Annotated in this window: 46 protein-coding genes and 2 tRNA genes; 13 read left to right on the top strand and 35 right to left on the bottom strand. The window is 48.5% G+C overall.

The window, feature by feature from the left end:
- The 6 genes from DPQ25_RS13240 to DPQ25_RS13215 form a co-directional block, all read right to left on the bottom strand.
- Positions 1-613, bottom strand: a 613-nt coding sequence (locus DPQ25_RS13240) for an ABC transporter transmembrane domain-containing protein (protein ID WP_242978370.1), incomplete at its 3' end; no start/stop codon positions are given.
- Between the two features lie 477 nt (positions 614-1090).
- Positions 1091-1720, bottom strand: a complete 630-nt coding sequence (locus DPQ25_RS13235; protein ID WP_112333651.1) for an ABC-2 transporter permease — start codon at positions 1718-1720, stop codon at positions 1091-1093.
- Positions 1717-2574 carry an ABC transporter ATP-binding protein gene (locus DPQ25_RS13230; RefSeq protein WP_112333650.1) on the bottom strand — a complete coding sequence of 286 codons (858 nt, stop codon included), beginning with the start codon at positions 2572-2574 and terminating at the stop codon, positions 1717-1719. The genes DPQ25_RS13235 and DPQ25_RS13230 overlap by 4 nt, the downstream gene beginning before the upstream one ends.
- A gap of 2 nt (positions 2575-2576) precedes the next feature.
- Positions 2577-2951, bottom strand: coding sequence for a GntR family transcriptional regulator (locus DPQ25_RS13225; RefSeq protein ID WP_112333652.1), 375 nt, complete (start codon positions 2949-2951; stop codon positions 2577-2579).
- Between the two features lie 225 nt (positions 2952-3176).
- On the bottom strand, positions 3177-4226 hold the full coding sequence (locus DPQ25_RS13220; protein WP_112333649.1) for a glycoside hydrolase family protein: 1050 nt from the start codon (positions 4224-4226) through the stop codon (positions 3177-3179).
- Positions 4227-4267: 41 nt separating this feature from the next.
- Positions 4268-6409: an alpha-L-rhamnosidase C-terminal domain-containing protein gene (locus tag DPQ25_RS13215; RefSeq protein WP_177577105.1), complete on the bottom strand. Its 2142-nt coding sequence runs from the start codon at positions 6407-6409 to the stop codon at positions 4268-4270.
- Positions 6410-6936: 527 nt separating this feature from the next.
- On the opposite strand from DPQ25_RS13215, the gene DPQ25_RS13210 reads away from it, so the two are divergent.
- A complete protein-coding gene (locus tag DPQ25_RS13210; RefSeq protein WP_112333647.1) occupies positions 6937-7827 on the top strand; it encodes an AraC family transcriptional regulator in 891 nt (296 codons plus the stop codon).
- A gap of 74 nt (positions 7828-7901) precedes the next feature.
- On the opposite strand, the gene DPQ25_RS13205 is transcribed toward DPQ25_RS13210, so the two are convergent.
- From DPQ25_RS13205 to DPQ25_RS13165, 8 genes are all read right to left on the bottom strand, one after another.
- Positions 7902-8687, bottom strand: coding sequence for a TatD family hydrolase (locus DPQ25_RS13205; protein ID WP_112333646.1), 786 nt, complete (start codon positions 8685-8687; stop codon positions 7902-7904).
- Between the two features lie 228 nt (positions 8688-8915).
- Positions 8916-9869: a DMT family transporter gene (locus DPQ25_RS13200; RefSeq protein WP_112333645.1), complete on the bottom strand. Its 954-nt coding sequence runs from the start codon at positions 9867-9869 to the stop codon at positions 8916-8918.
- A gap of 18 nt (positions 9870-9887) precedes the next feature.
- Positions 9888-10790 (bottom strand): choline/ethanolamine kinase family protein, encoded by a 903-nt coding sequence (locus DPQ25_RS13195; RefSeq protein ID WP_177577103.1) that lies wholly within the window; start codon positions 10788-10790, stop codon positions 9888-9890.
- Positions 10790-11665, bottom strand: coding sequence for an NTP transferase domain-containing protein (locus tag DPQ25_RS13190; protein ID WP_112333643.1), 876 nt, complete (start codon positions 11663-11665; stop codon positions 10790-10792). Before DPQ25_RS13190 ends, DPQ25_RS13195 begins: the two co-directional genes overlap by 1 nt.
- A 12-nt stretch (positions 11666-11677) precedes the next feature.
- Complete coding sequence (locus DPQ25_RS13185; protein WP_112333642.1) at positions 11678-14452, bottom strand: YidC/Oxa1 family membrane protein insertase; 2775 nt, start codon at positions 14450-14452, stop codon at positions 11678-11680.
- Between the two features lies 1 nt (position 14453).
- The gene (locus tag DPQ25_RS13180; protein WP_112333641.1) at positions 14454-15692 is read right to left on the bottom strand and encodes a CDP-glycerol glycerophosphotransferase family protein; all 1239 of its coding nucleotides are present in this window, start codon (positions 15690-15692) and stop codon (positions 14454-14456) included.
- A 545-nt stretch (positions 15693-16237) separates the two neighbouring features.
- On the bottom strand, positions 16238-17956 hold the full coding sequence (locus tag DPQ25_RS13170) for a glycoside hydrolase family 71/99 protein (RefSeq protein ID WP_112333639.1): 1719 nt from the start codon (positions 17954-17956) through the stop codon (positions 16238-16240).
- Positions 17957-18171: 215 nt separating this feature from the next.
- Entirely contained in the window at positions 18172-18888 is a 717-nt protein-coding gene (locus DPQ25_RS13165) for a hypothetical protein (RefSeq protein ID WP_112333638.1), read from the bottom strand.
- 156 nt (positions 18889-19044) lie between these two features.
- Between DPQ25_RS13165 and DPQ25_RS13160 the strand changes: the two genes are divergently transcribed.
- The 4 genes from DPQ25_RS13160 to DPQ25_RS13155 all read left to right on the top strand — a co-directional run bounded on the left by DPQ25_RS13160 (position 19045) and on the right by DPQ25_RS13155 (position 19965).
- Positions 19045-19203, top strand: coding sequence for a toxin-antitoxin system HicB family antitoxin (locus DPQ25_RS13160; protein ID WP_112333637.1), 159 nt, complete (start codon positions 19045-19047; stop codon positions 19201-19203).
- Positions 19204-19308: 105 nt separating this feature from the next.
- A complete protein-coding gene (locus DPQ25_RS14770) occupies positions 19309-19473 on the top strand; it encodes a hypothetical protein (RefSeq protein WP_177577101.1) in 165 nt (54 codons plus the stop codon).
- Between the two features lie 29 nt (positions 19474-19502).
- A complete protein-coding gene (locus DPQ25_RS14765; RefSeq protein WP_177577099.1) occupies positions 19503-19664 on the top strand; it encodes a hypothetical protein in 162 nt (53 codons plus the stop codon).
- Between the two features lie 58 nt (positions 19665-19722).
- Positions 19723-19965 carry a helix-turn-helix domain-containing protein gene (locus tag DPQ25_RS13155; protein WP_112333636.1) on the top strand — a complete coding sequence of 81 codons (243 nt, stop codon included), beginning with the start codon at positions 19723-19725 and terminating at the stop codon, positions 19963-19965.
- 166 nt (positions 19966-20131) lie between these two features.
- Here DPQ25_RS13155 and DPQ25_RS13150 read toward each other — a convergent pair whose 3' ends face one another.
- Complete coding sequence (locus DPQ25_RS13150) at positions 20132-21097, bottom strand: aldo/keto reductase (RefSeq protein WP_112333635.1); 966 nt, start codon at positions 21095-21097, stop codon at positions 20132-20134.
- Positions 21098-21192: 95 nt separating this feature from the next.
- Here DPQ25_RS13150 and DPQ25_RS13145 point away from each other — a divergent pair, with 95 nt between their 5' ends.
- From DPQ25_RS13145 to DPQ25_RS13135, 3 genes are read left to right on the top strand one after another with little or no spacing between them, the layout of a single operon-like run.
- Positions 21193-21552, top strand: a complete 360-nt coding sequence (locus DPQ25_RS13145) for an arsenate reductase family protein (RefSeq protein WP_242978366.1) — start codon at positions 21193-21195, stop codon at positions 21550-21552.
- 46 nt (positions 21553-21598) lie between these two features.
- A complete protein-coding gene (locus DPQ25_RS13140) occupies positions 21599-22444 on the top strand; it encodes an SDR family oxidoreductase (protein WP_112333633.1) in 846 nt (281 codons plus the stop codon).
- Positions 22445-22482: 38 nt separating this feature from the next.
- Positions 22483-23481, top strand: coding sequence for an aldose 1-epimerase family protein (locus DPQ25_RS13135; protein ID WP_242978364.1), 999 nt, complete (start codon positions 22483-22485; stop codon positions 23479-23481).
- Positions 23482-23662: 181 nt separating this feature from the next.
- On the opposite strand, the gene DPQ25_RS13130 is transcribed toward DPQ25_RS13135, so the two are convergent.
- Genes DPQ25_RS13130 through DPQ25_RS13115 form a run of 4 tightly spaced genes read right to left on the bottom strand, consistent with a single transcriptional unit; the run spans position 23663 to position 26694 of the window.
- On the bottom strand, positions 23663-23884 hold the full coding sequence (locus DPQ25_RS13130) for a single stranded DNA-binding domain-containing protein (RefSeq protein WP_112333631.1): 222 nt from the start codon (positions 23882-23884) through the stop codon (positions 23663-23665).
- On the bottom strand, positions 23856-24629 hold the full coding sequence (locus DPQ25_RS13125; RefSeq protein ID WP_112333630.1) for an MBL fold metallo-hydrolase: 774 nt from the start codon (positions 24627-24629) through the stop codon (positions 23856-23858). Before DPQ25_RS13125 ends, DPQ25_RS13130 begins: the two co-directional genes overlap by 29 nt.
- Before the next feature lie 15 nt (positions 24630-24644).
- On the bottom strand, positions 24645-25616 hold the full coding sequence (locus DPQ25_RS13120) for a TIGR03943 family putative permease subunit (protein WP_242978362.1): 972 nt from the start codon (positions 25614-25616) through the stop codon (positions 24645-24647).
- A gap of 13 nt (positions 25617-25629) precedes the next feature.
- Positions 25630-26694, bottom strand: coding sequence for a CobW family GTP-binding protein (locus DPQ25_RS13115; RefSeq protein ID WP_112333628.1), 1065 nt, complete (start codon positions 26692-26694; stop codon positions 25630-25632).
- Between the two features lie 316 nt (positions 26695-27010).
- Here DPQ25_RS13115 and DPQ25_RS13105 point away from each other — a divergent pair, with 316 nt between their 5' ends.
- A complete protein-coding gene (locus tag DPQ25_RS13105; RefSeq protein WP_112333626.1) occupies positions 27011-27769 on the top strand; it encodes a TVP38/TMEM64 family protein in 759 nt (252 codons plus the stop codon).
- Positions 27770-27933: 164 nt separating this feature from the next.
- Positions 27934-28992, top strand: a complete 1059-nt coding sequence (locus DPQ25_RS13100) for a LacI family DNA-binding transcriptional regulator (protein WP_112333625.1) — start codon at positions 27934-27936, stop codon at positions 28990-28992.
- A gap of 56 nt (positions 28993-29048) precedes the next feature.
- On the opposite strand, the gene DPQ25_RS13095 is transcribed toward DPQ25_RS13100, so the two are convergent.
- The gene (locus tag DPQ25_RS13095; RefSeq protein ID WP_112333624.1) at positions 29049-29510 is read right to left on the bottom strand and encodes a GNAT family N-acetyltransferase; all 462 of its coding nucleotides are present in this window, start codon (positions 29508-29510) and stop codon (positions 29049-29051) included.
- A 359-nt stretch (positions 29511-29869) separates the two neighbouring features.
- Positions 29870-30430 (bottom strand): SGNH/GDSL hydrolase family protein, encoded by a 561-nt coding sequence (locus DPQ25_RS13090; protein ID WP_112333623.1) that lies wholly within the window; start codon positions 30428-30430, stop codon positions 29870-29872.
- 321 nt (positions 30431-30751) lie between these two features.
- On the opposite strand from DPQ25_RS13090, the gene DPQ25_RS13085 reads away from it, so the two are divergent.
- Positions 30752-31105, top strand: a complete 354-nt coding sequence (locus DPQ25_RS13085; RefSeq protein ID WP_146740569.1) for an LURP-one-related/scramblase family protein — start codon at positions 30752-30754, stop codon at positions 31103-31105.
- Between the two features lie 56 nt (positions 31106-31161).
- On the opposite strand, the gene DPQ25_RS13080 is transcribed toward DPQ25_RS13085, so the two are convergent.
- Positions 31162-33186, bottom strand: coding sequence for an alpha-L-rhamnosidase-related protein (locus DPQ25_RS13080; protein WP_112333621.1), 2025 nt, complete (start codon positions 33184-33186; stop codon positions 31162-31164).
- A gap of 765 nt (positions 33187-33951) precedes the next feature.
- Here DPQ25_RS13080 and DPQ25_RS13070 point away from each other — a divergent pair.
- Positions 33952-34269 carry a helix-turn-helix domain-containing protein gene (locus DPQ25_RS13070; protein ID WP_112333619.1) on the top strand — a complete coding sequence of 106 codons (318 nt, stop codon included), beginning with the start codon at positions 33952-33954 and terminating at the stop codon, positions 34267-34269.
- 483 nt (positions 34270-34752) lie between these two features.
- Here DPQ25_RS13070 and DPQ25_RS13065 read toward each other — a convergent pair.
- Positions 34753-34839 (bottom strand) — tRNA-Leu (locus DPQ25_RS13065).
- Between the two features lie 164 nt (positions 34840-35003).
- Here DPQ25_RS13065 and DPQ25_RS13060 point away from each other — a divergent pair.
- Positions 35004-35088 (top strand) — tRNA-Leu (locus tag DPQ25_RS13060).
- 777 nt (positions 35089-35865) lie between these two features.
- Here the strand turns inward: DPQ25_RS13060 and DPQ25_RS15245 are convergent.
- From DPQ25_RS15245 to DPQ25_RS13000, 12 genes are all read right to left on the bottom strand, one after another.
- The gene (locus DPQ25_RS15245; RefSeq protein WP_256556988.1) at positions 35866-35994 is read right to left on the bottom strand and encodes a hypothetical protein; all 129 of its coding nucleotides are present in this window, start codon (positions 35992-35994) and stop codon (positions 35866-35868) included.
- A gap of 158 nt (positions 35995-36152) precedes the next feature.
- Positions 36153-36278, bottom strand: a complete 126-nt coding sequence (locus tag DPQ25_RS13050) for a cysteine-rich KTR domain-containing protein (protein WP_330409887.1) — start codon at positions 36276-36278, stop codon at positions 36153-36155.
- Between the two features lie 47 nt (positions 36279-36325).
- Complete coding sequence (locus tag DPQ25_RS13045) at positions 36326-36502, bottom strand: hypothetical protein (RefSeq protein WP_242978360.1); 177 nt, start codon at positions 36500-36502, stop codon at positions 36326-36328.
- Positions 36499-38379, bottom strand: a complete 1881-nt coding sequence (locus DPQ25_RS13040; protein ID WP_112333617.1) for a heavy metal translocating P-type ATPase — start codon at positions 38377-38379, stop codon at positions 36499-36501. The genes DPQ25_RS13045 and DPQ25_RS13040 overlap by 4 nt, the downstream gene beginning before the upstream one ends.
- A 119-nt stretch (positions 38380-38498) precedes the next feature.
- Positions 38499-38774 (bottom strand): metal-sensing transcriptional repressor, encoded by a 276-nt coding sequence (locus DPQ25_RS13035; RefSeq protein WP_112333616.1) that lies wholly within the window; start codon positions 38772-38774, stop codon positions 38499-38501.
- Between the two features lie 569 nt (positions 38775-39343).
- Positions 39344-40234 (bottom strand): hypothetical protein, encoded by an 891-nt coding sequence (locus DPQ25_RS13030; protein WP_112333615.1) that lies wholly within the window; start codon positions 40232-40234, stop codon positions 39344-39346.
- A 19-nt stretch (positions 40235-40253) separates the two neighbouring features.
- Positions 40254-40907: a potassium-transporting ATPase subunit KdpC gene (gene kdpC, locus DPQ25_RS13025; RefSeq protein ID WP_112333614.1), complete on the bottom strand. Its 654-nt coding sequence runs from the start codon at positions 40905-40907 to the stop codon at positions 40254-40256.
- 17 nt (positions 40908-40924) lie between these two features.
- A complete protein-coding gene (gene kdpB, locus DPQ25_RS13020; protein WP_112333613.1) occupies positions 40925-42985 on the bottom strand; it encodes a potassium-transporting ATPase subunit KdpB in 2061 nt (686 codons plus the stop codon).
- A 12-nt stretch (positions 42986-42997) separates the two neighbouring features.
- The gene (locus DPQ25_RS13015; protein WP_112333612.1) at positions 42998-44776 is read right to left on the bottom strand and encodes a potassium-transporting ATPase subunit KdpA; all 1779 of its coding nucleotides are present in this window, start codon (positions 44774-44776) and stop codon (positions 42998-43000) included.
- A gap of 21 nt (positions 44777-44797) precedes the next feature.
- A complete protein-coding gene (gene kdpF, locus DPQ25_RS15365; RefSeq protein WP_081893036.1) occupies positions 44798-44875 on the bottom strand; it encodes a K(+)-transporting ATPase subunit F in 78 nt (25 codons plus the stop codon).
- 247 nt (positions 44876-45122) lie between these two features.
- Positions 45123-45626, bottom strand: coding sequence for a macro domain-containing protein (locus tag DPQ25_RS13005; protein WP_112333611.1), 504 nt, complete (start codon positions 45624-45626; stop codon positions 45123-45125).
- Positions 45627-45645: 19 nt separating this feature from the next.
- Positions 45646-47013 carry a Na+/H+ antiporter NhaC family protein gene (locus DPQ25_RS13000; protein WP_112333610.1) on the bottom strand — a complete coding sequence of 456 codons (1368 nt, stop codon included), beginning with the start codon at positions 47011-47013 and terminating at the stop codon, positions 45646-45648.
- Between the last annotated feature and the right edge of the window lie 353 nt (positions 47014-47366).

The following is a 47366-nucleotide window of genomic DNA, read 5'->3' as shown; positions in this document are numbered from 1 at the left end:
CCTGCAAATTCTCTAAAAAGGTATCGCCCAGCGCCGTGTACTGCCCCCAGTATTTGGAGAGCAGCTTTTTCGCCCAGGTCTGCACCGCCGCAATCGCTACGGGGATCAGCGGCACACAGACCAGCAGTACAATGGCCGAGGGGATATTGATGAAACATAACACAATAAACAGTGTCAGGGGAGCCAACATCGAATAAAAAAACTGGGGCAGGTAGGCGCCGAAATAGGTTTCCAGCTGATCGACGCCCTCGACAGCCACTTGAACAACCTCCGAGGTCTTGACCTGTTCCTTGTAGGAAGCGCCAAGCCGCAAAAGCTTTTTATAAATTTGTTCCCGCAGGGTTTTCTTTACTGCTTTGGAAGACAAGTAGCTCATCCGGCTGGCTCCTATGGCACAGAGGAACCGGATCGCCAACGCTATAAGCGTTGCTGCCGCCGTTATCCATAAAGAGCCTGCATTGGCGCTTCCGTAGAACAAACTTGCAAGCAAACCCGTAATACTGAACATCATGGCGATGTTCGCCGCCAGGGAGCACCATTGCAATATGACATTCCCGGCGATGTACTTTTTACTCTCGCTGACCGTCCCGATCAGCCGCTTGTTTATCATCATTTCTGTTTTCCGCCTTTGCTTATACACTGCGAAGGACAAAGTAATCCGTTGCAGGTATCGAGTTAGTTAGAGCTAATTTCTAGTATAATACCATATCGTGACGAGACTGTCAAATAATATTCAAGACTGTCAGCATAATAAAAGTAGCACACCCTCTCCTTTCTAAAAAACAATAAAAAATAAGCAGTCTTCACTTAGATGAAACTAATCTTCTCTTTCCCCTGTAAATACTCGCATAGCAGAGACGGCATCAAGGCAATTCAGCCTAAAACGCAAAAGGATTTCTTTTGACAGAAAAACTCGCCGGAGGGCAGGCCGCGAAAGAAAGCCCGGCCCCTATGATAAATAATTGCAGCTTACAAGACCGCCTCCCGGCAGACGGTAAACTATGTCCTGAGCACAACATATCCGGCAGTAAAGAAGAAAAAGGGTCCCCGCGGAGCTGCGGCTCCGCGGGGACTCAGGGGGTTCTATACATCAAAACTCTCGCCTTTTATAAAAATGAACCGATAAAAATGCCGAAGCGATAAAAAGAATGACGGCAAGCACCAAAAACCATACCGGTGAAAAATCCAGCTGCAATCCCCATTTTCGAGAGAAAGAATATAAAAAGCCCGCACCGGCTGAAACTAAAATTGTTGTGGCAAAAAACCAAATTCGTCCTTTTTCTACACCAAATTTAAAAATTAAAGGATATGTAAGCCCGGAATAAAATAGTATGCCGAAAACCAGTATTCCCAGCAGGAAAATGGTCTGTTCCCAAGAAAAAACATGCCCCCAGCCCATGAACCCCACCACTAAGCTGATGATGAAATACAGGGCGCAACCGACAGCCATTCCAAACAGGGTCAAGCAATACTTGCTCAAAACCAGCTGCGTGCGTGAGTACGGCATAGTCATGGCATAGTTATCCCACTTACTGCGTTCATCAAACCCCATAATTGTAAGCGGAAACATGGCTAGAATCACACCGCTCATCAAAAAGAATATCAACCCCTCATTGCCGGGGTTCAAGACTGACACGGTAATAAAGACAACCGGAATAAACAGCATATACTTACACTGGTTCCAGAGAATAAACCAATCCTTCAATAAAAGCCCCTTCATTTTTCGGACCCTCCTTTCGCCAGCAGTACAATTATATTTTCCATTGTTACCGGTTCCAGGGAAAAGCTTCGGGGTACGGCATTGCGCTGGACAAGCACCTCCATGCCATACATTGAGGTGCGGTAGCCCTTAACCGCTTTGGGGTTGAGGGCCTCGAAGGCGCCTCTGGAACAATGCAGCAATCCATATTTCTCCAGAAGACGGTCTTTTTCCTCAAAAAAGAGCAGTTTTCCTTGGTGCATAAACGAAATATAGTCACACATTTTTTCTAAGTCGCTAATAATATGAGATGAAATCAAAATCGAATTTCCTGGCTCCCGCGTATACTCTAAAAACAGGTCGATAATCTCATCGCGGACAATGGGGTCCAGCCCGCTTGTTGCTTCGTCCAAAATCAAAAGCTTGGCGTGGTGCGAGAGTGCGACAGCAATGGCCAGCTTCATTTTCATTCCGCGTGAAAATCCCTTGAAGGCCTTTTTTTCAGGCAGGGAGAAGCGTTCCAGCAAACTTTTGAAGCGGGCCTCATTCCATTTCTTGTAGGTATTCCGCATAACCGCGTTTACCTGTTTAGCCGTGATGCTCTCAGGAAAATACGCTTCGTCAAGAACCACGCCGATGTCTTCCTTGGTAATTTGAAAGCGATTGCGGTTATCTTTGCCCAAAACATAAATTTCACCGCTGTCCCGCTGGATGCTATCTAAAATCAACTTGATGGTCGTGCTCTTTCCGGCCCCATTCTCACCGACCAAGCCAAGAATATACCCCTCCGGCAGCGTAAAGCTGATATGCTCCAAGGCAAAGCCCGGATATTTTTTGCTAACATCCTTTAATTCCAATGCATTTGCGGTCTTCATCATCATTCCTCCCGGTATAGGAGTTGGAACATTTGGATAAGCTCCTTCTCCGTCAAATTGCAGCTGGCGGCCAGCACCGCAATTTGCTGCATTAGGCCCTCAATTTTCTTCAGGTTTTCTTCGCGCAGCATCTCAACATTCTTTTGCGCGACAAAACACCCCTTGCCTGCCACAGTGTAGATAAAGCCCTCGCGCTCCAGCTCATCATAAGCGCGCTTTGTCGTGATGACGCTGATGCGCAGCTCCTTTGCAAGGCCGCGGATGGAAGGCAGCGCCTCTCCTTCACCTAATTGCCCGGAAATAATCAGTCCCTTGATTTGTGAATAAATCTGGTCATAAATCGGCTGGCCACTGGTATTACTGATGAAAATATCAATCACAACCACCTCCTACATCTGTTAATATACAGTATATACAGTAATCACAGAATTGTCAAGTCCACTAATAAATAAAAATCGGCCCGCCGAGGGCTTCCTTCACAGAAGCCTTCAGCGGGCCTGCATGAGCCTAAGCTGACTTTTTAGGTAAGCGGCTTTTCCGTATTATTATAAAATTAACTCCTTCCCTTCTCCAGCACCCACAGCGCCAGCTTTAAAATACTGTCAAAAGCTTAATGGCAACGAGATTTCCGCCAGCCCTATATGGCGGTCTAAATGGCCGGTTCCCGTTCCGTTCACTCCATCATAGAGCAGTGCAAGTGTTCCATGATCCGTTGGACAAACAGCCGGCATCCCAATTGCACCTTTTGCCCATGTGCTTACGTTGCGGTCAATAACAATCGCCTTATCCTCCTGGCTCCAGCGGTCTATATCGGTCGTCCAATAGGCCCATACTGCGTCTGTATACGAATTTTGATAAATATGGTTTGTAAACAGCCAATAACGCCCTGTACGCTCTTCATAATAGAGGGATGAGTTTTCTATATCCTCGGCCGGCGGCAGAATCGGCTCAGGATCCTTAACCCAAAAATTCCCCTTATCCTTATCATAATCATCGCATATAGATAAATCATCCGTCCGTGCTATTCCCAAGGACCGGCGCGTGACCCCGGAGCAGGATCCGCTATAAAACATCATATATTTTTTACTTCCTGGAACAAGGCCATATTTAGGATTCAGCAATACCTCTCCCGGAGAAGCCGTCTCATCATCCCAGGCGCCTGGCTTTCCAACCCGGAAGCAAACGTGCTTCTCAGCGTGCAACCGGTCACACTCTTTTATCCACGGGCCTTCTATGGAGTCTGACGTCGCAAGCATGGTTGAATATGCAAACGCAGGAACTCCCTCCTCAGAGCAGTGATCCGCGCCCAGATAGAACCTATACCACCTGTTCCCGTCGTAAAAACTCCACGGGGAAGAGGCGCTGCAACAATCTTTTCTGTCTGAACCCGGGTGCACAATTGCAGAGGTATAAAGGCTCACGCCTAATTTTTCCCAGTGAACAAGGTCCCTGCTGCGGGCAGTACAGGCATTCCAGTAGCTTTCCGCCGTCTTTTCCGGCATAGCCGCATCGTAAGAGAGATAGTAGTATTCTCCAACGCGGTTTAAAATTGCCTCTCTAACACCGCCTCCATCCCATTTATACATCTTTTCCGCTACACTGTCCGGGGACAAAACAATTCCCAAATCCTTTACACCTGCTAAATAGCGCATATTTCTCTCCCTTATAAATTTATTTTTCCGGCAATTTACCTTTAATTTAACCCAAAGAACAGGCCGGAAAGCGAGACATATTCACCCCTGATATGATCAATCCTGAACCGAGCGGGCCGATTGTATTTGTATATTGCATATACCCCCTCTCTATGGTCCTCCACTATCCTGACAGGCGCCACCAACTCAAAGGTTTTACCGTCAAACATTTCGACGGCAAGGCTTTTTCCTTCCTTTTCCCAGTCAACAAAATACAGGGCCACTGTATACGTATGGTCATAGGCAAGATCAATGTCTACCGTAAAAGTCTGGTAGCAGGCCTGGTTGTACCTCGACTGGTATCCGCCCAGGGCCCTGGCGCCTATGTTGTCGCGGTTGGAGTACATGCTTCTTGCTTCTGAAGACACCGCCGTAAAGGTCCTGTCCTCTCCTTTTGCAAAACGAATATTACTGACGTAATCAGGAAGCTGCTTCGCATTATCAGACGGATAACCGCAGAGCCAATACCCATCCTTCCCATAGGCTAAGCCCCATTGCCCTTTTGTTTCGCGGTCAAACCCAAGAAAATCAGCCGGGTACTTATATTCCGGGGGGATATAGCCACGCTTCTCACCTTCATACAGTACATCAAACCTGTATTCCCCCGCTGTTAAAAAGGTAAAATAAATAAAATCCTGATCCTCATGGCTCGCAGAAGCCAGCCGGCCATTCTGCTTTATGTAGATAATTGCCCGGCCGGCCTTGGGGACCCCTACCGTTGCCGTTGTTCCGCTCGGAACCATAACTACATGATGCCCGGTTTCCATGTCGAAGGACGCCGAGATCGTCCCGTAAGGGGTTGGCATTTCCCCCGATACTCGATTTAATTGGCGGCCTAAATGCGGGGTTACGGTAAACGTTTTAAACCCCGCTTTTTCCGCTTTGATTCCTAAAATTTCTTCGCTAAGCCAGGCTAAAACCCCCGCGCTCCAAGGGTGCGCCAAGCTCGTATATCCCGCCTGATTATTTGGAACAGGATCGTTGGCGCCGAGCACGTTCGCCCAATCGGGACGAAACGTTTCAAAAAATGTGGTGCCCCCGTACTTAATTTGCCCACCCCATAAGTCAAGGATTGATGAAATGGCCGCATCGTAGCTTCCTATTTTGCTCATAGCCTGTAAAATAAAATACTCATTAAAGGGGGAGTAGGACACCCTATTTACACGATCTGCAAAATACTTATTTCTCAGCTTATCTCTTACTTCACAATCATCCAGGCCGGCATTTACTGCGCCGCACAGCGCATGGAGCCCGCAGCGCTTATGCCAAGCGCCAGTGCTTTTAAGCCCGGCTATTTTTTGCGCCGCGTAGCCGCGGTATTGCTCCGCCGCCATTTTCTCCCCCAAATCCTCCAGAACTACAGCAAACGCCTTCCATACCTCTATCGCCAAAAAACTGTAGGAGTACTGGTTTTCCAAAATGCCGGGGGCTTCAAAACCAGCTCCCAGGCGTTCATCCCAGCCAAAAAAACCTAACGGCGGATTGGTTCCGTAAATCTCATACGCATGGTCAAGACGGTTTAATGCATGCGGCAGCAGCTCCCGAACCCCGTTTTTATCTCCGGTATATTCGTAATAATCAATAAGGCTTTGCACCCAGTATAATTCAAAGCTCTCAATACCATTTGGATGTACGGCTGTATAATGAAGGTTTTCAAGGACAAAATCATAGTTGGCAAAGCAGGGCAAGGCCGCAGCCTGCGCCGTATAGGCATCTCCCGTCCAGGAGTGGCGGTCCCCCCTATCCATCAGTATTGCTGCAAAATAGTCCTTTTTAAAATTAACACGAAGAACATACGCCGCAGTGTACCATATCTTGTTTAACAGCTCATTGTCGCAGCTAAAGCTTCCATTGTAATTAGCAGGCTTTAGCTGGCAAACAAGACGGATTTGCGTGATGTGAAACGGCTTATCAAAACCGGTAATATTGATAAAGCCAAATCTTACGCCTTCGTATAGCTCGTCATTAAGCTCTAAGCGGTATGTATCCCCATATCTTACCGGCTCCGCGGTTTTTGCGGGCGACTTGGGCCCCGAATTTACAAACGCAGGCTTATTATACTCGCTGATTCCCAATGTAATATGCCCCGATAAATCCGGGCTGTCTATCTCTAACCAAGCTGCATATTCTACGCCAAAATCCAATAATATACTTCCCGTACCGCTTACCTTGATATTGACTTTACCTGCGGTGATTGTGTCAAGCCCTGAAAAATGCTCAGCATGATTCGCTGAGTATGAAATAGGATAAGCTGTAAATATTTGAAATCCGTCATTATGCGACACCTTATCCCACCGATAATTTACAAACGGGTCCGGCGAATAAGGGGGTATTTTTCGGGTATAACGCCCCCCTGACACACAGCTGTACGGCTCATTTATTGAGAACCCATCCAAACGGACTCTGCTCATTTGTTTCACCTCATATGCCTCTTTTTATAGCGCATTATGCCGGCTAAAACCACCGTCTACCAACGCATGCTATCAGCTTTATTGTATCAATAGCCGGCAATATATTGAATGGGCCTTTATTACGGATTTGGGGGCAATCCAAACCGATTTGATCTTTTTCTAATTTATAACCCGTAAATCAAAAATCGCATTGAAAACGCAGCCGGATTTACTTATACTTTATTTAATGGCTATTTTTTCAAACGCGGTGGTGATGATCGATGAAATATTCAAAAATAAGCGCAGACAATTACCTTGTAAAACGACGTGACATTTACATAGAAAAATTTGACATAGGAGACGACAGCCGCCTACATACTCACGATTTTATCGAGATTGCATATATTACCTCCGGCAAAGGCCGCCATAGCCTTGTTAAATCGGAGGAAGCGGTTTCTGCTGGAGATATGATAATACTCAGTCCGGAGGTTCCGCACCGCTTATATTCTCATGACGGAAGATTACGCGGATATAATTGTATATTCCACCCGTCGGCCGTCGACATCTCCTTTGAAGGCTGTGAAAGCTTTGTACAGGTTGCTTGCGAGTATCTTTTTCATTCCTTTAATTTTCCGGATAATAAAAAGGATCATATCTTGCTGCAAGATCTGCCTACCAGAGAAATCAGGTCCCTTCTGGATGAAATGTACGCTGAGTCTGCCAAATGCCTGGACGGATATGAACAGCTGCTGCGGTTAGACCTGACGAAACTGCTGCTACTGATGTTTCGACTGTACCGGGATGATTCCGGGCAGTCTCAGAATAAAGGCATATATAAAAAGCTTATTGTCGAAAATTCACTAAAATATATGAATGAACATTTTAACACCGCTATTTGTTGTGAGGTTTTAGCGAAAAACGCATATGTTAGTACCGGCTATTTCGCGCGCATTTTCAAGGAAGTCACTGGAAAAAGTATTATCAAGGCGCTGCAGGAAATCAGAATTAAAAAGGCCTGTGAACTATTATCTCAGACCACCGGTACAGTTGCCGATATTGCGGAAAAATGCGGCTACCATGACATCAAGTTTTTCTACTCGCTCTTTTCAGCTACTTGCGGAAAAACTCCAGGCGAATACCGAAAAAGCGCCCGATCCTCCAGCGGAACCTGATTCTTGCCTCATTCTCCTGCAAAGGCAACAAGCTGTGCCAGGCCGCGGAGAAATTCCCGGCGGCGCCCCCGCAATCAGCATGTCAAACCGAAAAAGCGCTTAGCATTTTCACAGGTGGCATCTAACAGTTCCTGCACGGGCACAGCGCGCAGCTCTGCGATTTTTTCCGCAGTAAAGGCAATCATTGTGGAATCACAGCGCTTTCCTCGGAATGGAACGGGCGCCATATAGGGCGCGTCCGTCTCCAGCAGGAGACGTTCAAGCGGTACCGCCCGGGCAACCTCCAGCGGTACGCGCGCATTTTTGAAGGTAACCGCGCCGCCAAGCCCGACATACATCCCCAGCGCCACTACCTCGCGCATCATCTCCACACTCCCGGAAAAGCAATGCACCACACCAAACGGCCTGTGCCTGCGCAGCAGCTCCAGGGTGTCGCCGTGCGCGTCGCGGTCATGAACCAAAACAGGCAAACCCTTTCTTTTTGCCAGCAGAAGCTGGCGCTCAAAAAGATTGCGCTGTACTTCTTTAGGCGCCATATCGTCGTAGTGGTAATCCAGCCCGATCTCCCCCAGCGCCACCACCTCCGGTTTCTCCAGCAGCAGAGCAAGCTCCTCCTCCCAGTACTCCGGCAAGCCGCCGGCCTCCTCCGGATGGATCCCCACAGCGGCGTACAAGCCCAGGCCACTGTACCGGCGGGCAAGCCGGAGCGCTTCTCGCGACGAGGAAATATCCGTGCCGATGGTCACCGCACCGCAGACACCTCCGCCCGCTAAGCCGCATAGAACCGCCTCGCGGTCGCCGTCAAAGGCATGGTCGCCATAATGTGCGTGTGAGTCAAAAATATGCTGAAGTGATGCCACATTAAAACCCCCTGATAATCCCGCCGGCAGGCGGTGATTGTATTTGTTTCTATTTTCTCACTTGCGTCCGTGCTTCGTCAAGCTCTTCTAAAAATCATTTTCCCAATTTAAAATCCTATTTTACCTCCGGGTGGATAATCAAATAAAAGGCCAGGCATGCGGCAATAAGCCACGCCTGACCTTTTTACTATACAGCCAACCGCCGGGCCTTTTAAATGAACTGCTTGTTCATTCTGTTTTCTTCTTCCGGGAAAACAAATCCTTAAAATCCGCGGCAGCGAAGATGCCGCACACAATTACGACGAGCGCGCAAGCAATGGTCACCGGGGTCAATACGCTTGTGTCGCGCAGGATCAACACCGTAAACAGAATTGCCCAGGCGGCATAGGTGACATTCAAGGCCATGGACTTTGAAGCCCCAATGGTTGCAATTGCCCGATAATAGCAAAGATAGGACAGCGTCGCAAAAAATGCAGCCAATACAATGACCGGAATCAGCCAGCCGGTCTGGCCTGTAAAGAGGCTGACGGTAAAGCCCCAGCCGTTCAGAATCGGAATAATAATTACCCCATACACCACCGCCGATGTTGTCTGACGGATTTGCAGCGCGTACTCATCCTTTACCTCAGGGTCCTGCATGCATTTCGCCAAAATCACCGCTTCAATACCCCAGCCGAAGGCGCACATGAGGGTACCGCACAAGCCCAGCCAAAAGTTGGAGATGTTCAGCTCCGGCGAATAGCTGAGGCCGTAAACACCCAGCAATGTGATCACCAACAAAACCCAGCGGTACCATTGCATTTTTTCTTTTAGGAAAAAGAAGGCTAAAATCGCCCCAATGGCCGGAAAAACGGCACTGGCCACAGCGCCGATGGAAGCCCCCATATAGTTGATGGCCATAACATAACCCGTCATCCCTACAGGGCCGCCGATGACTGCCGCAAGGGCAACAAACTTGCCGCTTTTTGTTTTAAAGGCCTTCCAGACATTTTTTAGGTTTCCACGCACACCGTTGTAGATAGCCGCCCAGATTGCGGAAAAAAAGTCATGAATAAACGTACTCACAAACGGGGCCAGCAGAATGGCCTGCTCTGTAGAAACAAACGGCGTCATTGCCAGGGCGATTCCGAGAATAACGGTTTCAAGAGCCCAGGTTATACCGGCAAAAATTCCATAGCTCACTTTTAATTCCCTCCTTTGTTACATCTTAAAAAATTCATCAATATTACTCTTCAGCCTGCCGTATCTCTCCGCGGCCCAATCCTCCATCGGCTGCCCGTCATATGGAACCCTGGTTTTTGCCCAAAGCGTCCACAGGTAGTCTACATACAGCTTATTGGCAAGGAAATGCTTCCAGTCTATGGGCAGCGGCTTTCTGCCAAGATAGGCTGTTAAAAGCAGTTCATCCTGCCCGTGGTCATAGGCTGCCTCTATGGAGAGCTCTGCCAGATCCCAAATGCCGTCATTCATGCCGGCATATTCCCAATCGATGAGAAACATTTTCCCATCACCGGAGAGGACCCAGTTTTCACACAGGGCATCGTTGTGGCAGGGGGTCTTTTTGATTTCGCAGGCCCGGTCAACCTCTTCTTTTATCTTCATAACCGTGGCCTTTACCCCGGCATAATCAGCGTACATGCCGACGTGATTATCCTCTATGATCTTTTCATAGCCCCTCGCCATATCAAAGACCTCAAACGGAACCCCCGTGTCAACCCCACTGCAATGAAGCTTTTTAAAAATAGCCGCCGCCTGGTCGATATGCGCCTTTTCCCGCATGGTTTCCGCTGACATTGTTGTTGCATCCGGGATAAACGCGGTGACCTTTTCCCCGTTGGCCCCAAAGTACAGCAGTTCTGCATCGATCCCTAACCTGCAAGCCAACTCCGTGCTGGTTTTCTCGTCGCTGCGAACGATTAATTCCTCTGTGCCCTCGCCCGGGATACGGACCACATACCGTTCTCCATCTGAAAATTCCACCCGATAGGTGCGGTTTGTTAATCCGCCCATGCGCTCAATTTCTGTGTAATTTGACTTTCCCAATACCTTTTGCAGCAATTCCCCTATGGTATTTAGATCTTCCCCAACAATTTGTTTTGCCATTAAACTTTTCTCCATACCTTTCTTTCATAATAATATTCATATCTTTCAGCGCCACACATAAATTCAAACCCGGCTGCTTCCACACCCAACGGGTCCTTAATTACAGTGATCTGAGAGATTTGTGCCTCTGAACAGCCCATTTCCTGCGCAATTCCCTTTAGAATGGCTGACCGTGTGTCACCAATATAGCTTTTATCAAATGTTCTCAGCTCGTCAAGGCTGTCAAACTCAAAGATAAAATCGGGGTCATAATGGCGCACTTTAAGCTTAAGCTCATCCAAGTGCTTCATATAAATAGCCTCCCACAAGAGGCCAGCCGTTTCCGGAAGCTGATATTCGGCCTCCAGAATGCTGACAAATCTTCTGCTGAAGTTCTCATTCCAAAACGCGTGCCCCAGCATATACCAGGCGCCTTTTCCGCCGATTTGAACCCGGTTCACATATCCGTCGTCCCCCGTCTCCATGCACCACTCCTTTGTTTCGCCGTCTGCATAAAGAGCAGCATAATAGGCGTCATCCACCACTCGCTCGAAGGGGTTTTTCGTAAAATAATTATCTGCCGAGCAAATGTAGGTATTTCGTAAATATTCTCTCACCGCATAGATTGACGAATGATTGTTCCGGGTTTTATAATCGTTGTTCTCAACAATTCGTACGCCCAGCTTATCCTGTAAATAGTAAAACTGCTCTTTCATATAACCGACAACCAGAATGATCTCTTCTATGCCCGCGTCCTTTAACTGACGAATCTGGCGCTCGAGAAGCACCTCTCCGTTGACGGTTATCAACGCCTTGGGGGTTTCGTATGACAGCGGTGCGAACCGGCTGGAAACACCCGCCGCCATGATGACTGCGTTATCTACCTGATATCCCATGAAGGCCTCTCCTTACTTTTCGGTTTTCTGCTCGCATTCCGGCGGCAGAACCGCCTTGTCCGTTACCTTTTTCCAATTATCCTGGTTCCAAATATCATCATGTACCGAGTACCACCCAGACGGCAGAAAGGTCTTGCCGTTATTGATGTCCGTATTCCACTCATCTGAATTGATAATATATTGGTCATGCGCCGTCTTCTCGCTTGAATCTATCTTTTTTCCGGTAAAGGGATTGACCGGGTTTTCAATAATCTCCTCGGCCGCCAGCGTGGGTACATCGCCGTTCGTCATAAATTCTTCAGAGGTTACAAAGCCCTTGCTGTCAAAATCCTTGACCATCAGCAGCGGGTAGTACAGCGCCTTATCCGTGCCATCCGCCAGTTTAAAGCTGTTATCCTGATTTAAATCTTTCCCATGATCCGACACCAAAATAATTCTGGTGTTGTCATAAACGCCGTTTTCACGCATATAATCAAACCATTTTCCAAGCTGGAGCATCGCAGCCATATTTGCATGGTAATGGACAAGCTGCCAATCTGTTTCTATTTGCAACGTGCGGCCGTCTGCCGTAAAACGGTCGGCATACGCTTTCTCATACTCCGAGTTGTCAACGTATTGTGCCGGCTCGTAGTCCGGCTCCTGCAACAGTATCGGCTCATGTGTAATATCGTTTGTCATGAACAGAAACGTATTTACACCTTCATCTGTAATATCCGTCATGCCGGGCAGGTTCAGCAGCACATTATAACAGTCCATAAACAAACTGCTTATTCCGGTAGAAATAAACCTCCCCTCCCGCTTCTGCTGAGAGTACAAGACCCCGCTGTTGCCCTGGTTATAGCTGCCGCCGTCATAGAGCACCTCCTGGAAACAAAGCGGCGCCGACTTTAAAAGCCCATAGCAAAAGAAATTTCTGATATTGGACTGAATATGGCGCTCTTTCGTTGCGGCATCCGTGAACCGTCCCTTGGTAATATACTTTTGAATATCCGGGTAATCATCATAGATCGACAGGTCCGGAATCCACTGATAGTTCGCATAGGTCGGGTCGCAAACCGTTACGTCATAACCGTTTTGGTCAAACAGCACCGGCAGCACCTTCAGCGCCTCGTTGTGTTTTTCCACCAAGCTTTCGCCGTCTCTTCTATTCATCTCGACAGGCGTATATTCATAGCCGCCCCAGAGTGCGGGCGAGCCGAAATTCGTATACCCCCCGAACGATATGACATTGGAATAATAAGTAAAGCCTGAAAACTGCTCCTTAAGCTCCGGTTTTTCGTTAAAAATATATGGAACATATTGCCCCATGGCTCTGTCCAGCATCAGCACAACCACATTTTTCCCCTTTTTGCTCAGAGAAAAGCGGGCGGTCTCCGCGTTATCTGCTCCCCCTTGTGCCTGGAACTCCCCAACGGAAGTATTTATGCTGACCATATTCAGCGCCGACATACAGCCAAGCGCCACGCTGCCAACCAGCAGAATAGGAAAAACCTGCTTTTTCCAGCGCCTGAACACCAAATAAAACACAAGGGCCACCACAACCAGAACGGCGGCATTCAGCAGCTGGGCCTTCCAGGTGAAGTCCAGGCCGTTGTCATATTTCAGGTTGGCGCTCAAATTGCCGAGATCCTTCCCAAAAAACATATAATCCACGATGGCAACACCGGATAAAATCCAGACCGCACGGTCAAACAGAACCCTGGAAGAGGGCTTCGCCAGCCAGTAGAACACCCCCAGCCAAATGACAAACGTGCCCACCGCAAAGCAAAAGGAGCTGGCAATGAACCACAACGGATGGTAAAAATAATTGATGTCAATAAATTCCTGCGGTGACGCCTTGATTACCGCCGAGGGGATGACCACACCGACCAGCACCGATAAAAAGAGTCCCCCGGCAAAGAATGCCTTTTTGTTCGCGGTTTCCTGCGTGAATTTCAGGTTGAAGCGCAGCTTCTTTTTTAAGAGGGTATATAGCAGCGGCAGCTGGAACAGAACCCCGCAGCCCACAAACAGCGCTATTCTTTTCAGGGACGGCCTGCTGTAGAAGAACAGGCCGTACACCAGCAGGAAAGCGCCTGCGGCGGAAAACAGGATGCTGAGGATTTTGCCCGGATTTTTCAGCTTATAGAAAATGGTTTTAACCAAAGAAAATGTATTATTCAGCGTCCAGTAAAAGACAAGGCCGGACGGCGAGGCATATAAAAAGACCAGAAAAAAGGCCGCCATTGCATAGAGCTGTATTTTGGATTTCAGCGAGCTGCCCTTTGTAAAAATAACGCATGAAACCAGGTTGATTGCCGTCATGATAATAGGCAGCACGTTGATGCTTACACCGGCGACAGACAGCAGCCCGTCCGGCTTGCCAAGGTCGGAAACCGGCCCGAAGGAAACGCCGTGCAGCAGCTGCAAACCGGAAAGGAACTGGTACGCCGCGATGAAAAACGGGATTTCTAAAAACAGCGAAACCGCTCCCCTTAGCACATAGGTCGGCTTATAATGATTCTGCCGGTAATAGGTTTGAAGCATCATCATGCGCTCGTCGCCGCTGAACGTTTTTTTAATATGCGCCACGCCCTTGCGGAGCTTCATTTCCATGTCGCGCTCCTCTTCCTGCATGGCATCCGCACGCCGGTACAGGGGCAGAACCAAAAAATTCATTACCAGGCTCAGGACGATAATCGACAGGCCCGGGTTGCCAATGACCCGGTTCGCCATCATATAAATAATTTCAAACAGCAGCTGAAGCGGCTTAAGCAGCAGCGTATATAAGATATCCCAAAAAGACATTTTATTTTTCTTCCTCCACAGTCGTTAATTCCTGATATTTATCCAGCAGATAATCAACCGCGCGCTTGGCGCCCTCCCCCTTATGCTCCCAGGTCTCCGCGCGGGCCTCCTGGCGGCCCTGTGCATATTTGGGGTCCGTCAGGCAGGCGTCTATCATTTCCTTCAGGGCCGCCAGGTTGTCCGCCGTCAGCTTCTGCCCAATCCGCGGCAGAGCGGTGAAGGTCCAATAGGGCGTTTCCAGCCACCAGGCATCATATGGGCTTTTGTCAAACTCTGTGTCCGCGTAAATAACCGGCTTATCATAAACCAGGGAAAAATCAAAAATAACGCCTGAAAAATCCGAAATCAAAATATCGGCACGTCTCAGCACCTCAAAATTATCGTTGTCACGGTTCCACTCCAGCTGCTCCGACTCGGGGTATTCCCGCAAGAGCTTCTCCATCAGGTCTTTTTCCGCCGTAAAGGACTGCGGGTGCGGACGTATGACGATGTGATAGCCTGTTTTTAAAAGCACCTCGATGATCCTGCCGCCGTACTTTTGAAAAATAGCGCTCTGTCCCCAAGAGGGGGCCAGCAGCACCGTGCGCTCGTGCGGAGCGGCTGGGCCCTGGGCCTCCAGCCGGGCCGCCATTTCATCCATATAGGGAATGCCGATTTTCACCAGTTCCTTTGGCGGCAGCCCACGCTTTTCTTCCAGAAAGCGGACATCCCGCACCTGGTATTCACCCGAGAGCAGCAGCGCGTCGTAATAATCGATGCCAAACATGCGGTACCCCGCGACCTCGTTGGCCGCATGGAGCATGTGGACGTAGTACCGCACCTTTTTGGAGCGCTTCCACTGGTAAACATCCAGCCCCGGCGTTGTCGAAAGGACGATGGACGCGTTCAAAAAGTTCAGCTTTGCAAAGGCCTTGTTGTTTTCACCAATAAACTCCCCCCTAACATGCTCATAAGGGGCGCTTAACGCCGGGTCGTCCGGCGAAGCCGTCATATAAACAACATCCACGCCGCGCCGGTCAAGCTCCCTGCAAACCGGCTCGAATACGTTCCAATACCTTTTATCGTCGGAAAAAATGACAAGGGGGATTTTGTCCGCGTTTGACTCAACCTTTTTCCCGCCGCTCAATATAAACCGCAGCTTTACCAGCAAATCCTTCAATAAGTAACTCAGCGCCCCGATGATGCCAATCAAAATGGCAAAGAGCATGCTTCCGGTACCCGGATCAATGTACAGCCCCATAGCTTTCTCCTTTTTCACTCATTCTTCACAGCAGGCCGAGGCCCGTCCGCCGGTATGCGGACAGCCGGCCCCGCCTTTAAAAATAAACAGCCATGCAAAAGACCCCCGAAAAGCGCCGCCCGGGGCGCTTATTCTTCGAGGGACGCAATCCTATTGTAAGCCCGCGTGGGCAAATCCTCACGGCCCCGCGGGCAGCCAGCGTTATGCAAAGGCTTACGCCTAAAACAATCATCTTGTTTTGAGAATAAGCACACTTACTATCAATTAACAATAAGAACCCACCCCCCTTGAAAAAGGGGGGATTTTTGTTGTCATTTTGCAATATTTCGCGTTTATTTTTAAGTGTACTTTTAGATTATATCACGATGAACGTTAAACTTTCAAGTTTTTTATAAAATTTACGTAAAATACCAATTTTTTAAGAGCAGATTTTTCGCACAAAGAATTATTCTTAGCAAATACCGCGGGTTTTCCTTTCTTTTGGGCGCAAAAAAGCCCCGGAGGTTTTCCGGGGCTTGCCTGTTTTTTGCTCAAGGCGGGCCGGTTCAGCCCTCAAAAACGTAATTGAGGCGGCCGATAGGCGCGGCATCGCCGTCGGTATAGAACGAGTAGATGTCGTCCGGCTGGTAATTATCCGCCCATTTAAAGGCGATAGGCGCGGGCAGCCGCTCGCCGCATGGAAGGCCGAGCAGCGCTTTCGGCAGAACCAGCATAAGCCGGTTGCCCTCCACGCGCAGGCCCGCTTCACCGGCCTGCTTCCAGTTCCAGCCGCCGGTGGATTTCTCCACCACGGCCTTGCCGTTCTCCGGCGCGACACGGTTGACTATGTAATGATAGCCGTTCCAGCCTTCTCCCGCGCCGGTATTCAGCAGCAGGCTCATCCAGTGGTCCGCAGGCGCGGTGACGGGGGCGGCGGTCTCAGCGTAGAAATAGAGGTTCTCGCTGTCCTGCGCGGCCTTGGCACAAACAAAGTCGTTGCGCCCGGTGTCGTTCCGGTAATGGATTCCGCCATAGCCAATGCTGTCGCGGTGCGCCGTATCACCGCGGAAATCGTGGTACACGGCGGTAATGGCTGCGCTGTCCCACTGGTCCAGGGGGCCGGCGGGGTCAATGGACGCCGCCGCGCTGCCGGCGGCATGCTGCTCCGGCAGGCCCTTGAAGCGGCGGATTCCGGCAATCAGCTGCATATAATAGTTGTCCCCGAAGCCGCCCTTCATGGGCTCGGAGTCCCGGCTGTTGTCAATGTCGGCACAGTCACAGAACACAACCGGCTCTCCGGGCACCGGGTTCAGGCGCATGGCAATCCATTCATTCCAGCCGGTGACAAAAACGATGTCCGGGTCCTGCTCCATGGCAAAATCCCACTGTTCAGCGAAATTATAGCCATGCAAAACCGCGCCGGGGCTCTGATCATTGGCGCCGTCGTGCCAATTACGGCTGTGGTCGTTGCCGCCGTACCAGGCGGTGCTGCTGAAGCGGACGGTATTACAATGCTGGGCAATGGAGACATTCATCACCGAAGGCTCGCCGGGCTTGCCATAGACGGAAGCCGGCGTCAGCAGGCGCTCAAACTCAATCCAGGGGAAGCCGTCGTCCTTGCGGGGCTCATTGGGCCACTGGTTGGGCTTGAAGTGGAAGAAGCCGCGCGGGGCCGGCTCCAGCTTGGGGTCGTCGATATCGCCGATAATCAGCGGCTTGCCGTCCGTCCAGCGGAACCACAGGCCTTCATACTCCGGGTGGGCCTCGTAGACCTCATGATAAATCCAGTTCACGGTTTCGCCCGGCTCGGTGTTGGTGTAAAAGGCGGCCTGCGGCACCTTCCAGCCCTGCTTCTGGTACTCGTCCAGGTATTTAAAGAGCTTGAGCGCCTGCGCCGAATAGGTGGTGTGGTTCGTGGTATCGAAGACCAGAAAATCCACCCCCGCATCCGTGAGCATCTCCACATGGCGGCGCAGCACCCACTCATCGTCTGAGGTGTAGTAACCGAAGAGCGGCTCGCCCCAGTGGTGAAAGACCATGCGCTCGCTGCCCCCGGCAGCCATCCAGGCCTCTTCTGAGTCCGTCGCGCCGGGCTTTTTTGAAATAACGCTGTTGTCAAACGGCCCCTGCGTTCCATGCTGGCCCTGCCAGAGAAAATAAAAGAGGCCCACTTTTTTGCCGGCGCGCTGCGGCGCTTGGGCCGCGGAGGGCAGCGCGCGCCCGAGGGCGTCGGTTCCGGCATAGGCGCCGGGCTCGTTTGCTTTGCAGCTTGTATTGTTTCCCATTTTTAACAACTCCTTTTCAGGCGGTGGAAAGTTTAACTCAGGCAAACAGTACCATGTTTTAAAACGGATGTCAAGGCATCACTTGACAGGGCGCGGAAAAAGCCCGGCAGCCGCCCGCCCTCTTCATTTCAAGGGCGGGCGGCTGCCGGTTTTATAATATTGAACGCATGGGCCTGGGCCGCGATTGCACCGAAACGTAAAGAGGGACAATTTCTTTAAGAATCATCGCTTTCCGAGCCCATGGAGCGTGTAAGCATACCTCTCATTTTCTCCGTGTTGACAAGCAGGTGGGCCAGCCGCTCAATTTGCAGCAGCAGCCGGGCGCGGTACTCCTCGCGTTCCGCCCGTTCGCACAGTGCCGCATCGCCGGAAAGGCACTCGTTCACCAGCTCCACCGTGCGGCGGTAGGCGTTCACACACAGGGCATCGCGGTCTTTCAGCCATTTTTCAGGAGTTACCTCGTAGATGCTGTGCACAGGAACCCCGAAGCCGCGGGCCGCGCGCACTTCGCGGGTAAGGTCCAGCCGTCCGAACGGAATGGCGGCAATGAGCAGCGCGGCCCTGGAAACCAGCTCCCCTATGTAGGCGGACTCGGACAGGGCGGCGCACTGGTAGCGAACCCCGGCGGCACGGAGGCGGCTTTTCAGCCACGCCTCGGGCCGGAAGAGCAGGCAGGCGGTGACGGTGAGGGGCAGGCCCTCCTGCCGGATCCACTCGCCGCAGGCGAGCAGCAGCTCAAAGCAAGGGTCGCTCTCCCTTTTTATGAACGGGCGGGGAAACATGCACACCACCGCGCGCAGGCCGTCCCGGCTGTTCATGGCCTGCCGCACGGCGGCCTGTAAATGGGGCAGAAAGTCCTGTGTACTCAGAGAGGTGCTGTGCAGCGCCCCTGTCAGCAATACATACGGGCGCGGAAGTCTGTAAGACGGCACGGAAAGGCCCCCTTCTTCTAAAAAATTATGTATATATCAAATTATCCGGGGAAATAATAGTGTACTTGTTTTAAGTACATTTCCACCATTATACCATATTTTAAACTTAAAATGTACTTAAATTTTAAAAATAATTTTAATTATGAGGCTTGAAATATGGAAAAAGATAAACATCTTGGGCTAAGAATTGACCCTGAAACCCATCGCAAGTTAAAAAGTTTAGCAGAATATGAAGGACGTTCTATTAATCGGGAGGTTTTACACCTAATAAAAAAAGCCATAAATGAATTTGAGAAAGGAGTGGGTAAGCTATAAAAAATCTGTACTTGAATCAAGTACAGATCCCAAAATAACAACTTTCTTCTCCGTAAAATATAGTTAAGACTAATGAACTTGAAATGTACTTGCGGAGGAAATGCTATGGCGAAATCAAAAAAAATGAATCTCGGAATACGTATTGACGACGATACCTTATACAGATTTAAAAAACTTTCAGATTTTGAAAACCGTTCTCTTGTCCGTGAAATTCTTCATTTGATTAACAAAGAGGTTCTTGAGCACGAACAAAAATATGGTGAGCTTTAAAATGCTCCATTACTTAGAAGGGGGTCAATATGGGAAAAACCAAACATCTGGGAATACCGATTGAGCCGGAGCTATATCGCAAGCTAATGAGCCTAGCACAGTTTAACGGTAACTCGGTTAATAAAGAAGTTATTAGAATTATGAACAAAGCCCTGATTGAATGGGAAACTCAAAGCAAGAAAACAGACTAGCCACACGGCATCTTCTCCCCGTGAATAAAATTGACGGAGTGATAAGAGGAGGCTCACATTGACCTATTCAGAAGCCATCAGTCTACGTCTTACACAGCTGTGCGCCGAAAAGAAAATTACAATTAATAAACTCGCAACGCTTTCCGGGCTAACACAATCCACTGTTGTGGCTATTATGTCAGGCCGCACCAAGAACCCCACGCTCAAAACCTTGCACAGGATTGCCATTGGCCTGAATTTGACGGTCGCAGAATTATTAAATTTCCCTGAGATGAACGAAACCCTTTTTGACGATGAATAAAACAATCCCCCAGCGTGGCCGCTGGGGGATTGTTTTATTCTGCTTCCGTTTTCCGCCTGTTTTATTATAGCCGTTCAAACAGATCCGGCCGCTTGATTGCCGCAGCCCGGCGGCCTGCAAATTCCCCGATCTTTTTCTTAATATTAAAGCGATAACCGATAGTAAATCAGCGGGTGAGCCGGGCCACGGCTTCAGGAGGCAGCTCCAGATCGGCGGCGCTCATGGAATCCCGCACCTGGGCGGTGGAGGAGCAGCCGACGATGGCGGCTCCGGGCAGCGGGTTGCAGGTGATGTAGCCCAGCGCGGCCTGGGTCGGCGTAATGTGTTCCTGTGCGCACACGGCCTGAACGTTTTCGATGCGCCGCCGCGTCGTGTCGTTGTAATATTTATTGCGCACAAGCTCTGAAAGCGCATCAACCCCCTGGTTCAGCACTTTGGTAATGACGCCGGAGGCCTGGGAATTCCATGCCAGCACGGGGATGCCCAGCTCCTGGTAAGCGGCGTACTCGTGTTCGTCCATCAGCGGCAGGCTGGGGAACTCATTGTAGGCGGGCGTTACGTGGGCAAGGCTCCAACGAATTTCAGAGACGGTAAACTCCGCCATGCCGTTTTCCCGGGCGAAGCGGTTGGCCTCCCTTATGCGGGCGGCCGTCCAGTTAGAGGCGCCGATGGCCCGGATTTTACCGGCCCGGACGGCCTCGTCCAGCGCGGGCATAATTTCTTCCACCGGCTTGGCGGGGTTATCCCTATGCAGGAAGTAGACATCGATGCAGTCCACGCCGAGCGCCCGCAGGCTCTGCTCCAGGTCCTCACGAATACAATCCGCGGAAACGCGGGAGGCCTCCGGGGTTGCCAGGCGGTAATGCGCGCCCTTGGTGATGAGGGTAATGTCCTTGCGGCGGGTTTTGCGCAGCCAGCGGCCGATGACCTCTTCGCTGATTGGGGTGCGCTTATCCTCCCAGTCGCCGTAAACCGCCGCGGTGTCCAGCGTGGCGCCGCCCAGCCCGGCGTATTCGTTCAGCAGCGCTACGGATTTATCCTCCGGTATGCCTGTGCCAAAGGGGCAGGTGCCCATGATGATCTTTGAAAGGGCTAATTCCCCGCCCGCACAGCGTATGGTAATATTTTTCATGAAATTCCTCCCTATGTTGAAGTTCCGTTTTTTCTGTGCTATGATGTACACGGTTAATGATAACACAGATTATTGTTTGTGCAAGGGGGATTTTTGTGAATTTTTTATTTGTGGAGTACCCGAAGTGCTCGACCTGCCAAAAGGCTAAAAAATGGCTGGACGCGCACGGCGTTTCTTATGACAGCCGCTCTATTGTGGAGCAAAACCCGTCCGCCGCTGAGCTGAAGGAGTGGGTGGCAAGGAGCGGGCTGCCGCTGAAAAGATTTTTCAACACCAGCGGGCGCAAATATCAGGCTCTGGGCCTGAAGGACCGTCTGCCGCAAATGTCGGAGGCAGAGCAGCTTGAATTGCTGGCAACGGACGGCATGCTGGTCAAGCGGCCCCTGCTGGTAGGCAGCGGGCTGGTGCTGGCCGGCTTTCGAGAAAAGGAATGGGAAGCCGCCCTTGAGGGGTAAGCGGCGCGTATAGATGGCGCGGCGACGGACAGGAGGAATAATTGTCATGAATTTACCGTTTCAGATTGACCTGAGTGGGAAGGCCGCGGTGGTTACAGGGGCCGGCGGGGTGCTGTGCAGCGTGTTCTGCAAGGCGCTTGCGGCCTGCGGCGCTTCGGTGGCGCTGCTGAACCGCAGCATGGCGTCCGCGCAGGCCTGCGCGGACGAGATTGCCGCCGCGGGCGGAAGGGCCCGGGCCTACCAGGTCAATGTGCTGGACAAGGCTGGGCTGGAAGAGGCGCACCGGCAGATTTTAGCGGATCTCGGCCCCTGCGATATTCTCATCAACGGTGCGGGCGGCAACCATCCGGGCGCAACCACCGCCAAGGAGTATTATTTTGACGGGGACCTGGAGCAGGACCTGCTGACCTTCTTTAATATGAGCCAAGAGGGCATCTCCTCGGTCTTTGACCTGAACTTTTTAGGGACCATGCTCCCGACGCAGGTCTTTGCCCGGGATATGCTGGAGAAAAAGGATGCCTCCATTATCAATATATCCTCGATGAACGCCTATACCCCGCTGACCAAAATTCCGGCCTACTCGGGCGCCAAGGCGGCGGTGAGCAACCTCACCCAATGGCTGGCGGTGTACTTTTCCAAAACGGGAATCCGCGTCAACGCCATTGCGCCGGGCTTTTTCGTCACCCGGCAAAATGAAAGGCTGCTGTTCGGCGAGGACGGCGCCCCCACGGAGCGCGCAAAAAAGATTTTGGCTGCCACGCCGATGGAGCGTTTCGGCAAGCCGGAGGAGCTGCTCGGCGCGCTGCTGTTTTTGCTGTCGCCCGGCGCGTCGTTTGTGACGGGTACGGTCCTGCCGGTGGACGGTGGTTTTAACGCCTATTCCGGCGTTTAAAGCATAATCAATGATTGATTTGAAAAGGGGTTATGGTATTGAAAAAGGATTGGTATTATGGGCACCCCTCTCAGGTGTCCGGAGTAGAGGAACATCGCTTGACCGGCGGCAAGGGCGACGGCATGCGGCTTTTGCAGGTACGTAACGGGCTGGGGCTGGAATTTACGGTTTCGGCAGACCGCTGTGCCGACCTGGCGCGGCTGTCGTTCAAGGGCGATAACTACGGGTATTTTTCACCCTGCGGCTATGTTGCGCCGCAGTATTACGATGAAAAGGGCGAAGGCTTTTTAAAATCCTTCACCGCGGGCTTTTTGACCACCTGCGGCCTGACGGCGGCGGGAAACGCCTGCCAGGATGCGGGCGAGGACGTGCCGCTGCATGGTAAAATCGGTAATACGCCCGCGGAGCGGGTCTCCTATCTGGAGGAGGAAGAGCAAATCACCCTATGGGCGCGTGTGAGTGAAGCGGCGATTTTTACCCATAAGCTTGTGCTGGACCGGACGCTCCGCTGCTCCAAAACCGAGAATAAGCTTGTGCTGACCGATAAGGTGACGAATGTGGGCGGCGCGGCCTCGCCAAGCATGATGCTGTACCATTTCAACATGGGCTACCCGCTGCTATGCGAGCGCTCCGAGCTCTATATCCCCTCCACGAAGGTACTGCCGCGCAATGAGCGCGCCGCAGAGGGCCTGGAGCGCTGGGCGGAGATTTTGCCGCCGCAGCCGGTGTTTGAAGAGCAGTGCTATTACCACCAGTTCAACAAGGCGGGCACGGCGGCTATTTATAACCCGGAGCTGGGCAAGGGCCTGGCAATGACATTTGACGCGGAAGCCCTGCCCTACTTTGTGCAGTGGAAGATGCTCGGCGCAAAGGATTATGTAATGGGCCTGGAGCCGGGCAACTGCCTCCCGGACGGGCGCGACACCATGCGCCGGGAGGGGACCCTGGCTTTCCTTGAGCCCGGTGAGGAAAAGGTGTTTGAAATTACATTGGAGATTATCGACGGGCCGGAGCAGTGGGCTGCACGGAAGGGCTAAGAGAATAAACAGCAGGGCCGCCCCGGCAACGATGTTGCCGGGGCGGCCTCTTCTCCATTTTTCAGGGCGCCGGCGCTCGGTTGCGGTTACAGCCGCCGTCAACACGCCTCTTAATATTTTTTACAATTTACGATATGGACCTTTGATGAACCGCATGATTACAGTTTTTAGGGGCTGCCCGTCAGCGCAGCTCAATGGTATAGGTGAAGGGATATTCTGCCTGTAGGGCCTTTACCTTCTCCTCGTTATCCTCAATAAAGCTTTCCGTGTAAACAGACTTACCCTCTTTTTTATAGGCATCTAAAATTGCGCTCAGCTTTCCCCAGCATTCGTCCCGCTGCGCCTCGGGCACCTCCTTCATGTCAATGACAAACTCACGGTGTTTGGGAATTCTTGCTTTCATAATATCTTCCTTTCCTATCTTTCATCTTAAAATTTAAAATAACGCAAACCGCTGCCCCCCGGCGCTCAATCACGGCAACACGTTCACGGTAGGCAGCCGTTTGCGGGTCCTCTTGCAGGCGTCTCGTCACGGATAGATCCTCTCCAAAATGCATCGGGAAGGCCATGCGCGGCGACAGTGCCGTCATCAGATAACCGAGCCCATACAGGTATTGTCCGCCCAGCCTGGGGTCCACCGGTACAAAGGCTACATCAATCCGCTCACCGCGCAGCAGGTCAATCTGCTCACGGTAACGGCGGCCCATCTCCTGGTTTTCCGCCTCGGGCTCCCCCGCCCAATACCACCAGTTGAGGTCGCCGGCGTGGAAGACGGTCCCGCTGTTTGTTTGAACCAAAAAGGCCACTCCTTCATCCGTAGACTCCAGCGCCCGCACCGTCAGGCCGTCCAAACACAAGCGCTGCCCCGGTGAAATCACCGCCGCCTCCGCTCGGTCTTTGATATCGCTGGACAGAACATAACGAATCCCCGGCAGTTCCTTCCGCCAAGAAAAAATCCGCCGGTTGAAATGGTCCGGGTGATGGTGAGAAGCAAATACCGTCACCCTGCGCCCGGCCAGATCCGCCGGGCGGACCACGCCCTTGGAAAGCCCCGCCCCTCTGGGCAGGTCGCGGTAATAATCGAAAATAAGGAAATTATCGCCGGTATCCACCGCAAAACCGCTGTGGTACAAATAGGTTACCTGCATGGCGCCTCCTCCGGTTCAGCGGAAATAGACCAGCTCTTCCTTGGGCTTCTCCGCAGGTTCTATCCCCTTGGCAATCAATATGGGCCCCTCCCCCTGATAAACGGCATGGTATTTACACTTAACCTCTGCGGTAATGCGAATCCAGCTCTCATTTTCCAAGGCCTGGGCCTGGTCGTACTTACATAGAAAGCCCACAAAGGAGATATCCTCCGCACAGCAGGTCATCCCGAAGCGTCCGGGGACAAACGTATTTTTCGGCAGCTTATCCGAGCGGTAGACCATGGCCGTAAAGCGGACGGTTTTTCCCACATATTTTTTGGGGTTATCCGAGGCATCCAAGTACCAGAGGCCAAAATCCTCATCGCCGATTTCTATTACATCCGCGTTGAGGTCAAAGGGCAGCTCGTCCACAATGTCGTCATACTCGACGCGCCCGCTGGGGTATTCAAAGGCAATGTCGGCACGGCGGTTAAACAGGCGCACGGCCTTGTGAAACTTCTTTTTGTCAAGCTGCTGCGTACAGCGGTTAAAGGCGACGAACTCCGCCACGCCAATTTTATCAGCCATCAGCGGGCCCATATTGGCCATATAGTTTTCAAAGGTCGCCGCATCCACCGTCATAAAGCATTGGTAAATCTGCCAATCCTTCGGCAAAGCCTGCTGCAGTACAGAAAGCATCCACATGCCGTTATACTCCAGCACTACCCGCTGCATGCGGTGCTGCTTCTGAAACGATTCCAGCTTTTCCCGGGTCAGTTCCTCCGGGGCCTCCAAGACCTCGACCGCGACATTTTTACCGCCGCCCACAAATTTGGACGGTTCATATTCTTCCACACCCTCTTCGCAAAGCAGTAAAAGTGTTTTTTCTCCTGCATTAAACCGGGGGTCCTCCATGGTTTCCTGGATAAAAGAGGTTTTTCCGCTTTCCAGAAAGCCGACAAATAGATAAACGGGAATAGGCATAGTTTCTGTTCCTCTCATATTCATCTTTCATTCTCTGTTAGCCGTTCAGCTGGAACAGGCGCGCCAGCTCCTCCTCTTTCAGCTTGGAGCCAATGACGCAGAGCCGCCCGGTATAATCCGATGTGCCGGTGCGAATGTTGATTTCCTCCGGGACATAATCAAAATGAATCCAGCTTCCGTCCGCGGCGGGCAAAATCCCCTTGGCACGCAGGACAACGCCGCAGGCTTCCTCATTTTTCAGGCCTTCAAGCGCCTGCTGGACCTCCTCCTCTGTATATTTCCTTGGCGTCTCCCGGCCCCAGCTTGTAAACACCTCGTCTGCATGATGGTGGCCCTCATGGCCGTGGTGATGGTGGCCCTCATGTCCATGGCTGCAGCAGTTCTCATCATGCTCATCGTGGTGGTGGCCGTGTTCATGGCAGCAGCAATGCTCATGGCCGTCATGGTCATGGTGGCAGCTATGGCCATGCGCCTCTCCCTCCTGAAGCAGCGCATGCTCCAGAGAGTCCTTGTGCTCCATCGCCTCCAGGATTTGAGCCCCGGCGAGCTCGTCCCATGGTGTCGTAATAATCGCGGCATCGGCGTTGTGCTCCCTTAGCAGACGGACGCATTCCTCCAGCCGGCTCTCAGAAATATTCTGCGTACGGCTCAACACAATGGTGTTTGCGTGCTCAACCTGATTGTTGAAAAATTCACCGAAGTTCTTCATATACATTCTGCACTTAGAGGCATCCGCCACTGTGGTAGCGCTGTTCAGCCGCACCTCCGCCGCACCGTGCGCCCGCTGCACCGCACGGATGACGTCGGAAAGCTTGCCAACTCCGGAGGGCTCAATCAAAACCCGGTCAGGGGCAAATTCCTTGAGCACCTTCTCCAGGGCCTCGCCGAAATCACCAACTAAGCTGCAGCAGATGCAGCCCGAATTCATCTCTGTAATTTCAACGCCCGCTTCTTTGAGGAACCCGCCGTCGATGCCAATTTCACCGAACTCGTTTTCAATTAAAACCAGCTTCTCGCCCTGAAAAGCCTCCTGGATCAGCTTTTTAATCAGCGTTGTTTTTCCGGCGCCTAAAAAGCCCGAAAAAATATCAATTTTTGTCATCTTGTCCTGCTCCTTTTCTGTTTTGAAAGCAGTTCCCTCTCTTGCTGGAAACGCTATATTCCTTTTTATTTATTATACACCAGACGTCAAGCCCGCAAAAGGCTTTTTGCAAAATTCCTATATGGCATATGTGCTGAAAACTTCTTTCAATTTTCTGACAATTCTTCGGTTAACCCTTACAAAATCTTTGTAAAAAATTCGAAACTTATTCATGCAGGTTTCACCTGACTTTATGATATAATAATATATAACAGCCGTCCTTCATAAAGACAACGGCTGTTACTCCATAGTTTTAACGAGAAAAAGAGGTTTTAACATGACAAAAGATTCTACCAGCCAAATGACGGATTGTTCTCCTGAAGAAAAGGCCTATATTCGCCGTCGCCGGGTGGTCAGCATCCTCTCCCTTTGCGTTCTGCTTGCTTTTATTGCCGTCGTGGCTATTGTCGTTGGGAAGCCGCTTGTTGAGATGCTTTCCCGCCCGGAGGAATTTCAAAAATGGGTAGACAGCCACCATATTTGGGGGCGGCTGGCCTTTGTCGGCATGATGTGCTTACAGGTTGTTTTTGCCATTATTCCCGGCGAACCCATGGAAATTGGCGCCGGTTATGCCTTTGGCTCTATTGAGGGGACGCTGCTGTGCCTGGCCGGCGCTGCCGTCGGTTCTTCTATAATCTACCTTTTTACAAAAAAATTCGGAATAAAGCTGGTGGAAGCTTTTATTTCCAAGGAAAAGATCCTATCTTTGAGCTTTATTAAAAACACCAAAAAGCTAAATTTACTCATATTCATATTATTTTTTATCCCCGGCACACCAAAGGATATTTTTACTTATTTTATTGGGCTTACACCCATGAAGCTTCACATATTTTTGTTGATTTCCAGCATTGCCAGAATCCCCTCGGTTATTACCTCTACCATCAGCGGCGATGCGCTGGTCTCGCAGAATTACGGTTTCGCGATTGCTGTTTTCGTGATTACTGCCGTTGTCAGCACGGCGGGGATATTTATTTATCATAAAATATCAAAAAGGCATGCTGCCCAACAGGGGGACTTCGACGCCGACACCCAATGAAGGCCCCTGTTCCATTGCGTTAAAAAGACGGCACGCCGGAAATGTTTTCCCGAATAGGCCTTGCACTCAGGACATAAAGGCGTTAAAATAAGTTACAGCAAGATTTGACAATACAGGTCAATTTTTTGATAATTTTTTGAGGTTGGGGAGGTTTCAGCAGTCCTATGGCCACCATTACAGATGTCGCCAAAAAAGCAGGCGTTGCTATTTCAACTGTGAGCAATGTGTTAAACGGCGTTAAATATGTATCCCCTGAGACTACCAAACGCGTCCTTGAAGCGGTTGATGCGTTGGGATATGTAGCCAACCCGATTGCACACAATATGAAATCCGCCCGGTCGAACATGATCGGTGTTATCATTACAAATTTCAGCCGGATTTTCTTCTCATCCGTTCTGCGCAAATGCCGCGAGATCGCAGAGGAAAAAGGCTTTCAGCTCATGTGCATCGACACTAATGATGACTTTAACCAGGAAAAGCAGTATGTCGGCATGATGAAGCAGCACCGCTACGATGCCATCATTCTTGACACGGTTGCCGACCTCGACGACCGCGCCTATTTTACCTATTTGAAAAATTTATCCCCAGGTGGAAAAAAGACCGCTATTATTTGTTTAGAGCGCGACCTGGCGGAATATGGCATCGACTCTGTCGATGCCGACAACTTCGGCGGTGCGCAAAAGGCCGTCGGCCATTTAATCTCCTGCGGCTGTAAAAAGATCATTCACATTGCCGGCACAACAAATTCCTGGGCTGCGGAGTGCCGGGCCAGGGGCTACTGCGACCGCATCCGCATGGAACCAGGTGCTTTTGAAAACATCATCCTCGGCGATTTTTCACCGCAAAGCGGCTATGATGCCATCAAGCAGCTGCTGGCCTCCCGTTCCGCCCGAATCAACTTGCCCTTCGATGGTATTTTTGCCGCAAACGATCAAATGGCTGTCGGCGCTATCAAGGCCTTACAGGAGCTCCATATCCGCGTCCCCGAAGACGTAAAGGTCGTCGGCTTTGACGACACATTCGTAGCGCCGATTATAGATCCCTCGCTTACCTCCATCCATGTACCCGGTACCGCAATGGCCCAGGCCGCCATGAATATGGCAATTGCCAGGATTTTGGACGACACACTCCCCTCCGCCCAGCAAATGGTGCCAACAGAGCTGGTGGTTCGCCGAAGCACAGACATCACCGCCTGTTTACCAAAAACTTTTGTCAACTGGTGATAAAACCCTAATGGCAGAGGCTCCATCTGATAAATCAGATGGAGCCTCTGCCATTTTCATGCTGTTCTCTTAACCATTATATAATTCGTAAGTAAAATTCCGCCCCGGGCGACCTGTTGTTCCTGAATGGTACAATAGCCCCTTTTAATAAAAAAGGGCTTTGCTGTAATCGATGCATGCGTGGTAACCTCTTTGGGGTAAACATGCGCCTCCAGTTGCTCGCAGAGCAGCGTCGCGATTCCCCTCCCCTGGTGATCCTTATGTACATATAAACGGTCTAAATAGCCGCTTTCATCTATATCGCCAAAGCCGACAATCTCTTCGTGCAGGACGGCGACCAGCGTATAGTGCGCTAAAAAGGATTCATTCCACTGATTCAAATCGACGCGGCCCGTAGCCCATACCGCCAGCTGCTCCTCGGTGTAATCTTCCGCATTGACCGAATGGACAGTATTATAAAATAAATCCGCCAATGTCCCGCAATCTTCCGGCGTATATTTTCTGGTCTTGTACCTCATCCGAATAAACCTCCTTATCTACCTATATAATAGCCATGCAAATGCATGCAGAGTAGATATTTTAACCGCCGTCATCACCGGAAAGCACCAATAAGATCTCCCGGCGAAACAGACTCCGTTTGTATGGCTCATAGTGAACATGAGGCTGGACTATATTGATAAATGTCCAATCAGAAAGCGGCCTCGATTTTCACTAAATAAACATGGCTCGACAATCTTTTTTCTTTAAAATACCTCCTGTGCAGTAAGCACCATATTGCATACAGCTAAAATTGGGACTACAAGGCAAACCTTAAATGAATGGTTTTTAAATGGCCTCGTTCGCGGCACAGACATATGATTCAGAAAGCCGCCTACTCTTAAAGGTCTTGCCCTGCACGATGGATTGCCCGCACAGTGGCCTCTGCACACAGTACGATTCCCTTTTCTGTCAAATGAATTTGATCATCCGCGCGGATATTGCCATCAATATCCTCCTTGACAACCGCAAAGAGGTCATTAATCAGCACTCCTTTTGAAACAAGCTGAGGTACTATCAATGCATTGTAGCGCTCTATTAAACGGTTGTCATTATGGGGATGGCCCTGGCGCACCGGCGTAGTCGTGGCAAAAATAACTTTTTTAGCGCGGGCAAGCAACAGGTTCGCCACTCTTAAACACTGTGATACATATTCGTTTTCAGCAGTAAAAGGACCGTCGCCGAACAGATTGCATATATCCCACTCGCCGCTGTTCCAATGAATTATATCAGCGCCTTCCAACTCCCCAGACCAGTCAAAAATCCCGCGTAAAAGATAGGAGACAAAGCGGCAGTTGTCCTCCGGCTGCCATACGGTATAACCCGGTCCAAGCAGCGACGGAACCTTTGTGCCATAGCCGATCTGGCGAATGGAATCGCCCAGCAAAACTACTTTTTTCATGGAATATCCTCCCAAGCATTGAATAATAGTTTAATATTATAACAAACCTTAATACAGGTCAACAGCTTATTCGCCCTTTATGATTTCACAGGCGGCAGTTGATGCCCTGTTGTAAAAATGGTATAGTAAATAAAATAGATTCAATCAATAAGAAAGGAGTTTGCCGTTGCATTGAAATTCTATCTAAAACAAAATTCATGTCCTGCCGCCGGCTTGTTTGAATTTTTTACTGTGTATGGCGAATGCGGCTCTCCTTTATACCGGTTTTTAGGAGAACGGAACTCCTTTACGTCTAAAATACGCCTCCAGGATTTTCAAGGATTGGAGCGCGCGCATATTACACGGGTCGGCACTGCCGTGCTTTCACAGTATATAATTTACAGCCAGGGCCGAAGCCAGGCATTTATTCTGCATAGTATAGCGACAAAAGGCCAGCCTTACCGCATCAAGGGCATTGACTGGACGCTTGCCGGAAATATCTATACCCGAAATTATGAAATCCGTCAGAAAAGCGGCGCTTTAGTCATGCGGCACAGCAGCTGTTGGAAAGCAGCGGAACCGGCCTTCAGTCTGGATATTATGCAGGAATGCGACCGGGACCTTGCCTTGTGTATTGCCGCGATTATCGACAGCACCTTGGTGTCCGGCGAGCCCACGCCTGTCCCCGTTTCATAGTTTTTATAAAAGGCGCCCGCCGTCTTTTTAACAGTGGGCGCCTTCTTCATATTCCGTTATTTTTCAATAATTTCCACTTGGTCGCCTTTGACGCGAACCGTTGCCTGACCTTTTGCCGTGGCAAAGCTTGCCTCCATCTCCTGGAACAACCCCTTAACCGGGTTCACCGTGAAGGTTTCAAAGCCATCTGTAGTATCTATCCCCAGAAAATAGCGGAACGCAATGGTTGCCGGCGCGCCGCTCCAGGCATGGTTGGTCGTCCCCAGAATGAAAAAATCTTCCCAGAGGGTGCTGTTCTCATTGACCGCCAGATTGTAATAGCGGGAGGCCATGCGCAGATAGGCCTCCTTCATAAATCCCATCTCACACAGCGCCATCAGCACATAATTCTCCATGTACACCGAGGCATTAAAGGTAGAAATCAGCACCATGCAGATGTCGTTGTAGTGCTCTTTGGGACAAAGGCCTGTCAACACAGCCATCGCATTGGCACGCTCATCCACCACAGAACCGGAGGAATAGTGCTTACCCTGCCAAAATGCTTTTTCAAAGGCCGCCTCAATCGACTGCTTCCGCTGGGCAAGAAAGGCATCATAACGGTGGTCGTCAAGCAGCTGCGCCATCTTCTGGGCAAAGGACAACGCGGAATAATACCATTCATTTTCCAGCACGGGCGCATCCACATTGTTTAAGTGGTCAAACCAAGGCCACCCGCCCTCTCTGCTGCGAACCAGGCCCTGCTCATCCATCGACCAAAGCTTCAAATAGTTTACCGCCGGCTCAAAGGCAAGTTGAAGAACATCCAGGTCGCCGGTGTAATGATAATATTGAGCCAGCAGGCCGAGCTCACTAATGGCGTTCAAGCTTTGCCCGGGGAGCTCGCTGAAATTTGCCCCGGGGACATTGCCGACCAGTACATCGCCCTTCCTCAGATTGATAAAGTCGTAAATCGCCTTTTTCATCAACTTTCGTGCATTTTTACTGAGCAGGAACATCACCTGCGGCGCCTGAACCGAGACATCGCCGATCCACTGTCCACGCTCACGATCCGGGCAATCCATGAAATTGTCGCGCATGCAGACATACAGCGTTCGGGCGGCCTTTTCCACCACGCGGTTCAAAATATCGGAGTCACAGTGAAAGCTCCCGGTAATGTCACAGTCAAAGCCGGATTCACAGACGCCGACATCGGGGGCCAGCGCAGCCGTATATTCCAGGTATAGATGCTCGCCATAGATATAAGCCGGAAAACGGTACTCGTTCAGGCCTTTTTTACAGATATACTGGAATACATGCCCGTTGTACATATTGGAGTTGTCTCCCGGCCCGCCCGGCGTAGCACGGTGATCGGTATAAATTTGAATGACCTCGCCGCCGGTTGCCTCCACCCTCAAATAAGGAGAAAACGTCATGGCATAGGGTAAAGTGAAGCAATGCACCGTTCCCTGCGTTGATTCCTCCTTTAGCATCTGCAAGGGATAAAGGCGATGCAACGGAATCGGCCGTTCATACGCGTCGCCCCAAACCTCATTTTGGTACACAGTGGCGGGCTCAAAACCGCTCTCGTCGAAGTCCGGGTTTTCAAAGCCTTCACAGTCCGTCCCCGCACGGTAGGATATATCGTCGCCGCCATACAAATAAGCCGGCGTATGGCCTGAGACCTTCCCATAGCCTGGGTGGCGGCGGCACAGAAAGCTTTCGTTGCTGTAAAGCCCCAGGCTTGCACTTTCCAAAATAAGGCCCGCACGGCCGCTATTGACGTTGTTGCGTCCTTCATTTCCATAAAACCAAGCCAGCAATGCGATCACGTTTTCACCCGGCTGCAGATAGCAAGCAATATCCACTCGGTCCGCATAACCGCAGCCCGGCAGGCTCTCTCGGAAAAGACCGCCCTCATTAACAGCCAGCCGGCCGTTTACATACAGCCAGTATTTCGTGTCGGCCGATATTAAAAGCTCTGCTTGTTTCGGTACTTCTGTTACCGAGAAGCTTTTACGAAAGGCTACCCAGTCATTTTTTTGGTCATTGTGTTCCGCCCAAATCCAATTGGCATGAAATGGGATTCTTTCTGTTTCTCTCAAGTTCAACACTCCCTCTCGATTTGGACAGATTATAGCACGGAAGAGCTGCAATGTCTAGTGAAAAAACGGTTTTTTTATAACGATATTGCCAGCCTGCACAGCCCATTTGAAATGTAAGGGCCCGGGGGATTTTTGTGTTGAAGCGGCAAATACACAGCAACAAATACTAAACAAAGCACTTTGAGCCCAAAATCCGCCCCAGGTCACGGAGATGTACATGCCGATAATAACAAAAATAATGATTTTTCCCTTTTTCTATTTGGCGTGTAACAAAAAAGCCCTCGGAGCCATACAGCTTCAGGAGCCTTGTGTCAAGGGCTACAAAAAGATATTTTCGGTATCGCGATTGGTGGGAGGCTAAGCTCCAGCGGCTCGTAAAAAGCTGGTAACAAGCCGAAGCGGTGTAAGCGCGTTTATCAGCGAACAGCAACTACGAGGAACAATGAAGCGGCGACTGATTTTTCTTTTAAATATAGAATCGTTTTAGTGAATTTCTTCATGAAAGAAAAAATTAATTTTAGCTCATCCGCTACATTCTTTATTAACAGGCCTTTTGCACAAGCATATTTGACTAGTTGGGACTACAGCAATGATATAATTTCTCTGTGTGTATAGCAGCCGAAAAAACTTTTTTGACAGATTTCTTCCGTTTTCTATGCGATTGTATCATATACATTCTTATTCATCAACGTCTTTGTCATTTTATAAATAACACATTCCAACAATCTATAGATATAATATTACACGCAAAGGTAGTGAGTATAAATGTATGAAGATGAATTTCCGTTGCGATTAGCGCAACTAAGAAATAAAAAGGGTGTTTCCGCCCGTGATATGAGTTTATCTCTAGGACAGAACCATACATATATCAATAATATTGAAAGCGGGAAGGCTCTGCCTTCGATGACGATATTTTTCTATATTTGTGAATATTTGAATATCACGCCAGCCGACTTTTTCGACATAAATTCCAAGAACCCAGTAAAGCTAAAAAACTTGATTGAAGATTTGAAGCATTTAGACGATAGACAGCTTGAAAGTATTTCAGAAATAGTAAAAGGCTTAGTTAAACAATCAGGATAATGTATTAGAGAACAGCCATCCGTCTGGATGGCTGTTCTCTAATGTTAAGGATTAAACCTTAATTACCTGAGTGTAAACCATGCGCCTGCTTCTTCTCGCCAATGATTCGTTTCAGCTTCCGGTCAATATTTTCTCATGATACTATACACTCCCGGCGGCCTGCCGGGGAGGTCCTAAAAAAGGGCGCACTTCCCCCTTGGATTTTGAGGGCTTGAAATCGCCCTTGGAGGTATTCGTCAATTTATCTATTTCAAGGCCAGAAACTTCTACACTTCCGATAACAGGGAAAAAGGCCGTAAAACGCAAAAAAGCGGGGCCTCCGGCCTGAATTTTCAGGCGGAAGCCCCGCTATGACGGATTTTGCTGCGGTTTACTGTTTGGACATCTACGGTAAAACCGTTTTTCGGATTTTGCTCCAAAAAGCCCGAAAACCCGCATGAATACTGAAAAAAATGGAGTGACATCTTTTTTGTCACTCCATCATGGTGCCGGTGGTCGGACTCGAACCGACACGGTATCGCTACCAATGGATTTTGAGTCCATCACGTCTGCCAATTCCATCACACCGGCATGTTATATTGGAACTTAATAAAGTATACTATATGGCATAGAAAAATGCAAGAATTTTTTTGCAGTCGATAGGATTAAATGGCTCCGGCAATAATATTATAATTTTTTATTATTTGACTTGACAAAATAATTTTGCAGATGGTATAATAGCATACGTTGTAAATGCGCGAGTGCTGGAATTGGCAGACAGGCACGTTTGAGGGGCGTGTGTTGTATGACGTACGGGTTCAAGTCCCGTCTCGCGCACCAAATCAAAGTGCAAACTTTGATACAAAAATAGCTCTCCATAACGGAGGGCTATTTTTGCGTTTATGCCCGGAAAACCTGTATTTATGCGGCTTCCGGGCTTTTCTTTTTTCGGCGGCAATGCAATTTCCAGCCCCTCTTTCCGCGCTTTCCATAGTGGAACGATAGAGGGGTGAAAATCTCTCAATTTTGCACCCACCCCGAAAGGGAATCGAAAGAAAAACATATGGCCGAGGAAATGTGAAAAATGTTCCTCGGCCATATACTTTTTAACGCCTGTTTTTATGCCCGCTCGAAAGGCTCTCCGCAATCCTCGCAGATCACATTGACCTCCCGTATTGCCCGAATGATGGTGCCGCAGCAGGGGCAGACATATTTGTCGTGCTTCTCGATATGTCAATGCCAATGGTAAAATGAAAAAACGCCGCGAACCTGTAAAAACGTATTTATGCGGGTTCCCGACGTTTTCCTATCCCTCAACCGGCCTAAAATTATCTTGTAGGAGAGAGAAAAATTCTACTATTTTTTAATTTATCATTTTTTCTTCTGTCAGATCTGTAGAAAATTCCGGTAGTTTCATAGATAAGTCAACGAATTTTATAACACGGAAATATCACCTTAAAAAATTGGTATTTAAAGAATACCGTCCTGCCAAAGCTGAAAGCGTAGCTTGCCGACACAAAAGGGATTTTCAAAAGGAAAGAGCACAAAGCCCTCACAGCGCAGATACAACAGACCGAGAAGAAAATCACCGAAAAACTGGATAGACTGCCAGAAGTCTTAAAAGAGGACGGTTATCCTGATGTGCAGGCGTTTATGGCAACTTACCACAAAGCGGAGGTTGTCGTAGAACAGTACAACCGCAGTCTTGTCGAGTAAGAGCGTCAGGTCGAGGAAAATTGCAGACATCCCAAACCGTCCGAAAAAAAGCGTCAGGGACAGGAGCAGGTAGTTACAGGAGCGAGGCAGACAGAAGCCACGCAGAAAAAAATCCAGCCGATAGGCATAGAAAAAACCGCCGTTATGGTCTTACCCATACACGGCGGCATACATAGTTGTTAGCACTTCTACTTTTGAATTACAGTTATCTGCAAATTCTTCGCATTAATGAGTGTTTCCTGTTTGCAATTTGGGCAGTATAAGGGAAAGTCGGTATCTTTTCTGACTTTATTATGTGTTTTCCTGCCACAGATGGGACAAATCAGCTATCCCGAAGTAGACATATCCATTTCCATAAAACTTACAATAACTCTAAAATCAGCTTGATAAGCATTGCAACAAAGATAACACCGCCGACTCCGCTGATAATTCCGTAGATTTTCACCGACTCCTTATCCCGCTTTTCTTTTACAAGATAGTATATACCTGCTCCAGCAACCAAAGCACCGATTAACATACCAATAATTGAAATAATCATTTCCTTTTCCTCCATTTTAACAGCAATGCTGAATTTATAATGACAAGCACCGAGCCTGCATTGTGAACAAGCGCACCGACAACAGGATTTAAAATACCTGTCATAGCAAGCACGATTGCAAGAAAGTTAAGTCCCATCGAAAAACTCAAGTTAAGCTTTATCGTGGTCATCATCCGTTTGGAAAGCGATATTAAGTGCGGAAGTTCCTTTACTTCATCGTCCACCAGTACAATATCAGCGGCGTCTACTGCAATATCGCTTCCAATCCCGCCCATTGCAATACCAACCGCTGCTTTTTTTAAGGCGGGGGCGTCGTTAATGCCGTCGCCAATCATACAAACAGACTGTTCGTTCTCTTGATATTTTTCAATCAACTTCAACTTATCTTCAGGCAGACAGTTTGCATACACCTCATCTATGTTAAGCTGCTTTGCAATGCTGTTTGCAGAGTTCTTGTTATCGCCTGTCAAAAGTACAGGCTGAACGCCGCAGCTTTGCAGAGCGTTAATCATTGCGCCGCTTTCTTTTCGGATTGTATCAGACAATACAAGATACCCGATAACCTCGTTTTCTGCGGCTATGTAGGTTACTGTGCTGCCGCTGTTCAAAAAACCTTGAATTTCAGGATTTGTCTGGCAAACAATTTTATTCTCGTTCATCATATCCATATTACCCGCAAGAATACGCTTCCCATCTACAAAAGCGCATACGCCCCTCCCAAGCTGCATTTCAAAACCTGTCGCTTTTGAAATGGGGTTATCTGTGTGCTGTTTGTAACAATTCACAATCGCCTTTCCAAGCGGATGTTCAGAAAACTGCTCCGCAGCGGCGGCAAGAGAATAGATATTCCGTTCTGTGTAGCTCTCCGAAAGAGATTTTACCGCAATGACTTTCGGCGTTCCGTAAGTCAGCGTTCCTGTTTTATCAAAAGTGATTTTTGAAGCCTTTGACAGCCGTTCCAAAGCATCTCCCTCACGTACAAGGAAGCTGTGCTTTGTAGCGTTGCCAATCGCCGCCATAATCGCAGTAGGCGTTGCAAGCACCAAAGCGCAAGGGCAGAATACAACAAGAATTGTAACCGCACGGATAATCTCTCCCGTTATTGCCCAAGTAAGGGCGGCGGCAGTCAGAGCAATTACAACAATCCAAGTAGCCCATCTGTCCGCCATACCGACAATCTTTGCTTTTCCTGCATCCGCCGACTGCACAAGGCTAATCATTCTCTGAATAGAGCTGTCCTCGCCAACCTTTGTTGCCCTCATCTCAAAAGTGCCAAATCGGTTTACTGTTCCGCTTGATACCTCATCGCCAACCGTCTTATCGATAGGGATAGGCTCGCCTGTCATAACCGCTTGGTCAATCGAAGTCTGTCCCGAAGTGATAACACCATCAACAGCAATTCCTTCGCCCGGCAGAACACGGAGAATATCTCCGATTTTCACCTCGCTTGCAGAAATAACGGTTTCGGTGCTGCCACGGACTACCCGTGCTGTCTGCGGCGTCAGCTTTACTAATTTCTCAATACCTGCTCTTGCTTTTGCTACGGTTAGATCCTCAAGCAGAGCGCCGATTTGCATAATAAAGGCAACCTCGCCTGCCGCAAAATCCTCGCCAATACAGACAGAAGCAATCAGCGCAAGTGATACCAGTACATCCGCTTTAATATCAAACGCTGTGACAAGCCCAATAATCGCTTCTAAAATAATCGGCACACCACACAAAATGATTGAAACCCAAGCAATATTGAAAGGCAAAAAATCCAATATGCCTGTCAGACTGAAAATAAGAGCAACGCCCGAAATAACAAGGAGTGTTATGTCTTTTTTCGTGCCGCCAATTTCAAGCAAGTGTTCAAGTTTTCCCATAAATGATTTCATAAAAATCCTCCGTTTTATACCTTATGGGGTATAGGTATAAAATACCATAAGGGGTATAGGTTTGTCAAGAGGATAAAAGAAAAAGCAGTCAACTTAGACTGCTTCTTACAAGAAATTCATTAACCCATATTGGCGAACCGCTCTACAGCTTTAGTAAAATCCTCAATCGTTTTGTCTGCATCTCCGTGCTCTATCCCGTCTTTTACACAATGCTTAATGTGCCCTTCAAGCACTACCTGTCCGCATTTATGCAATGCAGATTTTGCCGCATTCAGTTGAGCCAGAACATCTTCACAGGGGACATCCTCATCCACCATTCTGTCAATGGCTTGAACTTGTCCGATTATTTTTTTTAATCTGCGGTGCAGATTGTCAGAATCCATACATTGTTTCATTTCAACACTCCTATACTATTGGGGGTATATGTATATTGTACTGTTTTTTTTCGGAAAGTCAAGATGAATAGAGGTCGAAATTTGGAACTCAAAAATGAGACAACCCAAATTTAGCCTCTTTTTTCATGTCATAAATCCAGCATTTAAGCCGTTTTTTCAGGATCGTCCTCTTTTACCAAAACGGGACACCCAGAAGTAAAACTCGAAAAATCACGATGTAAAAATGAAAAAAGATCAAATCCGAACCCGGAATTCTCATTTTCAGAGGGTATCTTTTTTGTAGCGTAAACCCACTAGGCTGAGCCTGGGCGCGCTTCGCGTTCCGGGCTCAGTTTTTTATTTTGCCTGTTCACTCGTGTTTATAGCAGGGTATCTTTTTTATAGCACAAACCCATGATTGGGTGATAAAAAAGATGTCACTCCATTTTTTTAGTATTCATGCGGGTTTGCGTCCTTTTCCCCACCCACAGAGCTGCAGAGGTTTCCAGCAGTTTCATAGATAGATGGGCGAAGTCCTCAAAAATACGCAAGACGGCCTGCAGTTCCTATAACCGTAGACCGTCTTGCGTTCAAGTATTTAATGGAAATAATATTTTAAGAAAGGCACGTTCTGCATAACTTGTACTGTTAAAACTAAAATAACGCCGGCATCCATGTCCGTCATGCATTTCAAAGTCATTTGGCGATACTTGTACAGTGTATTTCAAATTCTGCATAGCGGTATGCAACGAAAGCTCCCATTCAACTCTGTTCGATACAACATTTTTAGAAATAGCATTATAGAGCCATTCAAACTCTGCATAATCGAGTCCGTTTTTTAGAAACCCAGTCCAAAGAATAATTTTCTGCTGAAAAGTAAGCGTTTGCAGCGTATCTTCAAGATCCATCTCCTCAAAGACACCGCCATAGCAAAAACAACTGTTTTGTGTTGGCTGTGCAAGGTTTTCTTCTAACAGAAACGAACTATATTTCCAGTCTAAGGCTACCGTGCCGTTTTTCCAATTTGTCGCACCAACCAATGCATACAGAATTTTTGATTGCTCAGAGGAAAGGCATTGGATTCTCAAGCACAGCGATTCTATTGTATCGGCCGGATGGCCTGAGAGCGTCTTTTGAACCGCATAAATATGGCTGTTTTCTTCCTGTAATGCTAGCCATACTGTCTCTTGTGACATTCCTGCTGTGCCAAAGATATCGATTTTCCATCTTGCACGAAGAAGGACAAGATATTCTCCAAACACCTGCCAAAAATCGTCTTCCGCAACAGCAATATCATTAAACCAAACATAAATTGTACTGGTTTCTTCGTTTTCATGTCGATATGCTGAAGGAATTGCTTGAATCCATTCACTTATTTCATATAAAAACTCAAACAATCCCCGTGCGGATGGCTTTTCTTCACCATTTGGAGATGGAATTTCCTTTTGTTTGGCTTTTAAAAAGGAATGCATCTCCATCATAGCAATTCTCTCCTTCCCGTTATATGAGGCCCATGTTTTGAGCAATCTCAATGTTGACCATCAATACATTGACTGTTTCTTCACCAAAGATCCCCAGGACCTTGCCGTTTGTATTGTTTTTGACAATATTGCGAACTGCTTCTTCACCCAACCCAGAGGCTTCTGCAATTCTGGGAATCTGAACTTCAGCGGATTCAGGAGAAATATGCGGATCCAAGCCAGAACCAGAAGCAGTTAACAAGTCAGTAGGAATATCTTCCCGCTTTACTTCGGGGTTCTTTTCCAAAAACGCCTCAATATCCGCTTCTACACGTTCTGTCAGTGCAGGATTGGAGGGAGCATAGTTATTGGAGCCAGATCCGATCCCCGGGAACTCTGTTCCGTCCGGATAATACTGTTTCCCATCCTCACCCTCAATGTAGACGTTATAGTGATAAGCAGACGGGCGGCTCCACATATAGTAATCCTCCGTAAATTCCTGCCCCACATATTTTGAGCCAACTGTTTGGCCATTTACGGTAATGAGGTTTCCCCCCGCTTGATTTGGGAAAATCAAGGCGGATAACCCCGTTAACAAGCACGGGAACAAGAGTCCGCAAATCAGCATTAAAACAATTGTGACTGTAACTGCTTGACGTGTACCGTGCAATAAGTTTTTCACTGATTCTTTCATAGTACAAGCATCCTTTCTTAAAGCCCAAGACCAATTAAAGACAGCAGAGGAGCTATGATCATATCGATAATTTTAATTCCGATAAAAGGAGTAACCACGCCGCCCAAACCGTAAATAAGCATATTTCTTGCCAGCATCTTTCCAGAAGACATAGGACGGTATTTAACGCCCTTCGTAGCCAGAGGGATTAGGCATGGAATGATAATAGCGTTAAAGATTAGTGCGGACAAAATAGCACTGTATGGTGTTGCAAGGCTCATGATGTTTAAAATTTTCAGCTGAGGAATCGCCATCATAAACATCGCAGGAATAATTGCGAAATATTTTGCAATATCGTTTGCAATAGAAAATGTGGTAAGGCTTCCTCGTGTGATAAGAAGCTGTTTGCCGATTTCCACAACCTCCAAAATCTTGGTTGGATCAGAATCCAGATCAACCATATTGGCGGCTTCCTTGGCGGCAGTAGTACCGCTGTTCATAGCCAAGCCGACATTTGCTTGCGCCAAAGCAGGAGCATCGTTGGTTCCGTCGCCTGTCATGGCTACAATCTTGCCTTCAGATTGTTCTTTCTTAATTACATCGATTTTATCTTCAGGCTTACATTCTGCGATAAATCCGTCAACACCAGCTTCTTTAGCAATGGTGGCAGCGGTCAGCGGATTGTCGCCGGTACACATAATGGTTTTAATACCAATTGCGCGCAAACGCTCAAAGCGTTCTACCATGCCGGGTTTTACAGTATCTTTCAGATAGATGACGCCTAAAATCCGATCATCTTCACAGACAGTAAGCGGCGTGCCGCCTAAGCTGGAAATCTTATTAACCTGCTCATGGAGATCTTCAGGAATTATCCCGCCAAGCGCCTTCACATACTGCTCGATTGCGTCTGCCGCGCCCTTGCGGACTTTCGTCCCATCCGGAAGATCGACGCCGCTCATTCGAGTTTGGGCAGTAAATTCAATAAATTCCGAACCGGCAGTCTCCTCGCTGTTATCGCCCAAACGGCGGGCAAGCTCTAAGGTAGATTTACCTTCGGGTGTTTCGTCATGCAAACTGGTCAAAGCTGCACACCGAATGAGGTCGCTGCGGTTTGCGCCGCCTACGGGGAAGAAATCAGCTGCAAGACGGTTCCCATAGGTGATCGTACCGGTTTTATCAAGAATCATGGTATCCACATCACCGCAAGCTTCTACAGCTTTACCAGACATAGCGATGACATTAAAACGAGTAACACGATCCATACCGGCAATACCAATCGCAGAAAGCAAGCCGCCGATGGTGGTAGGAATCAAGCAGACAGCCAAGGCGATTAGCGTGGAGGTTTGCAGCTGCACACCGGAATAAATGCCAATGGGATACAGGGTTACGATTACAATCAGAAAGATGATGGTCAGAGATACCAGCAGCGTGCTCAGCGCAATTTCATTCGGGGTCTTCTTACGGGAAGCGCCTTCCACCAATGCAATCATTCGGTCAAGAAAGCTATTGCCTGCTTCGGAGGTAATGCGGATTTTCAACCAGTCAGACACAATCGTAGTACCGCCAGTAACAGAGCAGAAGTCGCCGCCAGACTCACGAACAACTGGAGCAGATTCGCCAGTGATGGCAGATTCATCCACAGAAGCAATGCCTTCAATGACTTCGCCGTCACCGGGAATAATTTCACCGGCGGAAACCATAACAACATCGCCTTTTTTCAGCTCGCTGGAAAGAACAACCTTTTCTGTCCCGTCTTCCATAAGCAAGCGGGCTTTCGTATCCTTCTGTGTTTTTTTGAGGCTCGCTGCCTGCGCCTTGCCGCGGCCCTCTGCAACAGATTCAGCAAAATTTGCAAACAAAACGGTAATAAATAACACTATGCAGACGATAATATTATAAATTCTCAGGTTTGTGCCATCGCTGATATCACCAAACAATCCAGGGAAAAAGGAAAGAATCAGGGTGATGAAACAGCCAACCTCCACGACGAACATAACGGGATTTTTCATCATGTACAAGGGATTTAATTTTGTAAAGGAACCGATAATCGCTTGACGAAATATCTCAGGCGTAATCAGCTTCTGATTTTTTTTGCTCATAAAAGTTCCTCCTTATGCCCAAAGGGTTAAATGCTCAGCAATGGGGCCAAGTGCAAGTACTGGGAAAAACGTCAATGCTGCAAAGATGTACACAACAAACACCAGAATCACAGCAAAGCTGAACGTGTCGGTATGCAGGGTGCCGACAGATTCGTTGACAAACCGTTTTTTCATCAAAGACCCTGCGATTGCCAGCTGAATGACAATGGAAAGATAGCGTCCGAAGAACATAGCGAGTCCCGCTGTAATGTTCCAGAACATCGTATTGTCAGCCAAGCCCTCAAATCCAGAACCATTGTTTGCAGCAGAAGAAGCATACTCATAAAGTACTTGGGAGAGCCCATGGAAGCTTGGATTTGTAATGCCTTCTAGCCCGGCCTGTGTTCCAACAGCCAAAGCTGAGAATGCCAGAATTAACAGCGGATGAATAATAATGCACAGGGCCGTTAATTTCATTTCACGGCCTTCAATTTTTTTGCCCAGATATTCTGGTGTTCGGCCAATCATCAGGCCGCAGATAAATACCGCCAAAATCGCATACATAATCATGTTCATGAGTCCGACGCCCTTACCGCCAAACACAACGTTGAGCATCATGTGAAGCAGCGGGATCATCCCGCCCAGCGGGGTTAGCGTATCATGCATATTATTGACAGTACCGGTTGTAAAGGAAGTTGTCGTCGTTGTAAACATTGCCGACTGTGCAATGCCAAACCGTACTTCCTTACCTTCCATGCTACCCATGGATTGACTTAAGCCAGCATCCGAAAGCGCAGGGTTGCCTTGGCTCTCAGCCCAGAAGCAAACGCTCAGGCCGATGACAAAAATAATACCCATAGCAGCAAAAATAGTGCGTCCTTCACGGCCATACATCCACACAGTTAAACTCTTGCGGAGCTTGCTCTTAGACTCAAACGCCTGCTCTTCATCCAGGCCAGACTTTGCCTGTGCCATTTCACGCTTACGATCGCGCACCATTTTGCCAAAAGTGATAACGCACGCGCCGGGCAGAAGCATCATGGAATAAAGTTCAATAAGATTAGAAATTATCGTTGGATTTTCAATAGGTGTGCTGGAGTTCGCACCCAAAAAACCGCCGCCGTTGGTTCCTAAGTGTTTAATAATTTCCAATGCTGCGACAGGGCCCGTTGCAATAATCTGTTTCGCGCCTTCAATGGTATCTACCACAATATTTCCGGAAAAATTCTGCGGAACACCCTGCCAAACCAACAGTAAGCCGCCTACAATCGAAAAGGGGAGTAAAACTCTTGTTGTAATACGAACAAGGTCAGCAAAAAAGTTTCCCACATTGTCTTTATTTTTTCCGGCCAGGCCACGGACAAAGGCAACACAAGCTGCATAACCACTTGCTGCGGAAACGAACATCATAAATGTAATGACCAACATCTGGGATAAGTAAGACAACCCAGACTCACCGGAATAGTGCTGAAGGTTGGTATTGGTCATGAAGCTGATAATTGTGTTGAAGGAAAGGGACTCTTCCATGCTTCCGATTCCGTTGGGATTAAAAAGGGCAATGCTCTGAATTCGCAGAATGATGTATCCAAGAAGAATCATTACGCCATTTGTTGCAAGCAGCGCCAAAGCGTATTTTTTCCAGTTCATTCCTTTTTGAGGCTTAACACCGGTGATCTTATAGATGGCGCCGTCTACACGGTCAAAAACCGGATCGGCAAAAGTATGTTTTCCGGCTGCAATATGATAAACATAAATGCCTACCGGAATTACCATTATCAGATAAAGGATAATGGTCAATATAATTTGTAGCATGATAAATTCCTCCTGCTGGTTTTAAAATTTTTCCGGGTGTACCAATGCATAAACTAAATATCCACCCAGCAGTAAAACTATAATTCCAAGAACAATCATGTTCTTTCCTCCTTATTCATTTCGATCTACTTGCTTTTGGCACCAGCTGATTAACAAAAAAACGAGTCCTATACAGCCCGCCAAAATTGCTATCATGATAAAATCCATCATAACGGTACCCTCCTCTTTAGTTTTACACAAAATATTGTAGCAGTTTTACTGTGAAATTGGTCTTAGCATTTTTTATATCAGATAAAGATTGCATTAAGAAAGCGCCTGCCTTCATTAGGTCAAACGCTTTCAGGCCTTATTTATAATCTTTCAAAATATGCAATGCCATTTCATAAATGCCCTTCCGGTATAAAACAAGGGTGACTTGCATTTCCGGATGCCTTTCTTCAAAATTTCGTATTGCTTGTTGCGCAATAGAAATTGATTCTGCACGGGGAATATGGCAATCTCCGGAAAAAATTAACGGTACCGCAATACTTTTACACCCAATCAGCCAAGCTTTCTGTAATGCATTAAAATAGCATTGTGCCATTAAGATTCTTTCTCTTTTTTCTCCTCCGTACCACCCAGCTCCGGCAACATGAATGATGTATTTTGTGTCAAGCCCACAAGAAGGGGTTGCTACCGCATGACCGATCTTGCAATACCCAATCCTTTTACAAGCCATTTTAAGCAATTTACCATCTGCTGCTGCATAAATAGCGCCACATATCCCCGGATGTGGCATTAAATCAGTAGAGGCGGCATTGACAATGGCATCTGCTTTTATTTTTGTAATATCGCCAAGTATAATCTGCATATAAAATCCCTCCACAAGTTTACATTAGAAAACCGCATACTAAATAACCTACTACCGCGAGCCCTGTGGCGCACATCGCATAGGGAAGCTGCGAAAGCGCATGATCCATATTGTTCATTTTGCAGCAGCTGGACGTTAAGACCGTTGCGTCAGAATAAAAGCAAGCATGGCTTCCCAATGTGGCCCCTGAAACGATCGCTCCCATAATGAGCAGAGGATTTGCTCCAATGGAAAAAGCTAAAGGAATAATAATAGGACTAACAATTGCTGGTATTCCCCATGCGCTGCCTGTGCTAAAATTCAGTACGGCAACAAGAAGAAAAGTAATAACAGGCAGTAATTGCGCATTAATAAGCGGCTGTACACTATGGATGACATAATCTGCAATTCCAATATCACTCATGCCTTCCTGCATCACAAACACAAAAAAGATAATAGCGACGGTTGGAATCATATTGCAGAAGCCATGCATAGCTAAATCGCAAAAATGAGAAATTGTCATCTTTTTGCGCGGGATATACAGAAGGAAACAGACTGCTATTGATGCAATCAAAGCTAAAAACAGTTCTCCAATTATAATGGTCAATGTAATCAGAACGCTAATAGGCAAAATAAAATCCCAAACGTTTCCTTTTACATGAATGCCGTCAGCATCTTCTTCGTCCAAATTCAGGCTGGCACTTTCTGGGGAATATACTTTTCCTGTTTCCTTTGCTCTCTCATAGGCTTTTCGCATTTTTCCCCATTTGGGAATCAGCCCAAACCCGAACAGGGGAACCATTACAACTGCTGCAATCGCATAAAAAATAAATGGGATGATATGGTAAAAGGTTTCAATGGCGCTGCCATAACCCAATTCGGGAATCCCGGCTTCTGCATAAAATATGCCTGCAAAGAACACTGCCCATGTAGAAAACGGGAGGAGCGCACAGACAGGCGCACCCGTAGAATCAATAACATAAGAAAGAGCTTCTCGAGGAACTTTGCGTTTATCTGTAAGCTTTCTCATACACGTACTTAGTGTCATGATATTTAGATAGTCATCTACAAAAATTAGAACACCCATAATCCATGTTACAAACATTGTAGATTTTTGCCCCCGGCAGAGTTTGCCAAGCAGCTTTGAAAAGCCAAGAGTCCCATGAGAAGCGCCCAGCAATGCAATCAGGCTTCCAAACAAAGCACACACTAATATAACCCACTGGTGATCTTTGTTTGACGCCACCCGAAAGAAGGCATCCATCCACCCTGAAGCAAAGTCAAATCCATCAACAATGATATAAGTAATAAAAGTTCCAACAATGAGTGATTCCAAAATTCTTTTTGTGATTAATGACATCCCAATTACAACAACTATTGGAATCAAGGTTAAGATGCCATATTCCATATTGATCCCTCTGTTCTATGAAAATCTGCCTTCATTATAGCTCGAATAGAATTAGAGGGTGATAAAGCTCTGCGTGTAAGCATTAAGCTTTTGTTAATAGATATACCGCATAGCTTTCCAGCTTAAACTTTTTATAATGCCCGATGAATAGGACCCCCCCGGCAAAGCCGGGGGTTCTTCATAGACGGGCAAAGCCCTCTGATACTAGCCGGACGCGTCACGTCGCGTAAGTACGGTCTGCCAATTGCGAGAGATTGTTACTTGCTACCCGTAAACGGGTTTAGACGTTCCCCATCGTCAGTTGTTCCCCGGCTTTGTCCTCGTCCAACTGACGTTTGATGTACTCCTGTATC

The sequence above is a fragment of the Hydrogeniiclostridium mannosilyticum genome, assembly GCF_003268275.1.
Taxonomy (GTDB): Bacteria; Bacillota; Clostridia; order Oscillospirales; family Acutalibacteraceae; genus Hydrogeniiclostridium; species Hydrogeniiclostridium mannosilyticum.
The sequence above is the reverse complement of the archived record's forward strand: the minus strand, read 5'-3'. Positions and strand labels throughout refer to the sequence as shown.

Coding starts and splice junctions, on each gene's coding strand:
- DPQ25_RS14765 (WP_177577099.1), top strand. CDS start 19,503: ATGGGAAAAACCAAACATCTGGGAATACCGATTGAGCCGGAGCTATAT.
- DPQ25_RS13150 (WP_112333635.1), bottom strand. CDS start 21,097: ATGAAAAATATTACCATACGCTGTGCGGGCGGGGAATTAGCCCTTTCA.
- DPQ25_RS13045 (WP_242978360.1), bottom strand. CDS start 36,502: ATGATTATTTCAATTATTGGTATGTTAATCGGTGCTTTGGTTGCTGGA.
- DPQ25_RS14770 (WP_177577101.1), top strand. CDS start 19,309: ATGGCGAAATCAAAAAAAATGAATCTCGGAATACGTATTGACGACGAT.
- DPQ25_RS13210 (WP_112333647.1), top strand. CDS start 6,937: ATGAAATATTCAAAAATAAGCGCAGACAATTACCTTGTAAAACGACGT.
- kdpB (WP_112333613.1), bottom strand. CDS start 42,985: ATGAGCAAAAAAAATCAGAAGCTGATTACGCCTGAGATATTTCGTCAA.
- DPQ25_RS13105 (WP_112333626.1), top strand. CDS start 27,011: ATGACAAAAGATTCTACCAGCCAAATGACGGATTGTTCTCCTGAAGAA.
- DPQ25_RS13040 (WP_112333617.1), bottom strand. CDS start 38,379: ATGAAATCATTTATGGGAAAACTTGAACACTTGCTTGAAATTGGCGGC.
- DPQ25_RS13180 (WP_112333641.1), bottom strand. CDS start 15,692: ATGGGGCTGTACATTGATCCGGGTACCGGAAGCATGCTCTTTGCCATT.
- kdpF (WP_081893036.1), bottom strand. CDS start 44,875: ATGATTGTTCTTGGAATTATAGTTTTACTGCTGGGTGGATATTTAGTT.
- DPQ25_RS13170 (WP_112333639.1), bottom strand. CDS start 17,956: ATGGGAAACAATACAAGCTGCAAAGCAAACGAGCCCGGCGCCTATGCC.
- DPQ25_RS13030 (WP_112333615.1), bottom strand. CDS start 40,234: ATGATGGAGATGCATTCCTTTTTAAAAGCCAAACAAAAGGAAATTCCA.
- DPQ25_RS15245 (WP_256556988.1), bottom strand. CDS start 35,994: ATGTCTGCAATTTTCCTCGACCTGACGCTCTTACTCGACAAGACTGCG.
- DPQ25_RS13160 (WP_112333637.1), top strand. CDS start 19,045: ATGGAAAAAGATAAACATCTTGGGCTAAGAATTGACCCTGAAACCCAT.
- DPQ25_RS13100 (WP_112333625.1), top strand. CDS start 27,934: ATGGCCACCATTACAGATGTCGCCAAAAAAGCAGGCGTTGCTATTTCA.
- DPQ25_RS13195 (WP_177577103.1), bottom strand. CDS start 10,790: ATGGCAAAACAAATTGTTGGGGAAGATCTAAATACCATAGGGGAATTG.
- DPQ25_RS13125 (WP_112333630.1), bottom strand. CDS start 24,629: ATGCAGGTAACCTATTTGTACCACAGCGGTTTTGCGGTGGATACCGGC.
- DPQ25_RS13070 (WP_112333619.1), top strand. CDS start 33,952: ATGTATGAAGATGAATTTCCGTTGCGATTAGCGCAACTAAGAAATAAA.
- DPQ25_RS13230 (WP_112333650.1), bottom strand. CDS start 2,574: ATGAAGACCGCAAATGCATTGGAATTAAAGGATGTTAGCAAAAAATAT.
- DPQ25_RS13190 (WP_112333643.1), bottom strand. CDS start 11,665: ATGGGATATCAGGTAGATAACGCAGTCATCATGGCGGCGGGTGTTTCC.
- DPQ25_RS13090 (WP_112333623.1), bottom strand. CDS start 30,430: ATGAAAAAAGTAGTTTTGCTGGGCGATTCCATTCGCCAGATCGGCTAT.
- kdpC (WP_112333614.1), bottom strand. CDS start 40,907: ATGAAAGAATCAGTGAAAAACTTATTGCACGGTACACGTCAAGCAGTT.
- DPQ25_RS13115 (WP_112333628.1), bottom strand. CDS start 26,694: ATGACAAAAATTGATATTTTTTCGGGCTTTTTAGGCGCCGGAAAAACA.
- DPQ25_RS13130 (WP_112333631.1), bottom strand. CDS start 23,884: ATGAAAGCAAGAATTCCCAAACACCGTGAGTTTGTCATTGACATGAAG.
- DPQ25_RS13005 (WP_112333611.1), bottom strand. CDS start 45,626: ATGCAGATTATACTTGGCGATATTACAAAAATAAAAGCAGATGCCATT.
- DPQ25_RS13095 (WP_112333624.1), bottom strand. CDS start 29,510: ATGAGGTACAAGACCAGAAAATATACGCCGGAAGATTGCGGGACATTG.
- DPQ25_RS13235 (WP_112333651.1), bottom strand. CDS start 1,720: ATGAAGGGGCTTTTATTGAAGGATTGGTTTATTCTCTGGAACCAGTGT.
- DPQ25_RS13000 (WP_112333610.1), bottom strand. CDS start 47,013: ATGGAATATGGCATCTTAACCTTGATTCCAATAGTTGTTGTAATTGGG.
- DPQ25_RS13015 (WP_112333612.1), bottom strand. CDS start 44,776: ATGCTACAAATTATATTGACCATTATCCTTTATCTGATAATGGTAATT.
- DPQ25_RS13120 (WP_242978362.1), bottom strand. CDS start 25,616: ATGAATATGAGAGGAACAGAAACTATGCCTATTCCCGTTTATCTATTT.
- DPQ25_RS13140 (WP_112333633.1), top strand. CDS start 21,599: ATGAATTTACCGTTTCAGATTGACCTGAGTGGGAAGGCCGCGGTGGTT.
- DPQ25_RS13035 (WP_112333616.1), bottom strand. CDS start 38,774: ATGAAACAATGTATGGATTCTGACAATCTGCACCGCAGATTAAAAAAA.
- DPQ25_RS13185 (WP_112333642.1), bottom strand. CDS start 14,452: ATGTCTTTTTGGGATATCTTATATACGCTGCTGCTTAAGCCGCTTCAG.
- DPQ25_RS13220 (WP_112333649.1), bottom strand. CDS start 4,226: ATGCGCTATTTAGCAGGTGTAAAGGATTTGGGAATTGTTTTGTCCCCG.